Source organism: Rickettsia endosymbiont of Oedothorax gibbosus (assembly GCF_936269705.1).
Classification (GTDB): domain Bacteria; phylum Pseudomonadota; class Alphaproteobacteria; order Rickettsiales; family Rickettsiaceae; genus Tisiphia.
The window spans coordinates 1,647,843-1,704,361 of the sequence record NZ_OW370493.1; the positions used below are offsets into that span (position 1 = coordinate 1,647,843).

Genomic DNA, 56,519 nt, shown 5'->3' on the forward strand with positions numbered 1-56,519 from the left:
ACCTACCGAAAAACCTTGGGCTTGTAAATATTTAGCCATCCGCCGCATACCATAATATGGATGCATAGTATAGGTCTCATCAATTATTGCCATAATCTTGATATCTTGTTCACTAATACCAGTAGGTTGATAGTAATAGGTTGACCTGCTAATATCCAATAACTTACACTGTTGTACAATTGTTAACTTATTATGATTAGGCTCTATCATATTACACCTAACCTTTAATTCCAAACAATGCAGATTTTTTTTTGAGCCAGTCACACTCAACGCTTAACTGACCAATTTGCTCATATAGATTCTTGATTAACCCCTGCTGATTTGGATCAGCACTCTGTGTTTTATTCTTAAAACCTTGTACTAACAACTCAAGACCTTGTTTTTTCCAGTTACTGATCTGTGTTGCATGAACACCATACTTACTGGTTATCTGGGCTATTGTTAGCTCTCCCTTAATTGCTTCTATGACAATTTTGGCTTTCTCCTCAGCACTATATTGCTTTACTTGTTTTTTCATCTCTAGCTCTCCTTGTTTGCTAAAGAATTCTATCTCATTTTTCTGTCCAAAATATTGGGACCATTATAGTTTTATTCTTAAAACCTTGTACTAACAACTCAAGACCTTGTTTTTTCCAGTTACTGATCTGTGTTGCATGAACACCATACTTACTGGTTATCTGGGCTATTGTTAGCTCTCCCTTAATTGCTTCTATGACAATTTTGGCTTTCTCCTCAGCACTATATTGCCTTACTTGTTTTTTCATCTCTAGCTCTCCTTGTTTGCTAAAGAATTCTATCTCATTTTTCTGTCCAAAATATTGGGACCATTATAGTTTTATTCTTAAAACCTTGTACTAACAACTCAAGACCTTGTTTTTTCCAGTTACTGATCTGTGTTGCATGAACACCATACTTACTGGTTATCTGGGCTATTGTTAGCTCTCCCTTAATTGCTTCTATGACAATTTTGGCTTTCTCCTCAGCACTATATTGCTTTACTTGTTTTTTCATCTCTAGCTCTCCTTGTTTGCTAAAGAATTCTATCTCATTTTTCTGTCCAAAATATTGGGACCATTATAGTTTTATTCTTAAAACCTTGTACTAACAACTCAAGACCTTGTTTTTTCCAGTTACTGATCTGTGTTGCATGAACACCATACTTACTGGTTATCTGGGCTATTGTTAGCTCTCCCTTAATTGCTTCTATGACAATTTTGGCTTTCTCCTCAGCACTATATTGCTTTACTTGTTTTTTCATCTCTAGCTCTCCTTGTTTGCTAAAGAATTCTATCTCATTTTTCTGTCCAAAATATTGGGACCATTATAGTTTTATTCTTAAAACCTTGTACTAACAACTCAAGACCTTGTTTTTTCCAGTTACTGATCTGTGTTGCATGAACACCATACTTACTGGTTATCTGGGCTATTGTTAGCTCTCCCTTAATTGCTTCTATGACAATTTTGGCTTTCTCCTCAGCACTATATTGCTTTACTTGTTTTTTCATCTCTAGCTCTCCTTGTTTGCTAAAGAATTCTATCTCATTTTTCTGTCCAAAATATTGGGACCATTATAGTTTTATTCTTAAAACCTTGTACTAACAACTCAAGACCTTGTTTTTTCCAGTTACTGATCTGTGTTGCATGAACACCATACTTACTGGTTATCTGGGCTATTGTTAGCTCTCCCTTAATTGCTTCTATGACAATTTTGGCTTTCTCCTCAGCACTATATTGCCTTACTTGTTTTTTCATCTCTAGCTCTCCTTGTTTGCTAAAGAATTCTATCTCATTTTTCTTATTTTTCTGTCCAAAATATTGGAACCATTATAGTTTTATTCTTAAAACCTTGTACTAACAACTCAAGACCTTGTTTTTTCCAGTTACTTATCTGTGTTGCATGAACACCATACTTACTGGTTATCTGGGCTATTGTTAGCTCTCCCTTAATTGCTTCTATGACAATTTTGGCTTTCTCCTCAGCACTATATTGCCTTACTTGTTTTTTCATCTCTAGCTCTCCTTGTTTGCTAAAGAATTCTATCTCATTTTTCTTATTTTTCTGTCCAAAATATTGGAACCATTATAATAGCAATAAGAGCAAAAAGTGGTAAGGAATCGAAAGATAAACTAGTGCAGTGGGCAGTGAAGAAATTTGCTGAAAATAAATCATATAATATTATATGTGTTGGTTTAGCAAATAAGTTAGCAAGGATTGCTTATGCAGTAGTCACCAATGGTAGCGAATATGTTGCAAATTAGTTTAGTTGAGAAAAAAGAAGAAACTATGTCAACTAAATAAAAATTGGTAATTGATAAATATTGCGAGTAAAGAATAGTAACAATAAAGAGAACGAAAGTTAAAGAGTTAATGAATAAGTATTCTGAATAAAATCCGTAATTATGTCGAGGCTCTAGAAGCCGTGGGAATGAGAGGTCACTCAAGGATATTTATAAGAATGCAGAAACCATTATACGTCAGTTCGGGATAAGATATAGATGAAATAGTAATAGATAAAAGGATTGTCAAAAAGGAGTGCCTGCAGTATTTATATTTTTAAACAAAAAAACAAACTACAGGCATGAAAAAAGATATCACAGAATTATATAGTTTTATAGATGATTTTTGTAAAATTTATTTGGAGTATGAACAGAGAAAGTTATTACCATCAAATAAGCAAAGAAATCGCTGTTGTAGCATGAGTCTAAGTGAAATGTTAACAATAATAATTATGTTTCATACATCCTATGCTAAGAATTTTAAATTTTTCTATAAAAGTTATATAGAGTGCATGCATAAGGATGATTTTCCCAAAGCCTTGAGTTATAATAGATTTGTTGAATTAATGGCACGATTATTCATACCGCTAAATATGTTGATTCATTTGTTGTTTGGTGAGGAAACAGGTATTTATTTTATTGACTCTACAACGATTAAAGCTTGTCACAATAAAAGGCGTTATAGCAATAAAGTTTTTAAAGGATTAGCCAAACATAGTAAATCCTCTATGGGGTATTTTTATGGTTTTAAATTACATGTAATAATCAATAATAAAGGGGAGTTTATGGCATTAAAAGTGACCAAAGGCAATGTAGATGATAGGGTTCCAGTACCGGAGTTAACAAAAAGATTAACTGGAATTATAGCAGCTGATAAAGGTTATATTAAGCAAAATTTGTTCTTAAATTTATATGAAAGAGGCTTAAAAATGATTCATGGAATTAAGAAGAATATGGAAAATAAATTAATGGATTTGAAAGAAAAAATCTTACTTCGAAAGCGTAACTTAATTGAAACAGTTTTTGATTATCTAAAAAATAAAATGAACCTTGAACATACTAGACATAGATCACCAATAAATGCCTTTGTCCATATATTATCTACTCTTGTTGCTTACTCATTAAAGAAAAATAAACCTTCAACAAAATTTGATTTTAATCTACATGTTCACAATATCCTTATCCCGAATTGACGTATTATGGCACTCGATGCCGAATATATGACCGCTTCCTTTGTGGCTCTATTTTTTTATTTTCTTTGTTGACAAATTCACTCGTCCATATATGACATAGTGGGCGGAAATGACGAAAAAGTTGGATGTCACCCCTGCGAAAGCAGGGGGCTAGATTCCCGGCTACGTGCATATGCATCAGTTTAAGAAGGTAATAATTGGAAAACCGTCATTGCGAGAAAGGCGTGAGCCGACGAAGCAATCTACTCTTTTATGGATTGCCACGCCACCTACGGTGGCTCGCAATGACGGAAAAGCTATCTAATACCAATTGCAATAATTAACGCAGTGGTGTAAAATGGGTTTTTAACTGATAAAGGTACTCAAATGGCTAGGTTAATATTACCACAAGGTTTTCATGGTCATGATTTTATAAAAATGATGAAACATGAGCCGCATGGTCGAAATCGTATACGTTTATTGGCGATGTATCACCTTCAATTAGGCAAATCTTTAAAAGCCATATCTGAAATAGTGAAGTCACACTGGAAAACTGTGCAATCATGGCTCAGAAGATTTAGGAATCATGGTTTTGAAGGATTATTTGAATCACAAAGAAGCGGTGCCCCTAGGAAGATTAACACTATACAAGAGTCTGCTCTTTTTGATAAAATCAATACGCTCAGTGAAAGTAAAACTGGTGGGTATATAACTGGAAAGGAGCTACATATCATGTTACTTGAGGAATATGGTGCTAAATGCGCTTTAAAAACAGTCTACAATACTATGCACCGCCTTGGTTTTAGCTGGATTACTTCTCGTTCAATGCATCCAAAGTCAAATCAAGAGACTCAAAATACATATAAAAAAACTTCCCAGACATGTTAACAAAATTATTACCAAAAAATATCGATAGATGTAAAGTTGATATATGGTCTCAGGATGAAACTCGAGTTGGGCAACAAGGTAGCTTAACTCGTATATGGGCTAAGCGTGGCACTAGACCCCGTAAAGTTCGGCAACAGCAATTCATTTCAACATATATTTATGGAGCTGCTTGCCATGATACAGGAGAAGCTTTTGCATTAATTTTACCATATGCAAACACACAGGCAATGAATAAATTCTTAGAAGAGCTTTCTCGCAGTATTCAAGGCAACCGACATATAGCTTTACTAACGGATAATGCAGGTTGGCACACAGCCAAAAAACTAACTGTGCCAAGCAATATCACTTTGATACCGCTTCCGCCCTATGCACCGGAACTTAATGCAATGGAACAAGTTTGGGAATGGATCAAAAATCATTTCTTGTCTAACCAATGTTATGGTGTATATGAAGATATCGTCACTATGGCTTGTTACGCTTGGAATCAATTTGCTCATAATGTAGATTTAGTAAAATCAATTATGTATAGAGACTGGATAAACACACCGTGTTAATTATTGCAATTGGTATAAAACCCGTTCCACTTTTTAACTTTCAACAGTTGTGCCACGGTTTTCCTTGCAAAGACTTTGAACAATATGACTAATAATATTACTTATAATAACTATGATCAGGCTTATTTACCCTAAATTTTGGCAAAGTAAAAATATTATTGCCTACTTATTATTACCATTAAGCTGGTTATATCTTTTTGCTAGTTATCTACGAAGGGTCACAGCTCGCCCAATAATATTTCCTTGTAAAGTAATTTGCGTTGGTAATATAAGCATCGGGGGTACTGGTAAAACTCAAATAGTAATCTTCCTTGCTCAACTATTGAAAGCTATTAATATTGATTTTATAATTATCACTAAAGGTTATGGCAGTAATCTTCAAACGGCATCGTTAGTTGAAGCACATCATACAGTAGCAGATGTCGGGGATGAAGCAGTAATGCTGTTAAAATATGGTAAAGTCATTGCCGCAAAGAAAATTCAAGATATAGAGCCTTTTATAGAAAGGATTAAGCCAAAGGTGATTATAGTAGATGACTCGATGCAGAATCCTAATTTTCATAAGGATATTGTTATTCTGTCAGTTGATGCTAATAGATTATTTGGCAATGGGTTCTTAATTCCAGCTGGTCCTCTGCGTCAATACCCCAAACAAGCTATTGACAAAGCCGATATAGTTATTTCAGTAGGCTCTGATTCTTTTCCCTCATATATAGCTAACCTAAATGTTAAGTCCAACTTACAAACGTCATTGCGAGAAGCTGCTTTAGTAGCTACGAAGCAATCCAGGAAAGTGAATAGAAATGGATTGCTTCTTTCTAGCTTCGCACCTCCTTGCAATGACAGCAATTTACTATGGCTAAGTGCTAATCATATTAGCTCTAAAGAATGTGCCTTTTTTCAAGCTCAAATAGTTCCCTCTATAAACATCGACAAGACAAAAAATTATTTTGCCTTTAGTGGTATAGGAAATCCTGAAAGGTTTCTCTCTACATTAGAAAATTATGGATTGCAGTTAATCGGTCATAAGATTTTTCCTGATCATCATCAATATTCTGCAGAAGATTTAGAATATTTAAAAGAACAATCAAAAAAATCTAACTCTCTTTTAATAACAACCAGAAAAGATTACGTACGAATATGTGATACTGACTTATCAGTAATATGTTGCGATGTACATTTATTATTAAATAATCAACAATTATTAGTAGATTTAATATATGAAAAAATTATTTAATAATATTAAATACCTACTAGAGTATTTTTTTGTTTTAATAGTAGTAAAGATACTAGGGGCATTGGGTATTGACAAATCTGTAAATATTTGTCGATCCTTAGCAAGGAAGATAGGTCCTTTGTTACCAGTTAATAAAGTTGCAAAAGAAAATATTCAAAATATTCTTGGCAATAATCTATACACAAATGAAGGGTCTATAAATTCTCAAGCAATCGTTAATCAAGTATGGGATAATTTTGGCAGTTTTATAGGAGAATTTCCATATGTTAATAAGATGTCAGAGGAAGAATTATCTAGACGAATAGAGATAAGTGGGCTTGAGAATATAATAGAATTCCAGAAATTACGCCAACCGTTCTTATTATTTACCGGACATTTTGCTAATTGGGATTTTGCTCTTAAAATTATCAATAAATTTTACCCTAAATTTGCTATTATTTACCGAAAATTAAATAATCCTTATATTGATAAAATAGTTAACGATACACGTACAAATTGTGACATAAAGCTAATTCCCAAAGGAGCACAAGGTGCAAGAGAGCTAATATCTGCTATAAAATCAGGATATGCAATTGGTATGCTGGTAGATCAAAAAATGAATAATGGTATTGAAGTACCATTTCTAGGGCAGCCAGCCATGACTGCTCAGGCAATTGCTAAAATTGCATTACAGTTCAGCTACCCAATTATACCATTACAAGTGGTTCGCACTAATAGTAATAACAGTTATTTTAAAATTATTATTCATCCGCCAATAAAATTACAAAAAACTAATAATAATCAAACAGATTGTTATAATATAATGGTTACTATTAATCAAATTTTAGGTAATTGGGTTAAAGAAAACCCAGGACAATGGTTCTGGTTTCATAATAGATGGAAGAAGAATCATAATAAATATTCTAAAAATGCATATTCCAAGATTAAGTAATTGCAATTACTTAATAAATATGTATACTCTCCTGCTTTGAAGAATTGATACCGCAAATATACCTGCGGAGATATTCGTCTGCACATTCCTTGTTTTACAGTTAAATGTAAGTCGTAGGTAAAACTTGCATTTTTATAAAAATTTAATAAAAAAATAATGTTATGATAAGGGTAACACCTCCTCAAAAAATTATATCTTTTGCTAAAAATAAATCTGACCTAGATAAAATTGCTCAATTTATTAAGGATGATTGGGCAATAGTAAAATTAATGCCATATGGTAATTATTTTATTGGTATCATGGAAAAGATGCAGCATGACAATACCATAAATGCCCAAGATCAAACTGTTTATATACCTCCAAGAAAAAAGATCATTTTTACTTAATTTTAAAGTTGCTTCTTGCAATGACGCATAGGCGTCAGTTTAAGGAGTAAGTAAAACAGTATATTTGCCATAAGCATCATTGCAAGCCACCGTAGGTGGCGTGGCAATCCATAAGTGGATTGCTTCGTCGGCTAAAGCCTTCTAGCAATGACGGTTTTCCAATTATTGTATACCTGCAGCAAAACTGCATAACTTTATCTAATGTTTTTGCTAGTATGAATTTTTTATACATTTGGATTCCATACTATGCAAATACCATCAATTACTATTGAGCAAGTAGCTCAGCAATTTAAAGCCTGGCGTCAAACTAAAACTAATAAGTTTGATCCTATACCAAACCATCTAAAGGAATTAGTTTACCAATTACTCCATCATTATTCTTACCAAGAGATAGCTAAACATCTTAATATTAATAAAGCAACAATCAGTTCAATTAAAAAAGCCCATGAGCCTACCCTCAAAACTTCCATAGCAATTATCTTGAGTCAATCATTTAATTTGTGTAAGTTCATTTTTTATTTTCCAATAAATCATATTTAAAATCTCCACAAAGTATTTCAAATTGATTTAAAGCTAAAGACCAATCTTTAATAGGCATGGTCCATTTTTTGGCTGCATTTTGTAAGGATAAAAATATTATTTTTTGAATTGACTTATCATCTGGAAACACCCCCTTATTTTTGATGATTTTTCTAATTTGACGATTTACAGATTCTATAGTGTTAGTAGTATAAATTACCTTTCTGTTCTCTTCAGGAAAGGCAAAAAACGGTATTATCCCAGACCAATTACGTTGCCAAATATCAGAAATTACCGGATATTTTTTATCCCATTTTACACCAAATTGCTGAAGTTTTAAACGTGCCATTTCGTCATTATTAGCTGTATAAATTTGTTTTAGATCTGATGTGACCTCTTTTAAATCTTTATATGACACATACTTTACTGAATTGCGAACCATATGTACAATACATAATTGTACTATAGTACTCGGGAATACACTGCTTATAGCTTCTGGAAAGCCCTTTAAACCCCACACAAGCAACATAAATTTGTTCAATTCCTCGATTCTTTAACTCAGTAACTACTTGCATCCAAAATTTAGCACCTTCATTTTTGCCTATCCAAATGCCAAGTAACTCCTTTTTCCCTTCTATATTTACAGCAAGTGCTAAATATACTGCTTTATTTATTACTATGTGATTGTCTCTAGATTTTACATAGATACAGTCCAAGTATAATATTGGATACACCCTATCTAAACAACGATTTTGCCACCTAGTTACTTCTTCTATTACCCCATCTGTTATGGTGGATATCAAGTCACCAGATACATCAGTTTGATATATTTCTTCTAAATGCCCTCGGATCTCGCTGACTGTCATACCGCGACCATAAAGGGATATCACTTTCTCATCAAATCCATTAAATCTCCTCAGCCCTTTTGGTATTAATTGAGGATTATACTCTCCTTCCCGATCTCTTGGTACTTCTACTGTCAGCTTACGACCATCCCCATCAATTACTGTCTTCTCATAGCTACCATTACGACGATTATTATCTACTTTTGCCATCTTGCTATGTTTTGAATATCCTAATTCATGATCCAACTCACTTGCTAATATTTTCTCAACTATTTGCTTCTTTAGCTGTTGAAATAAACCATCTCGACCAAATAACTCCGATGGATCTGCTTTTGATAATAATTCTTCTACTAGCTGATTACTGATGTTTAATGTATCTTTATCTGTATCTAATTTTTTAGCCATAATTCCTCCTTGCTTGCTTAAGTTACTTTTTTTACAGTAATCTCTTACTGCTTTCTTTGCAACTTACACAAACTATAGGACAGACTCAAATTTTCAAAAAAATATTTATCTAAATAATAAAACAACGTTTTTGTTGAATAAGTTTATGGCAAACTTCAAGTAGCTTACGCATACAAGCAACTATCGCAACTTTCTTAGGTTTAAAATTATTAACAAGCCTATTGTATAAAGTTTTTAAATATTGAAAACCATTTTTGCCAGTTAATACCGCCATGTATAAAGCATCCCGTGGTATTTTTCTGCCTCCCCTAATAAATCTTCGTCCTTGCTTATTACCACTATCACGGGCGTACGGAGCTATCCCCACAATTGCTGACAATTCATTACTACTATAATTTTTATCCCCTAATTCAGGTACAAAACTAATTAGTTTTGTAGCCAAACATTTACCAATACCAGGTACAGTCTCTAATATTTTTACCTTCTCTTTTAACTCTTCTGACTCATCTATTGTTTTGTTTAACTTCTTATCAAGCTCAGCTATTTCATTTTGTAAGAATTTAATGTGTTTTTCTATACTATCTTTATCAATACCATCAATACTATGATGTAGTCTTTTCTTTTCATTGCTAAGCATTAATACTAAATCTTCTCGTCTTTGCTTATATCTCTTCAAATTCTCTGATTCAACTTGATATATATAATTCGCTGAAAGCTGCATCTTATCACCATAATATGCTAATTTAAATGCATCCTTCCTATCAGTTTTACACAAATTTACCGATTTACTAAAAGAATTAAAACTATATGTATTGACCTTATGTATTTGTTGCTTATTATTATACAGCTTTTGACAAATCTCAGCTTCGTATCCTCCAGTGGGTTCACATATTATTAGCTTAATCTCTTGCTCTTTTGCTAATTTAATCACCTCTTCATGACCAGCTGCATCATTGGCAAAACGATGATATTTAGGTTTATCGCTTGTATTATATACACATATATCAAGCCATTGTTTACTTACATCTAGACCTATTATTTTACTCATGATATAATCTCCTTCGTCTTATTGTGCAAGGCTGCTACTTCCAACACCTTCTGCAATTTGTTCAAAGCAAACTTTGTAAGAGGGTACTTATTCTATGCTCGATTATCTCAATCAAGTACCCCTCAAATCACCCTCTTACCATTACTTATATCATAATTTAAAGATATAAGTATCCTACAATTTTTGTAAAGATGGTATTAGGATAGAAAAAAGTTTTTGTTTGGGAGGTATTAATAATGTGGATATTAGCTGCGTTATGGCTGTTGTAGATTGATAAAAAGCATTTTTGATATGATCAAAGCCATAGGTAAATAATGAAAACAATTGTCTTTCAATGGTTTTGTACCGTTTTATTCGGATGGGATTTAAGGCATTTTGTATTATTCCATTTTTGACTATTAAAGCTGAAGCAATAGCAGTTATCACTAATAATTTTTCAAATCTATCCAATTTTACAATGTGACTTTTTTCAATATCAAAACCACCGCTTTTTAGGTGCAAAAATAGTCGTTCAACACTCCAACAAAATTTATATAAAGCAAAAATATCTTGCTCTATTTCAATTGAAGACACCAGAACCATCAGCTCGCTCTTATCATTTCTATATGCGGTAAAATTAACCTTTCTATTCCATAATATACCACTACAAGCCCTATACTCTAAGGCTTTAACATCACTAAATATTCTTTCAATGGTTAAAGTTCTTAAACCTTTTGTAAGACGAATTTTATGATCCATTTTTAATGGAATAACAAACTTTAGATGGTTATTTATCAGAAAGTCTAACCATTCTTTATTCATAAATTCTCTATCAGCAAGCAAATATTTTATTCTTTCAACGCCAAAATTATTAATAAATTTCTGTAAAAATTCCTTCATAAATTCTGCAGAACACCCGCCACCATGCGACAAAGTCTTCCAGAATATTGGCACCGATATTTTACCAATTACCATTACTAAAAATAAAATATTAATATCGGATTTACCAAATTTCCAACTTGTCCTATCCATTGCTACGACATAATTTTTTGAAGCAAAAAAGCTTAATAGCAAATAGCCAACCTTCATATAATCAAAATTAAAATCTTTTAAAAAACGATAAATTCTATGAGTTTTTGACGTCGCTTTAGCATCACCTAAAATACCAAGTGCTAAACCTTTTTGATAAATTGAGCTGCCCGTCAGCAAACTAATTACCATACCAACCAAACATTTTAATCTTGATTTATTTCCGTCTATATATAAAATCAATTCTTGAAGTATTATATTATGCATTTTGTTATAAAAATACCTACCTTATACTACTTCACACCACTCTAAATCAACCATTCTTCTTCATCTTCTCAAAATTGTAGGGTACTATACAAAACTTCTCCTGTCTCAACTTCAAATCAAGCTCTACAACAAAATATTAATTTTCTCCCATTTCAACTATTATATTCTATAGATACCGATCCTGTAGCTGCCCCCAAACAAAATCACTATACTTGTCACATTATTAAACCAAATGGTACCAAACTTATTATCCAAACACTAGAACCAAAAACCATAATTCAGACATTTTTATGTTGCAACTAACCCCGGCGGCAGTTATTTTTGTTACCACTATTGCCATCGATTTTCGCAAAGGTATCGATGGCTTAATCGCTGTTTGTAGACAAAAACTTTCTTCTGACCCTCTTAATGGTTCCTTGTTTTTATTCTATAATAAAAACAGAACTGCCATTAAAATTTTGTCCTTTGACGGTCAAGGCTTTTGGCTATGCTCTAAACGCCTATCCAAAGGTAAATTTACCGCAAAACTTTTCCCATCTGATAATTCATCTTATCAAATTTGTTATAGAACCTTACACATTCTTATTCATAATGGTGATCCTAGTTCTGCCAAATTAAGGTGGTCCCCTTTGTCTAGACAAAAATTTAGATAAATAGAGATATAATTCACAAAAATTAAATTGTTGTTTTTATACAATATTTTTTTCAAAATATACACATTCTGGAGTTTTATAATCCAAAGCTTGATGCATCCTTTGTCTATTATAAAAGTCCATATATTCGTTAATTGCTGTCTTTGCCTCCTTTACTGTTGTTAAAATAATCCGATAAATTTTTTCCTGTTTTAATGATCGCCAAAAACGTTCAATAAAAATATTATCTAAGGCTCGTCCCTTACCATCCATACTAATCAAGATATTATGTAGCTTTAGCATACTAATAAAATTCTCCGAGGTAAATTGTACTCCTTGATCAGTATTAAATATTTTTGGCATACCATATTTTTCTATAGCGTCTTCAAGGGCTGTTACACAAAATTCACTTTCCAAACTAATGGAGATTCGCCAACTTAGAATATAACGACTATACCAGTCAATAATAGCTACTAAATATACGAACCCTTGGCTCAGTCTTATATACGTTATATCTGCACTCCAAACCTGGTTTGGCAATACTATTTCTAATCCTTTTAGTAAATAAGGATATATTTTATGCGCTTGATTCCTCTTGCTTAAATTTATTTTAGGATAAACAGCTTCAAGACACATTATCTTGTAGTAACGTCTAACAGCTTTACGACCTACCGAAAAACCTTGGGCTTGTAAATATTTAGCCATCCGCCGCATACCATAATATGGATGCATAGTATAGGTCTCATCAATTATTGCCATAATCTTGATATCTTGTTCACTAATACCAGTAGGTTGATAGTAATAGGTTGACCTGCTAATATCCAATAACTTACACTGTTGTACAATTGTTAACTTATTATGATTAGGCTCTATCATATTACACCTAACCTTTAATTCCAAACAATGCAGATTTTTTTTTGAGCCAGTCACACTCAACGCTTAACTGACCAATTTGCTCATATAGATTCTTGATTAACCCCTGCTGATTTGGATCAGCACTCTGTGTTTTATTCTTAAAACCTTGTACTAACAACTATAGTACCCTACAATTTTGAGAAGATGAAGAAGAATGGTTGATTTAGAGTGGTGTGAAGTAGTATAAGGTAGGTATTTTTATAACAAAATGCATAATATAATACTTCAAGAATTGATTTTATATATAGACGGAAATAAATCAAGATTAAAATGTTTGGTTGGTATGGTAATTAGTTTGCTGACGGGCAGCTCAATTTATCAAAAAGGTTTAGCACTTGGTATTTTAGGTGATGCTAAAGCGACGTCAAAAACTCATAGAATTTATCGTTTTTTAAAAGATTTTAATTTTGATTATATGAAGGTTGGCTATTTGCTATTAAGCTTTTTTGCTTCAAAAAATTATGTCGTAGCAATGGATAGGACAAGTTGGAAATTTGGTAAATCCGATATTAATATTTTATTTTTAGTAATGGTAATTGGTAAAATATCGGTGCCAATATTCTGGAAGACTTTGTCGCATGGTGGCGGGTGTTCTGCAGAATTTATGAAGGAATTTTTACAGAAATTTATTAATAATTTTGGCGTTGAAAGAATAAAATATTTGCTTGCTGATAGAGAATTTATGAATAAAGAATGGTTAGACTTTCTGATAAATAACCATCTAAAGTTTGTTATTCCATTAAAAATGGATCATAAAATTCGTCTTACAAAAGGTTTAAGAACTTTAACCATTGAAAGAATATTTAGTGATGTTAAAGCCTTAGAGTATAGGGCTTGTAGTGGTATATTATGGAATAGAAAGGTTAATTTTACCGCATATAGAAATGATAAGAGCGAGCTGATGGTTCTGGTGTCTTCAATTGAAATAGAGCAAGATATTTTTGCTTTATATAAATTTCGTTGGAGTGTTAACGACTATTTTTGCACCTAAAAAGCGGTGGTTTTGATATTGAAAAAAGTCACATTGTAAAATTGGATAGATTTGAAAAATTATTAGTGATAACTGCTATTGCTTCAGCTTTAATAGTCAAAAATGGAATAATACAAAATGCCTTAAATCCCATCCGAATAAAACGGTACAAAACCATTGAAAGACAATTGTTTTCATTATTTACCTATGGCTTTGATCATATCAAAAATGCTTTTTATCAATCTACAACAGCCATAACGCAGCTAATATCCACATTATTAATACCTCCCAAACAAAAACTTTTTTCTATCCTAATACCATCTTTACAAAAATTGTAGGGTACTATGGTTTTATTCTTAAAACCTTGTACTAACAACTCAAGACCTTGTTTTTTCCAGTTACTTATCTGTGTTGCATGAACACCATACTTACTGGTTATCTGGGCTATTGTTAGCTCTCCCTTAATTGCTTCTATGACAATTTTGGCTTTCTCCTCAGCACTATATTGCCTTACTTGTTTTTTCATCTCTAGCTCTCCTTGTTTGCTAAAGAATTCTATCTCATTTTTCTTATTTTTCTGTCCAAAATATTGGAACCATTATAGTTATAGTCAATTCAGGGGAATTTGGTGATATAGTTAATTCAGGAAAAGTTGGGCATTTTGATCCCTGCCTTCGCAGGGATGACATTAATTACTTTGTCATTCCCGCGTAGGCGGGAATCTAGATACCTGCTTACGCAGGTATGACACTAAGTCGGGCAGGGGTTTAAGGCAAGCAGGGGTGAAACTAAGTTAAGCGGGGATAGCATTTAGCAGTTTACATGGATAAATGTCGGTTCAACTATAACTGCTCTATATCGTTAACAATAGAAATTTCTTGTTGATCAAAACCCTCAGGAGGGTTAGCAGCATCTTGCTTATTAATTCTTGCGTAATCCTGTGCTTCAGACTCTGACCTTGCCACAATTACTGTTATATTTGTGCTAAGATCAGCATGTAATCTAACCTCTACGACAAATGCACCGGTTGATTTTATTGGCTTCTTAAGAATAATATTTAAATGTGATATTGACTGTGAAGAAGCCTTAGACAAACTTTCGGCAATTTCTTTATTATTCACTGACCCAAACAATCGACCATCATCAGCAGACTGTCTAATAAATACTAATTCTTTATTACTTATAATAGTATTAATAGCTTCTGCCTCAGCTCTTATTTTTAGGTCTTTTTCTTCAAGATCATGTTTTTGAGTTTCTATGAGCTGTTTATTGAGTTCTGTTGCTCTAATTGCTAATTTTCTAGGGATAAGATAATTACGAGCAAAACCCCTTTTTACCTTAAGAATTTCTGCAATCTTCCCGAGCTTTCTTACGGGTTTAATTAAAATAACTTCCATTTTATTCCTTTGCTCAAACTTGAAACACAAAAGGCAATAATGCTAGAATTCTAGCAATTTTTATAGCATTTTTTAGTTTTCTTTGTTTTTTGGCACATACATTAGTGATTCGGCTAGGTAACATTCTACCGCCTTCTGATACAAATTTTATTAACAAGTTAGGATTCTTGTAATCAATTATTGGAGCATTAGCAACAGAAAGAGGGCAACCTTTACGTTTTCTAAAAAACACCCTTTTATTATTTTTATCAGCCATTTTAGTCATTGACTTAGAGTCAGTAGCATCATTTTCAAACATTTTAATCTTTTCCAATTTTATTACATTGAGTCTTTATTAATTGTTACATCCACTATTTCTTCATGATCTAAACTTTTGCTTCTTAGAATCGGTGAAGGTTCAGTGCTTATTGAATCAACATTTATATTAATAAACCTAATAATATTTTCGCTTAGCTTCATTTTCCTTTCCATTTCAGTTATTACTGAAAAGTCAGTTTTAAGCCCCATAAAAACATAATGTCCTTTTTTGTTATTACCAATCTTATAGGCTAAACTTCTTAAACCCCAATATTCAGTTTTAACAACTTCACCATTACTATTTTCAACAATTTTAGTAAAATCATCGGTAATTTTATCTACATCAGCAGACGAAATATCTTGCCGTATGATAAAAACTGATTCGTAAAAAGCCATATATAAGAATCTCCAGCTACAAAATAAAGTTATTTATAACAACAAAAAACATTTAATTCAAGTGTTATCTTTACTATAAGGCATAATTAATGAATCTCTAAAATATCTCTAATAATTGCATAATTGCAACCGTTTTCTACGGTTTGTAAGCGAATAATTAAATTAGTAGACTTATGTTAATAAATTTAGTAGAAATTTATTAATTAATTCGATAATATTGCACTTTAAAAAGTTAAGTTTAATAATCATTACAATAATTTACAATAATGTAACATTAGACTCTTGCATAACTAAAGGATACTCTTTTGCTTTAGAATTGGTTTCACAAAACTTTGGATATTGATGTACTTATGCTTAATAGCTGTATACGTTGTCTTAACTCCACCTTTTGTTTATGCTCCAATTTTTCAAACCATTTGGATAGACAATACAAGAATTTAGTTATGCCTAAAGTCTTCATTTAATTAAGTATTAGCATGTTTGATAAATTACCACCGAGAATTCTTGTTATAGAATCAACTAAAAGCGTCAACGCTTCTCTGTCTAACGTCATGGAGAGAGCGTGGTTTAACCTTATTAAGACTAATACAGTAGAAAAAGCAATAGTTCTTTCTGCTATTAATCCTCCTGATATAATTATTATTGACTCGATAGTACAAGATAAATTTGCTACAGAGATAGCAAGTAAAATAAGAGAAATTGACGATTTAGCGAGAGTTCCGATAATTTTTTTGTTACATCCAGGTGAATCTCTGTCTGGCTACGCTTTAGAAGATAGCAACTTTGTTGCTTGTCTCATTAAACCATTCACATCAGATCAATTAATGCTCTTAATAAGATCTTTATTAAGACTCTCTAATTTAATTCTACAAGATAAAGTTATAAAGTATAAAGAAGTAAGTATGGATCTTACCACTTATAAAGTAATTAATAACGGTAGGGTAATTCGTTTAGGGCCAACAGAATTTAAGATTTTACAACTTTTCATAAAATCCCCTAAAGTAATATTTTCTCGTCAAGATATTGTAAACAAAGTGTGGGGAAAGGATGCGGTTATTGATCTACGTACTATTGATGTACATATAAATAGGATAAGAGCATCTCTAAATAACAAAGACTCTGAAGTATTTATAAAAACTGTTCGTTCCACAGGGTATTGCCTTGATTTACCAGATATTCAAGATTAAAGTAAGAAATTATCAGAAATTTCTCATATAATTCTTGCAAAAGATATACAACTTGCAATTTTAAAAATTTGGTGTAATGTTCTGAATATTTTAATATATAAAAGTACAAACCATAGTTGTTATGAAATCAGATAAAATTAAAAATACCCTCATTATACCATTATACATTATTATATTAATTATTGCAATACCGATATTAAGTGAAACTATTTATACTCCCTCACTTCCTAGTTTAGCCAAGGATTTAGCAATTAGTGCTAATTTAGCTGAATATACCCTTACTATTTACTTGTTTGGTTTTGCTGTTGGGGTTTTACTATGGGGTAACTTATCTGATTCTTATGGACGTAAGCCTTGTCTACTTATAGGATTTTTAATTTATGCTTTATCATGCTACATTTGTTATCTAGCAGATAATATAAATATGTTACTAGCTGCAAGATTTATGCAAGCTTTTGGGGCTAGTGTTGGGTCAGTATTAGGACAAACCATAGTTAGAGATGCAATAAAACCGCAAGATCGTGGCAGGATATTCTCAACTATAAGTATTGCTAGCCTGAATATTGCATGAAAGAATAGAGACAAAACCCTTGTAATACTATATAATATCAGTGTTAAAAGAAGATTACATAGAGGGTTTTGCCATGACAAATTGTACAGGATTAATTTACCAATCGAAAGTAAAAAATCGTCAAATAGAAATAAATTTCACAGGAGGTAATATTAGTAGCGATGGAGGTGTATTATTGCTAAGAGAAGCAGATAAAAGACTTGGTCTAACTAATGAACTGGCTAAGATTTTTCCTGATAAGCGAGATTCTGATAAAATTACTCATACTATTTTAACAATGCTCAAACAGCGTATTTATGGTATTGCTCTTGGTTATGAAGATTTAAATGATCACGATAATTTAAGAAAATGTCCAGCTTTGCAAACAAGTATAGACACACTGGACGATATGGCTAGTAGCTCTACTTTATGCCGTTTAGAAAATAAAGCAGATCGTGGATTTGCTCTTAAAGCTCATAAGGTGATGATTGACAAGTTTGTCGAATCTCATAAAACCGTGCCGAAACAATTAATACTTGATTTTGATGCCACTGATGATGAAATTTATGGCAATCAAGAGGGGAAGTTTTATCATGGATATTATCGTCATAATTGCTTTCTACCTTTATATGTTTTTTGTGGAAAAAAGCTGTTAGTAAGCAATCTTCGCAGCTCAAAGCTAGAACAAGCAAAGCATAGCTGGGCAATATTATCTCTATTAGTCAAGCGTTTTCGTCAATCGTGGCCTGAAGTAGAGATTATTTTTCGTGGTGATGGTGGATTTTGTCGTCATCAGATGCTGGATTGGTGTGATGAAAATAATGTAAAATATATAGTCGGAATAGCCCAAAATACTAGACTCAACAAGCTGCTTGAGCCATTGATGCAACAATCTAACGAAGCCTTCACAATTAGCAAAGAGAAGCAACGCTTTTTTAGTGAATTTAAATATAAAGCTGATAGCTGGAGTCGTCATCGTAAGATAGTTGGTAAATCAGAAGTAACTAGCCTTGGTGAGAATCCAAGATATATAGTAACTAATTTAACCTGAGTTTGACGTAAGCACCAAACAAAATGCTAAGCATTATGTAATAACATAAACAAGCTGTTGGTGGTGAGCTATGGTAAAAATAAAACCTTCTTTCAAACTAGTGTGTTAGGAGAAAGAATATTTGAAAAGTAAGAAGGGAGGGATTATAAAGTTCTCGAATAATAACAACAAAATTGGAGAATATATTATGATCCCTCTTACGGAGATTTTCTGCTTAATTGATGATTTTTGCAAGCATTTTGATACGGAGCAAAATAAATATATATTACCAAATCCTAACCGTAAGCGTAAAGTAGTTTGCAGTATAGGACTATAGTACCCTACAATTTTGAGAAGATGAAGAAGAATGGTTGATTTAGAGTGGTGTGAAGTAGTATAAGGTAGGTATTTTTATAACAAAATGCATAATATAATACTTCAAGAATTGATTTTATATATAGACGGAAATAAATCAAGATTAAAATGTTTGGTTGGTATGGTAATTAGTTTGCTGACGGGCAGCTCAATTTATCAAAAAGGTTTAGCACTTGGTATTTTAGGTGATGCTAAAGCGACGTCAAAAACTCATAGAATTTATCGTTTTTTAAAAGATTTTAATTTTGATTATATGAAGGTTGGCTATTTGCTATTAAGCTTTTTTGCTTCAAAAAATTATGTCGTAGCAATGGATAGGACAAGTTGGAAATTTGGTAAATCCGATATTAATATTTTATTTTTAGTAATGGTAATTGGTAAAATATCGGTGCCAATATTCTGGAAGACTTTGTCGCATGGTGGTGGGTGTTCTGCAGAATTTATGAAGGAATTTTTACAGAAATTTATTAATAATTTTGGCGTTGAAAGAATAAAATATTTGCTTGCTGATAGAGAATTTATGAATAAAGAATGGTTAGACTTTCTGATAAATAACCATCTAAAGTTTGTTATTCCATTAAAAATGGATCATAAAATTCGTCTTACAAAAGGTTTAAGAACTTTAACCATTGAAAGAATATTTAGTGATGTTAAAGCCTTAGAGTATAGGGCTTGTAGTGGTATATTATGGAATAGAAAGGTTAATTTTACCGCATATAGAAATGATAAGAGCGAGCTGATGGTTCTGGTGTCTTCAATTGAAATAGAGCAAGATATTTTTGCTTTATATAAATTTTGTTGGAGTGTTGAACGACTATTTTTGCACCTAAAAAGCGGTGGTTTTGATATTGAAAAAAGTCACATTGTAAAATTGGATAGATTTGAAAAATTATTAGTGATAACTGCTATTGCTTCAGCTTTAATAGTCAAAAATGGAATAATACAAAATGCCTTAAATCCCATCCGAATAAAACGGTACAAAACCATTGAAAGACAATTGTTTTCATTATTTACCTATGGCTTTGATCATATCAAAAATGCTTTTTATCAATCTACAACAGCCATAACGCAGCTAATATCCACATTATTAATACCTCCCAAACAAAAACTTTTTTCTATCCTAATACCATCTTTACAAAAATTGTAGGGTACTATGGTATAGGACTCTCAGAGATTATTACTATTATAGTAATGTTTCACTTGAGTCACTACCGTACCTTTAAAGATTTTTATTTATGCTGCCTATGTCAAAGTTATAGAAAGGAATTTCCAAAACTTGTGAGCTATAGTCGTTTTGTTCAGTTAATGCCAATGAGCTTCATGCCCATGGTATTACTGCTAAAAAGCCTATCAGGAAAACAAACTGGTCAATATTATATCGACTCTACTAAACTTCCTGCTTGCCATAATTTAAGAATTAATAGACATAAAGTATTCAAAGACATAGCAAAAAGAGGTAAGACTTCCACTGGGTGGTTCTTTGGTTGTAAGCTACATATTGTCATTAACAGTTGCGGAGAGATTAAGGTGGTCCCCTTTGTCTAGACAAAAATTTAGATAAATAGAGATATAATTCACAAAAATTAAATTGTTGTTTTTATACAATATTTTTTTCAAAATATACACATTCTGGATTTTTATAATCCAAAGCTTGATGTATCCTTTGTCTATTATAAAAGTCCATATATTCGTTAATTGCTGTCTTTGCCTCCTTTACTGTTGTTAAAATAATCCGATAAATTTTTTCCTGTTTTAATGATCGCCAAAAACGTTCAATAAAAATATTATCTAAGGCTCGTCCCTTACCATCCATACTAATCAAGATATTATGTAGCTTTAGCATACTAATAAAATTCTCCGAGGTAAATTGTACTCCTTGATCAGTATTAAATATTTTTGGCATACCATATTTTTCTATAGCGTCTTCAAGGGCTGTTACACAAAATTCACTTTCCAAACTAATGGAGATTCGCCAACTTAGAATATAACGACTATACCAGTCAATAATAGCTACTAAATATACGAACCCTTGGCTCAGTCTTATATACGTTATATCTGCACTCCAAACCTGGTTTGGCAATACTATTTCTAATCCTTTTAGTAAATAAGGATATATTTTATGCACTTGATTCCTCTTGCTTAAATTTATTTTAGGATAAACAGCTTCAAGACCCATTATCTTGTAGTAACGTCTAACAGCTTTACGACCTACCGAAAAACCTTGGGCTTGTAAATATTTAGCCATCCGCCGCATACCATAATATGGATGCATAGTATAGGTCTCATCAATTATTGCCATAATCTTGATATCTTGTTCACTAATACCAGTAGGTTGATAGTAATAGGTTGACCTGCTAATATCCAATAACTTACACTGTTGTACAATTGTTAACTTATTATGATTAGGCTCTATCATATTACACCTAACCTTTAATTCTAAACAATGCAGATTTTTTTTTGAGCCAGTCACACTCAACGCTTAACTGACCAATTTGCTCATATAGATTCTTGATTAACCCCTGCTGATTTGGATCAGCACTCTGTGTTTTATTCTTAAAACCTTGTACTAACAACTCAAGACCTTGTTTTTTCCAGTTACTGATCTGTGTTGCATGAACACCATACTTACTGGTTATCTGGGCTATTGTTAGCTCTCCCTTAATTGCTTCTATGACAATTTTGGCTTTCTCCTCAGCACTATATTGCCTTACTTGTTTTTTCATCTCTAGCTCTCCTTGTTTGCTAAAGAATTCTATCTCATTTTTCTTATTTTTCTGTCCAAAATATTGGAACCATTAACGATCAACTAAAAAACCTTTGTCATATAGACCATACAAGGCATAGATCTGTTATGAATTTTCAAACTAACGTATTAGCTGGACTGCTTGCCTATGTTTTTAAGCCTAATAAAATTTCTGTAGCTTTTGGAAAATTAAACAATCTCAACCTTCCTCTTACATCAAACTGAGGTTATAGTAACTAATTTAGCAGGTAAGCCAGAAGATTTATATGATAAAAATTACTGTGCACGTGGAGATATGGAAAATCGTATAAAAGAGCAACAGTTAGAGCTATTTGCCGATCGCACTTCATGCCATAAATGGTGGGCTAATCAACTCAGACTAATTTTGTCAAGCCTTGCCTATACATTAGTAGAATATATACATGATAAGTTTTTACAAGGTACTGAATTAGCTAAAGCCTTGGTAGGAACGGTGCGTTTAAAATTGTTCAAAATTGGAGCAATAATTATTAGAAATACTAGGAGCATTAAATTCTTGTTGTCTTCATCTTATCCTTACCAACATATATGGGATAGTGTTATGAAAAAATTAGCTATAGAATAAGCTAATATGGTACTGTCCCCGGTACAATAAAAAATGGGGGTAAGGGGGGATTCTATCTTAAATCAGGAAGAATTGCATATCTAGACATAATTTAAGTGAAAATTAACATATCCATTACCACTTATAAGCGATATTGCCATTTTATTTTTATAAATACCACCTTCATGCAATATCCAGGCTATGGCTTTTGCTCCTGCTATAGGGCCAATTATCGGTAGTTTGGTAATAAAATTTTATCATTGGTCAGCTGTATTTCTTGTATTAATCGTAATGGCAATATTAATTATGTTGTTAGTATCAGCTAAACTTCCAGAAACTAACCAAAATCTAGAGGCTAAACGCTCGATTATTATATTGTATAAAGAATGTTTTAATAAAATGATCAGAGATATAAGATTGCTCGGTTTCGTATTTTTAATTGGAGCAATAAATGGTATTGGATTTGGCTATTTTGCTGAAGCACCTTTTTATTTTATCTCAGGACTAAATATGGCAGCTTCATCATTTGGTATAATAGCATTCTTTATTTGTATTCCCTCAATTTTAGGTGGGATGATATCTAAAAGGATGCACAAATTGCAAATAACATCTGACAATATTATTTTTGTAGGTGTTAAGCTTATGTGCTTAGGAGCTCTGCTATTCTTTTTATCTAGCTATTTTAGTTTAATTAATAAAGATGATGTAATCTGCTCTGTATTACAAACTTTATTATGGATGGGCATGATTAACACTGGTGCCATGATGGTAATGACCAATTGCTTTAGCCAAGCTTTGGAAAATTATGGTCAATTTGCTGGTACTGCTGCCTCACTTTCTGGTTTTATACCAATTGCAATAATTAACGCAGTGGTGTAAAATGGGTTTTTAACTGATAAAGGTACTCAAATGGCTAGGTTAATATTACCACAAGGTTTTCATGGTCATGATTTTATAAAAATGATGAAACATGAGCCGCATGGTCGAAATCGTATACGTTTATTGGCGATGTATCACCTTCAATTAGGCAAATCTTTAAAAGCCATATCTGAAATAGTGAAGTCACACTGGAAAACTGTGCAATCATGGCTCAGAAGATTTAGGAATCATGGTTTTGAAGGATTATTTGAATCACAAAGAAGCGGTGCCCCTAGGAAGATTAACACTATACAAGAGTCTGCTCTTTTTGATAAAATCAATACGCTCAGTGAAAGTAAAACTGGTGGGTATATAACTGGAAAGGAGCTACATATCATGTTACTTGAGGAATATGGTGCTAAATGCGCTTTAAAAACAGTCTACAATACTATGCACCGCCTTGGTTTTAGCTGGATTACTTCTCGTTCAATGCATCCAAAGTCAAATCAAGAGACTCAAAATACATATAAAAAAACTTCCCAGACATGTTAACAAAATTATTACCAAAAAATATCGATAGATGTAAAGTTGATATATGGTCTCAGGATGAAACTCGAGTTGGGCAACAAGGTAGCTTAACTCGTATATGGGCTAAGCGTGGCACTAGACCCCGTAAAGTTCGGCAACAGCAATTCATTTCAACATATATTTATGGAGCTGCTTGCCATGATACAGGAGAAGCTTTTGCATTAATTTTACCATATGCAAACACACAGGCAATGAATAAATTCTTAGAAGAGCTTTCTCGCAGTATTCAAGGCAACCGACATATAGCTTTACTAACGGATAATGCAGGTTGGCACACAGCCAAAAAACTAACTGTGCCAAGCAATATCACTTTGATACCGCTTCCGCCCTATGCACCGGAACTTAATGCAATGGAACAAGTTTGGGAATGGATCAAAAATCATTTCTTGTCTAACCAATGTTATGGTGTATATGAAGATATCGTCACTATGGCTTGTTACGCTTGGAATCAATTTGCTCATAATGTAGATTTAGTAAAATCAATTATGTATAGAGACTGGATAAACACACCGTGTTAATTATTGCAATTGGTATTATGTATTATGTAATTATCGTAGGTTTCACAATGCTAATGGGATATATGCATGACGGAACATTGATACAATTACCATTATTTATACTGATCATTGCAATTAGCATGATGTTAGTGTTTTATATTGCCATTAATAAGAAACAGATATATAGTTAATTCAGGAGAATTTGGGGCTAGGAGCGATGGAGCGACGCCTATAAGTAATAGGCGAGCATTGAGCGACAACGTCCCCAACTTCTCATCAATTGACTATAGCTTTTCCGTCATTGCGAGAAGGCGTAAGCCTTTGAAGCAATCAAGGAAACTAGGTGGATTGCTTCGACCACGTAGTGGTCTCGCAATGACGTTTTGTACTTTTCCGGAATTTTTAAATTGTCATGGGGTTTATGCGTAAGGTGAGTTAATCAGGATAGTTAGTTATAAATAAAAAAAATATAGGATTGTTTATTTGAAACAGGATAGTACACAAAGGCTGGCAAAAGCTATTAGTAATGCAGGAGTATGTTCAAGGCGTGCTGCAGAGCTGCTTATCAAAAATAGTGAAGTAAAGGTAAATGGGGTGATCATCGATTCACCTGCCACCCTGGTTGATAATACTAGCATTATTGAAGTATCAGGAAAACTAATAGATCAACAACAAACTCCGCGTTTATGGACATATTACAAACCTGTCGGCTTAATTACCTCACATAAAGATAATTGTGGTAGAGAAACTGTCTTTGAAAATCTGGTATTACAGAATATGCCTAGGGTAATTTCAATCGGGCGACTAGACCTCAATAGTGAAGGATTGCTATTACTTACCAATAATGGTGATTTAGCAAGGAAGTTTGAGTTACCATCAAGTAAACTTGAACGTATATATAAAGTCAGAGCACACGGTAACCCAAGCTCATTGCTTAAAAATTATAAGAATATAGAGATTGATCAAATACGTTATGATCCTAAATTAATTAAATTAATAAAATCAGGAAAAACTAATTGTTGGTTTGAAGTAATTTTAACTGAAGGAAAAAATCGTGAAATTAGGAAGATATTTGAATATTTTGGTCTAAATGTTAACCGGTTAATTAGAATTAGTTATGGGGGGTTTATATTAGGTGATTTGCAACCAAATCAGTATAAAGAAATGCCATTTGAGAAATTTAAGAAATTTTTATGATACGAATTATCGCCGGCAAACATAAAAACCGGGTAATACCCACCTTAAAAAACTCTAATTATCGTCCTTCCACTGGCAAAATTCGAGAAGCGATTTTTAGTATATTAACTTCAGGAGAATTTAGTGATGGTAGGTTATTTACCAAGGAGTCTAAGGTTATCGATTTATTTGCCGGCACTGGTAGCTTAGCTTTTGAGAGCTGTTCTAGAGGAGCAGGGGATATTACAGTAATTGATATAAATGCTGATTATTTGCGGGCAGCAAAAGCATTTGCTAGTAAAATAGGTGAAATGGATAAAATTACTTTCCTAAATATCAATGCTACAGCTTTGCCAAAATGTAAAAACAGCTTTGATCTAATTTTTATTGATCCACCATACTATCAAAATCTTGTATCAAAGGCAGTAAATTCTTTGAAAAAAGGTCAATGGTTAAAAGATGGAACAATTATTGTCGTTGAATCTGCTAAAAATGAGGATCTTACAGATGATTCTTTAGAAATGGTTAAAGAGAAAATATATGGTGATAGTAAATTGCTTATTTTACGCTCCTAGCTATATTTTTGCAAAATGGTTATAGAATATGGATAAAACAGGAGATATATAAATTATACTCGATAATCAAGTTTTTTGCAGAGCTTATAAATAGTAGGTTGTTTGAAGGAAATTTGAATATATCCGAGTCACAACATCTATCTTTAAACGCAAAATTTGTCATATATGGACGAGTGAATTTGTCAACAAAGAAAATAAAAAAATAGAGCCACAAAGGAAGCGGTCATATATTCGGCATCGAGTGCCATAATGGTTTCTGCATTCTTGAGTCTGTCCTATAGTTTGTGTAAGTTGCAAAGAAAGCAGTAAGAGATTACTGTAAAAAAAGTAACTTAAGCAAGCAAGGAGGAATTATGGCTAAAAAATTAGATACAGATAAAGATACATTAAACATCAGTAATCAGCTAGTAGAAGAATTATTATCAAAAGCAGATCCATCGGAGTTATTTGGTCGAGATGGTTTATTTCAACAGCTAAAGAAGCAAATAGTTGAGAAAATATTAGCAAGTGAGTTGGATCATGAATTAGGATATTCAAAACATAGCAAGATGCCAAAAGTAGATAATAATCGTCGTAATGGTAGCTATGAGAAGACAGTAATTGATGGGGATGGTCGTAAGCTGACAGTAGAAGTACCAAGAGATCGGGAAGGAGAGTATAATCCTCAATTAATACCAAAAGGGCTGAGGAGATTTAATGGATTTGATGAGAAAGTGATATCCCTTTATGGTCGCGGTATGACAGTCAGCGAGATCCGAGGGCATTTAGAAGAAATATATCAAACTGATGTATCTGGTGACTTGATATCCACCATAACAGATGGGGTAATAGAAGAAGTAACTAGGTGGCAAAATCGTTGTTTAGATAGGGTGTATCCAATATTATACTTGGACTGTATCTATGTAAAATCTAGAGACAATCACATAGTAATAAATAAAGCAGTATATTTAGCACTTGCTGTAAATATAGAAGGGAAAAAGGAGTTACTTGGCATTTGGATAGGCAAAAATGAAGGTGCTAAATTTTGGATGCAAGTAGTTACTGAGTTAAAGAATGGGCTCTGTACAAATAAGTGTGTAAATTTTTCAAAGGTTATATAAAAATATAATATAACAAAAGGAGAAATTATAATGCGTCACAAACAAAATGAAGCAATGAATCAAGCAATAGATTTATTAATAAATAATGATACAGATATATCAACTTTATTTAAAGAGGATGGTTTATTAAAACAATTAACCAAAAGGCTTGTAGAGAAGGCATTGCAGTCAGAGATGAATAATCACTTAGGATATACGTCAGTTCGGGATAAGATATAGATGAAATAGTAATAGATAAAAGGATTGTCAAAAAGGAGTGCCTGCAGTATTTATATTTTTAAACAAAAAAACAAACTACAGGCATGAAAAAAGATATCACAGAATTATATAGTTTTATAGATGATTTTTGTAAAATTTATTTGGAGTATGAACAGAGAAAGTTATTACCATCAAATAAGCAAAGAAATCGCTGTTGTAGCATGAGTCTAAGTGAAATGTTAACAATAATAATTATGTTTCATACATCCTATGCTAAGAATTTTAAATTTTTCTATAAAAGTTATATAGAGTGCATGCATAAGGATGATTTTCCCAAAGCCTTGAGTTATAATAGATTTGTTGAATTAATGGCACGATTATTCATACCGCTAAATATGTTGATTCATTTGTTGTTTGGTGAGGAAACAGGTATTTATTTTATTGACTCTACAACGATTAAAGCTTGTCACAATAAAAGGCGTTATAGCAATAAAGTTTTTAAAGGATTAGCCAAACATAGTAAATCCTCTATGGGGTATTTTTATGGTTTTAAATTACATGTAATAATCAATAATAAAGGGGAGTTTATGGCATTAAAAGTGACCAAAGGCAATGTAGATGATAGGGTTCCAGTACCGGAGTTAACAAAAAGATTAACTGGAATTATAGCAGCTGATAAAGGTTATATTAAGCAAAATTTGTTCTTAAATTTATATGAAAGAGGCTTAAAAATGATTCATGGAATTAAGAAGAATATGGAAAATAAATTAATGGATTTGAAAGAAAAAATCTTACTTCGAAAGCGTAACTTAATTGAAACAGTTTTTGATTATCTAAAAAATAAAATGAACCTTGAACATACTAGACATAGATCACCAATAAATGCCTTTGTCCATATATTATCTACTCTTGTTGCTTACTCATTAAAGAAAAATAAACCTTCAACAAAATTTGATTTTAATCTACATGTTCACAATATCCTTATCCCGAATTGACGTGATATGATAAATATTGTCATACTGATAGCAATAATGTTCGTAATGGTAGTAAAGTAAAGAATCTAGTAACAAATAATGGAGTTGTAGAGATTGAGGTTCCAAGGGATAGAAGTAGTACATTTGAACCTGCATTAATTCCGAAGCGTCAAAGACGTATTGAAGGATTTGATGATAAAATAATATCGTTATACGCTAAAGGAATGAGCTTATCTGATATTAAGATTCAAATGCAAGAATTGTATGGAGCTGACGTTAGCGAAAGTTTGATAAGTCAAATTACTGATGATGTAATTGAGGATGTCAAGATATGGCAAAGCCGACCATTGGATCGAGTATATGCTATAGTATTTTTTGACTGTTTAGTAGTAAAAGTACGTCAAGATAAACGAATTATCAATAAGTCTGTATATGTAGCATTAGGTATTGATTTATCTGGAAGGAAGGATATTTTAGGATTGTGGAACAGTGAAAATGAAGGAGCTAAATTTTGGCTTGGTAATTTTACTGAGATGAAGAACAGAGGTATGCAAGACATGCTTATTGCTTGCAGTGATAATTTAACCGGTATGTCTGAGGCAATAGAAGCAGTTTTTCCGAAAACCGAACATCAATTATGTATTGTACATCAGATTAGAAATAGTTTAAAATATGTATCATATAAAGACCGAAAAGAATTAGCGGCTGATTTAAAGCCTATATATACTGCTAGCACAGAGGAAGAAGCACATCTTGCTTTAGAATCTTTTGAAGCTAAATGGAGTAAACAGTATCCACAAATTGCTAAATCTTGGTATGTTCATTGGGAAAATTTAATGGTTTTTCTAGAATACCCTGAGGCGATAAGGAAAGTAATATACACAACTAATAGTATAGAATCTGTCAATAGCCAATTACGTAAGGTTACTAAGAATAAACGGGTTTTTCCAAATGATAATGCCGTTTTTAAGACCTTATATTTGGCAATTGATTATATGACCAAGAAATGGGTTATGCCGATTCCGAACTGGAACGCAGCTATGGCTCACTTTTTGATAAAATTTGAAGGTAGAATTTAAGCCCTATGAAAAATTTACACACTTAATTAGAAAGGCTCAAAGAATCGAGGAATTGAACAAATTTATGTTGCTTGTGTGGGGTTTAAAGGGCTTTCCAGAAGCTATAAGCAGTGTATTCCCGAGTACTATAGTACAATTATGTATTGTACATATGGTTCGCAATTCAGTAAAGTATGTGTCATATAAAGATTTAAAAGAGGTCACATCAGATCTAAAACAAATTTATACAGCTAATAATGACGAAATGGCACGTTTAAAACTTCAGCAATTTGGTGTAAAATGGGATAAAAAATATCCGGTAATTTCTGATATTTGGCAACGTAATTGGTCTGGGATAATACCGTTTTTTGCCTTTCCTGAAGAGATCAGAAAGGTAATTTATACTACTAACACTATAGAATCTGTAAATCGTCAAATTAGAAAAATTATCAAAAATAAGGGGTGTTTCCAGATGATAAGTCAATTCAAAAAATAATATTTTTATCCCTACAAAATGCAGCCAAAAAATGGACCATGCCTATTAAAGATTGGTCTTTAGCTTTAAATCAATTTGAAATACTTTGTGGAGATTTTAAATATGATTTATTGGAAAATAAAAAATGAACTTTGTGAGTAGACCTAACCAATTGCTTGGTTAAGCCCCTCCTCAGAACCGGACATGCAGAGCTACCGCATCCGGCTCCCGAAAGGTAAGATAGGCTTGTACCCTATTTTTTTTTGTTGGTTTTAGAACATTGAAATGGTCTTCCACTTATTTGGAAAGTCGACCCTTTTGAGTATTTCAGCTAATCTTTGCCAATTCATCTTACGCTTCCCACCCATTCTATTAAACCACCCATATATTGCTCGCCTAGTTTGGTGAATAAATGAACTTACTCGTCTTTGATTATCTGATATACCATGATAATTGATCCACCCCTTTGTAGCTCTAATGACTTGCAATAATATCTGTTCTTTGCCCCTCTCATTAAGGTGACTTCGTAGATATTCTCTTAGCCCTTTAAGCTTCTCGGTAAATCGATCTTTCCTTGTGGTATATTTTAATCTCCATATGTTACCAAACCTTGATTTACCCCAATAGCAAGTAAAGCCAAGAAAATTATAACTCTTGATCTTCTTACCTTGCTTAGCTAAGTCCTCAGCATGGTATCTACCGGACTGAATCATCTGCGATTTAGCTTCATTGATGTTCAAGCCATACTTGTTTAATCTTTTGGGCAAAACCTCATAAAACTTCCTCGCGTCTTCTTCATTCTCAAAGACGAACACCATATCGTCACAATACCTCACCATTCCAGTTTGCCCTCTTATGTTTTCCTTGCTGATTTTAGCAAACCAACAGTCAATAACATAATGTAGGAAGACATTTGCCAAAATTGGTGATGTTTTAGACCCTTGGCGGCATCCTTCCTTGTTAGTAACTGTAATGCCGTTTTCTATAATTGGTGTTTCCATCAGTTTCATAACTAGTCTTAGGAATCTTTTGTCAGATATTCTCTTTCTTAGGAATCCCATCAACTCAGAATGTTTGATTGAATTGAAGCACTTAGTTATATCAATTTCAACTACAGCTCCTTTATTGAAGTTATACGTAAGTCTATTCAACTCCTTAAGTGCATCATGGGCGTTTAATTTAGGTCGAAACCCGTAAGAACATTTTAAGAATATTGGCTCGAACACTGAGTTTAATATCTTGCTTACTGCCGACTCGATTATCTTGTCTTCAAAGCATGATATTACCAAAGGTCTTTTGCCTCCATCTTCTTTTGGAATCAATGTAATTCGTGCAGGTTTAGCTTGATATTGCCCCTTGCGAATTTTAGTAAGGAGCGAGAGCAAATTTGCTTCCAACTTCTTACCATAAACCGCTTTGGTTATACCATCTATTCCTACAGCTTTCTTGCTATCAAGTTCCTTATATTGTTCTTCTAACATCTTTAAATCAATAATATGTCCAAGATTATTAAACTTTATGTCTTGATTTTGTGATGATAGCAACTTTATACGCTCAAGTTTCGTTGACCATGTATTTCCGTCTATGCTGTGTACGGTCATTGTTTCCCTCTTACGTTCTTACCTTTCTGTCAGCCCTTCGCTCCACTCCCATTACGAAGCTTCATCACTACTACAACTGACTCAGCCATCCTTAACACCATCTCCAAAGCCTTATGTTTCGGCACTTGTACTTTGAATACTTACTTAACTCAGTAAGAGTTATAAGGACTTCTCAAGTTGTGTCATTAATCTCTACAAACTCGCTGACGCCTGAGACCCCGATGGTTGAAAACTTTCGGATTTTCGCTAGTTTGACCTCTAGTTTTCTCTTGTCTACTGCGTTGTGTAGCACATCGACTTCCACTACCAATATCATTTCAGGGCTATCACGTTCACCATTTGGTTTCGGCTCGGATGTTTCGCTGTCTACGCTTTACTACTGTCGTTACCTTCAGCAGCACAAGACTCGCTATATGGTGGAGCTAGCTACTCCTTCCATAACAGGACTTTCACCCGTAAGATTAATGCACCTTATCTTGACGCACACACAAATTAAATGATTGACTCGCATTCTTATAAATATCCTTGAGTGACCTCTCATTCCCACGGCTTCTAGAGTCTCGACATAATTACGGATTTTATTCAGAATACTTATTCATTAACTCTTTAACTTTCGTTCTCTTTATTGTTACTATTCTTTACTCGCAATATTTATCAATTACCAATTTTTATTTAGTTGACATAGTTTCTTCTTTTTTCTCAACTAAACTAATTTGCAACATATTCGCTACCATTGGTGACTACTGCATAAGCAATCCTTGCTAACTTATTTGCTAAACCAACACATATAATATTATATGATTTATTTTCAGCAAATTTCTTCACTGCCCACTGCACGCACTAGTTTATCTTTCGATTCCTTACCACTTTTTGCTCTTATTGCTATTGTCCTTGCGGCTTGAATCAACATAGTTCTAGCATATCTATCTCCCTGTTTGGTAATCCCTCCTAAAACTATCTTATCTCCTGAGCTATGTTGCTTTGGTACCAAACCAAGCGAAGCAGCAAAATCCCTCGGGGTTGGATAACTTTCCATTGGGGCTACACTCAAACAACTAGCATTGATTGCTCCAATGCCAAAAATTGTCTGCAACCTAGTAGCTTTCTCACTTTGCTTATTATTGCTGATAATCAGCTTTTCTAAAGTTTTCTCTTTGTCACATAAATCCTCAATTTCTTTACATTCTAAAAGTAAAATTGACCGTATCCCAGAATTTATATAACCTTTACTATACGCTAACTCTACCTCCAGCCTACATGATTTGCAAAATTTATTTTTACTTAATTTTGTATTATAGCCATATTCACATAAACTTGATATTGTAGAATTAGTTTTTTGCACACGATCTCTGATCGTATTACTTCTAATTTTATGCAAAAATTTTATATCTTGTTCCTCTTTGCTTTTTGGCAGCACAGTTTTTAATTCTGGATCACGAGCCGCTTTGCATATTGCTAACGCATCGTTATAATCATTTTTCTGTTTCGATGTAGCATAAACTTTTACATCTTTTGTTTTCATTAGTTTGACTTGCAAACCAAGCTTAGCAATTTCCTGTGACCAATAATTAGCTCCTCCACATGCTTCCATAGCTAGCAATGAACTTTTATCGAGATTGCTTAAATAGGCTATTAACTCATCTCTTGTAACTTTTTGATAACCTATTTTTTTGCCATTTTGATCGACTTGCACCAAGTGCATACTATTTTTTGCTAAATCTATTCCTATTATAGTATTTTTTATGCTATTATTTATCATGGTATGGACCTATTAATTAAATTATTATTTAATTTGGAGCAGCTGAAAACTATTTTTCAGCTGACTCCGTACAAGTAAAGCATATTTCGCTTCACTCATCCATACCATCATTCCCGCTTCGGTGCGGAATCTATAATACCTCAGGGCATTTTTAGATCCCGCACTGAAGCAGGGATGACAACCATGATCCTATATTTTATTCAAATCTGCAAAAAAACTTGATTATATCCCAATATTTCATAATCCTTTGTAACTAAAGGCATCTTTTCAAATAAACTTTGTGCAATAAGCATTCTGTTGACCTAACTCTTTATTTTTGAATTTATAATTGCTGTTATAAAATACGTTTATTTGCTTTCTCATCCCCAGGTAATATATAACTAGCTCCTTTCCAACTTGATGAAAAATCAAATTCTCTATATGGCTGATCGAGCTTAACTGGCTCATATACTACTTTTGCTAGAGTTTCATCATATTTAACTTGTACATACCCAGTTAATGGGAAATCTTTTCTAAGAGGATGACCAACAAAATCATAGTCTGTTAGAATACGACGAGTATCATGACTCCCAACAAAATTCACCCCAAACATATCATATGCTTCACGCTCATACCAGCAGGCAGCACTAAAGATTTTGGTAATTGAAGGAATTATGTCATTTTCTCCAGCCTCAACTTTTACTAATATACGCTTATTTAATTTAAGACTTAGTAAATTATATACCACTTCAAACCGCTTAGAACGGTCTAAAAAATCGGCAGCAAACAAATCTGTCAGCACAGTAAAACGTAAATTCTCAGATTGCTTAATTGATGATAAAAATGGCACCAAGCTTTCTATAGTAGATTTATAAGCAGCAAAATGTATATTTGAACCATTTGACTGTACAGGTAACACAGCTATTTCAAGCCCTTGATTTTTTATCAAGTTATCAATAATTTCTTCCATATTATACACTAGCACTCTTAAATCTAGTAGTTCTTTTAATTTTCTTTTGTAACTGCATTAAGCCATAAATCAAAGCCTCAGCCGTCGGAGGACAACCTGGTACATATACGTCTACTGGTACTATTTGATCACAGCCACGCACTACTGAGTAGGAATAATGATAATAGCCACCACCATTGGCACAGCTTCCCATTGACAGAACCCACTTAGGTTCAGTCATCTGGTCATAAACTTTTCTAAGAGCCGGAGCCATCTTATTGGTTAAGGTTCCTGCAACTATCATTAAATCAGATTGACGGGGGCTTGGTCTAAACAACATACCAAAACGATCCATATCATAACGGCTGGAAGCAGCTTGCATCATTTCTACTGCACAGCAGGCAAGACCAAAGCTCATAGGCCAAAGTGAATTAGCTCTAGCCCAGCCTAGCAAATCATCAAGTTTAGTTATCAAGAATCCTCGATTTGAGATTTCTTCTGCAAGTAGCTTGTCTTGATCATATAAATCTATTTCTGCTTTCATGTAATTACTCCCAATCTAATGCTCCTTTTTTCCATTCATATATAAAACCAACAGTAAGTACAAATAAGAAAAACATCATTGAAAAAAAACCAAATTTACCAATTTTCCCAAGCGTAATAGCCCATGGCATCAAAAAAGTTACTTCTAAATCAAAAATAATAAATAAAATAGCTACTAGATAAAAACGTACATCAAATTTGCTCCTAGCATCACCGAAAGGGTCAAATCCGCATTCATAACTATCCAGCTTAGCCTTATTATATTTCCGAGGACTCAAAAGCCTCGGTAATGTAACTATTATCAACGACAAAACTGATGCTATAGCAAAAAATACCACTATAGGCAAATATTCTTGTAATATGTGCGATGTTTCCAACATTAGTAATTACCTTAAAAAATATATTAAATAGGTGGCTATCCTCTCCACTTGACTTAATGTTATCCTTGTACGACTTAATGTCATCCCTGCGAAAGTAGGGATAACATAAGAGTGGATTGCTTTGCTCTAGGAGATTTTTGTTATTGTAGGCAGTCTCCTAGGGGTTAGCTCTAAAGCTTAATACGGCTTAAATGCTTCATTAAACACGCATACTATTTTTTTGCCATGACGTATTGACAATTTGTGAAATACCTGTTCAATAATCACCATATTAGCATTATCTTGAGCAAGTCGATAATTTACCATCGATTCTCTAAGAGCTTCATCAACTGCAAAAATAGCTGGTAACTCAGCATTTTTATCTCTGAATTGTAAGTAAGTATACACTCCATCATCAAAAATTCTAATTGGGGCAATTGATTCATTACCACTTATCGAATAATTAAAATTATATTTCTCCGGATGAGATAAATCAAGGTTAGCTGAAGATGTAACATAAGTTTGCAAATAATCCCCTGAATTTTCATCATCAGGATAGATAAATCTTAAATTAAAAACCATTTCTGGATCTCTCATATCCGAAGCTTCTGCAGCATATAGTTCAAAAAAGTAAGTTCGCTTGTTAGTAATAATCGTCATATTAGTTGTAGCATCTTGTTCCATTGGCTTAATGAAAATCCTATGACCAGCTGGTACTATTTGCCAAGAAGTAGTATCCCCCATGGAAATACTAACTATTTCCTCCTCTTTTGCTAGCTCTATACTAGCCTGATAACCGTAGTATCCGGTGAACTTAAATACATCATCGGGACTATACACCATTACCCTGATTCTGCTATCAATCGGCAATGGTCTAGATTCTCTAACAGCTAAAGCAGTATTTACAGAGAATACTACCACAAACAATATTATTAATCGCTTCATCTTATTTCTTACTTTTATCTTCTATTAATTTAAGTCTGTAACCAGTAACCACAAAATTAAAATTTGAGTTAGGAGGTAAATGGATATTAATGGCATCTATTTCAAAATTTATTGTCGCTTGCCAAACCATATTTTCCAAAATATCATTAGCAGAGTTTTTTGCCACCGATGTAAATATAACCTCAGCCTTATTATTCTTATGATAAACCACTGATAATATATTAACAGAACGCCTTAAAGACCTTTGGTAACGCATAACTGGTGACAATGAATTGTCAATATTCATAAAATTGGCAAATTGTCTAAATATTATACGTGTAGAACTATTCTGAATAAACATAAATTGAGGACGAAGAAAATCATAGTCATAAGATTCTCTGTGTATCACATAATTTTTAATCATAATATCTGCAATAGAATTAATTGCATTACTTTTTATATGATTAGCATTAGTTATTGTTGCACTCTTTAGAGATTCAGCACTAATTGCGTATCTTACCTGACGAACTGTTGGTAATAAACTGTTAACACTAACCACTACACCTAGAAATAACGCCAAGAAAACTACCGTAAATATCAACAAAAATGATCTGTGTACAAGCGGATATAAATATTCAAAATTATACCATCTTCTAGCATCAACAAAATATTCCCCGGACTTAATATATTCTTGAACAGAGCTTGATACCTTATCCATTAGCCTAAAATAATTGATTATCTTACTTAGTATCAGATTCTAGCACATATTAGCAAAGAAGTTATTATTTTTTTATAGCTACTCCGAAAAAATTTGATTATATAGTGTTGAGGTTACTGATTGACATTAACAATGATTTATATAATATAGTAACCTACACATATGAAAGGGTTACTATATGTCTAATGAACATCAACTCCATAATACTAATTCTCTAATTACTATTGCAGGGGCTAGTGCTTTGTTAGGAGTATCGTTGGATACTATCAGAAAGTGGGAAAAAAAGGGCTTGTAAAAGCATACAGAAATAAAAATAAACATCGTTTTTTTCAATCTGAAGAATTACAGAGACTAAAATCAAAATTATCCGGGAATTAATAATACCAATTCCCAAATTTAATTTAGTATAAAGATTAGAAAAATAGGTTATAATGTAAAAGATAGATAAAATTAGGAATGTAATGGGTACTCATCAAAAATTAATAACAGAAGATTTACACAAACAGGCTATAGCTCAACTTGCAAGTACGAACAAAGAGAATAGAACCACTATCAGCAATTATCTTTTTTACTTTTTTATAAAAATAAATAATAGTTGATTATCTAATAAATAATTCATATTTCTATTGAACCTATTTATAATAAAATTTAAATGACCTTTATCAGTTAACCGTTTTTATCTGTATTTTATAAAAAAATAATAATTAATTATTTAGTAACAAAACTCCGCTTCTGTTACAATAATTTATGGCAAACTTCAAGTAACTTACGCATACAAGCAACTATCGCAACTTTCTTAGGTTTAAAACTATTAACAAGCCTATCATAACCTCAGTTTGATGTAAGAGGAAGGTTGAGATTGTTTAATTTTCCAAAAGCTACAGAAATTTTATTAGGCTTAAAAACATAGGCAAGCAGTCCAGCTAATACGTTAGTTTGAAAATTCATAACAGATCTATGCCTTGTATGGTCTATATGACAAAGGTTTTTTAGTTGATCGTTAATGGTTTCAATAATATACCTTTTATTTAAAAGCCGCTTTTTAATAGGATCTATTATTCTTTCTTTCATATTACTTTTAATTTTTGTTATTAGTTCTAAAGCTTGATTAGCAAGGGATTGAGTGAGTTTTTTACTGATATACCCACGATCACCAAAAAGCCAGCCTTGTAATTTATCTACTAAATTTTCTACCACTGCTCTATCATCAACATTTCCTGGAGTTAAAGAAAAACTCATAATCTCTCCGCAACTGTTAATGACAATATGTAGCTTACAACCAAAGAACCACCCAGTGGAAGTCTTACCTCTTTTTGCTATGTCTTTGAATACTTTATGTCTATTAATTCTTAAATTATGGCAAGCAGGAAGTTTAGTAGAGTCGATATAATATTGACCAGTTTGTTTTCCTGATAGGCTTTTTAGCAGTAATACCATGGGCATGAAGCTCATTGGCATTAACTGAACAAAACGACTATAGCTCACAAGTTTTGGAAATTCCTTTCTATAACTTTGACATAGGCAGCATAAATAAAAATCTTTAAAGGTACGGTAGTGACTCAAGTGAAACATTACTATAATAGTAATAATCTCTGAGAGTCCTATACTGCAAACTACTTTACGCTTACGGTTAGGATTTGGTAATATATATTTATTTTGCTCCGTATCAAAATGCTTGCAAAAATCATCAATTAAGCAGAAAATCTCCGTAAGAGGGATCATAATATATTCTCCAATTTTGTTGTTATTATTCGAGAACTTTATAATCCCTCCCTTCTTACTTTTCAAATATTCTTTCTCCTAACACACTAGTTTGAAAGAAGGTTTTATTTTTACCATAGCTCACCACCAACAGTTTGTTTATGTTATTACATAATGCTTAGCATTTTGTTTGGTGCTTACGTCAAACTCAGGTTATTATAGCCATATTCACATAAACTTGATATTGTAGAATTAGTTTTTTGCACACGATCTCTGATCGTATTGCTTCTAATTTTATGCAAAAATTTTATATCTTGTTCTTCTTTGCTTTTTGGCAGCACAGTTTTTAATTCTGGATCACGAGCCGCTTTGCATATTGCTAACGCATCGTTATAATCATTTTTCTGTTTCGATGTAGCATAAACTTTTACATCTTTTGTTTTCATTAGTTTGACTTGCAAACCAAGCTTAGCAATTTCCTGTGACCAATAATTAGCTCCTCCACATGCTTCCATAGCTACCAATGAACTTTTATCGAGATTGCTTAAATAGGCTATTAACTCATCTCTTGTAACTTTTTGATAACCTATTTTTTTGCCATTTTGATCGACTTGCACCAAGTGCATACTATTTTTTGCTAAATCTATTCCTATTATAGTATTTTTTATGCTATTATTTATCATGGTATGGACCTATTAATTAAATTATTATTTAATTTGGAGCAGCTGAAAACTATTTTTCAGCTGACTCCGTACCAGTAAAGCATATTTCGCTTCACTCGTCCATACCATCATTCCCGCGTAAGCGGGAATCTAGACCCCCGCACTGAAGCAGGGGTGACACTAAACCACAACTGTTAAAAGTTAAAAATAGGACTAAATTACAACCAAAGATTACGTGTAAATGTAAACTCAGGGTAATTACCATACAAACCCGTCATTGCGAGGAGGTCACCAGACCGACGAAGCAATCCATTTTTATTCACTTTTTCTTAGATTGCTTCGTCGGTCTGGTGACCTCCTCGCAATGACGACTTTTCTACTTTATTTTCTTAAATTGACGCCTATGCACAATGGCGTTGACCACATACGACTTTTAAACTACCCAGTCTAAAACCGCTTCCTATTCTAATTAACTATATAGAAAATACCTGAATAAAAATAATAAAAATATTTTTCATAAAATACTTAGTGTATATCATAATTAGTATATACTAAAATTATCTAAGGATAAGAGTATAGTCAATTGATGAGAATTTGGGGCTAGGAACGATGGAGCGACGCCTATAGAATAGGCAAGCATTGAGTAACAACGTCCCCAACTTCTCATCAATTGACTATATGGATAAAACAATTAAGTTAAGTAAATATGACAAAAAAATATAATATCGCAGTGATTGGGGCAACAGGTAATGTTGGGCGAGAAACTCTAGAAATTTTATTTGAGAGAAGTTTGCCAATTAATAATATCTATGCTATAGCATCGAGTGAATCTAATGGTAAAGAGGTTAGTTTTGGAGATGGTACTATAAAAATATCTGATATAGATAGTGTAGATTTTAGTAAAATTGATATTGCTTTTTTTTCAGCCGGATCAGAAATATCAAAGAAATATATACCCATGGTTACCAAGCAAGGCTGCGTAGTTATCGATAAATCATCATTTTTCAGACTTGATCCTGATGTTCCTTTGATAGTTCCAGAAGCTAATCTGGCTAGCCTAAAAGATTATACTATTAAAAATATTATAGCTAATCCAAATTGTTGTACTGTTCCTATAGCTACCGCGTTAAAGCCTTTGGATAATGCCGTAAAGATTAAGAGACTGGTTATATCAACCTATCAGTCAACTTCCGGAGCAGGCAAAAAAGGAATGGAAGAGCTGTATGAACAAACCAAGGCAAAATATGTTTTTAAGGACATTGAACCTAAAGTTTTTCCACATCAAATAGCTTTTAATTTATTCCCGCATATAGGTAGCTTTAATAAAGATGGTTCTACTAGTGAAGAATCTAAGATTGCCCTGGAATTAGAAAAAATTATAGGAACACATGCTAAAGCTAGTGTAACTTGTGTTAGAGTACCGGTGTTTGTTGGTCATGCTATTTCAGTTAATGTTGAATTTAGTGAGGCAATAAATGCAGAAGAAGTAAAAGAGATTCTTAAAGAATCAGACTCTATTGAGGTTAATTGTCATTTAGATCCAATACAATATGTCGCTCCCAAAGATGTAGTAGGTACGGATATGGTCTATGTCTCACGAATTAGACAAGATCATAGTCAAAAAAACACCATTAATTTATGGATTACAGCCGATAATTTACGTAAAGGAGCAGCTTTAAATGCTGTGCATATTGCTGAAGAGCTAATCAAGTATATTTGACAAATAATCAGAATAAATTGTGGATAAATTTGTGGGTAAATAAAAAATACTTATTTTGGGTAACTATGCTAAGGTCAGTTTTATATGTTATTGATAGCCAAGATATGTTGCCATAATTGCTTAAAGTATAGATTAAATCTCGTTAACATTTTAATTAAAAATATATAAAAAGTCAATATAATTTTCTAATTTTTACTTAGTGCATAACTTTTATGGTGTATAATTAAATTAATTAATCAATAATAAAATAATGAGACAAATACAAATAATTTCCGTTGGTAAACTTAATAATTATTATCAGCCAATTGCCAGAGATTATCAAAAATTGATAAAATATAATATAAAATCCACAGAAATTTGTTATTCAAAAAAATTACCAGCTGAACAAATCAAACAATTTGAAGGTAAATTAATTAATGAATTTTTAGAAGAAAAATCCTGTAAAATAGTACTAAACATTATTGGTAATGGTTATAATAGTCATGAATTTACAAAATTAATAACAAATAATTTGCAATCAGGCAAAAATATACAATTTATTATTGGCGGTGCATTCGGTTTAGATAAATCGATTCTTGAACAAGCAAATATCCATCTTAGCCTTTCAAAGATGACTATGCCCCATCAAATGGCAAAAATAATATTATTAGAGCAAATATATCGGACTCAGACCATAATAGAAAACCATCCATATCATAAATAGGTATACTACTCTATGAAATTTAACAATTATCTTTTACATATTAGGCTCCTAACAATTCATACAATCTTCCTACCAGTTATTTTTATGTCCTTATCAGCATTTGCTAATTCAGAGTTCAACAAGAATAATGCAGAATTTATTAATTTATTAAAAGATACAAAAATTACTGTTGTTGCTCCCGCTTCAGGAGGCAGTAATGAACTATTATCTAATTTGAGAAATATTGCTTCGTTAAAACTAAATATTCCAAATGATTGCTTTAAAGGAAAAAGCCTATTCCATTCTTCCGATGATCAAACAAGATTATTATGTTTGGAAAAGGCCTTAACTGATCAATCAAATAACGTAATATGGGCTCTTCGTGGGGGATATGGTTCAGCCAAATTAATTCCTGACTTGCAACGCTTAAAGAAACCGATAAAGGAAAAGTTTTTTATAGGATTTAGTGATATGACAGCTTTACATATTTTCTTTTCGCAAGAATGGGGGTGGAAGACAATTCATGGTAATGGTATCGTTGAAATACTTAAGCCAACTAAAGATCGTCAAAATTTTATAAAAATAGCAAAAATAATTTCTGGTAAAGAAACTCAAGCTAAAATTAAAGGATTATCAGCACTTAACCTTGCGGCAAAATCCAGTAAAATCGTTACAGGTAATCTTACGGGCGGTAATCTAAGCATTGTACAAACATCTATAGGTACATCATGGCAAATAAAAACGGCAAATAAGATACTTTTCTTGGAAGATGTTTATACAAAGCCGTACCAACTAGATCGTATCTTATATCATTTAAAACAAGCAGGGCTGTTAGAACGAGTAAACGCTATAATATTTGGAACTTGTGGAAATGATAACGAGACCATTATTAGGACTCTTACTGATTTTGCTGCTACCTTAAAAATCCCAATATTTAAGACCAATAGATTCGGTCATGAACGAGTTAATGATCCAATTATCTACAACACTGATACAAAAATTATTGTTACTGATGATAATCAGTTTGAATTAATAATGCAATGCTATTAAATAACCTCAACATAGTTGAGCCATTTTTGTGTCATCTTTGTTCGCCTTAGTGTCATACCTGCTCTCTTGTCACCCCTGCGTAAGTAGGTTCTGTGAACAAAAAATTTAAATTTATGTAAGAAAATGGTAGTCTTCGGTTATTCAAGACAGAAGGACTACCGGAATGAAGTATTACATAGATTCGAACGCATGGGAACAAATTTTAGATTTTTTGCGACAAATAAAAGGTATACATACTGAAGATGAGATAACTTTAAGACAGTTTGTAGAGGGTATATGGTTTATGGCAAGAAGTGGATGTCAATGGCGTCTTTTACCATCTTCTTATGGCTGTTGGCGTTCAGTCCATCGACGTTTCAAATTGATAAAGATTTAGAAGCTATAGTCAATTGATGGGAAGTTGGTGACGTCGTCACTCGTCGCTCGCCTATTACTTATAGGCATCGCTCCATCGTTCCTAGCGCCAAATTCCCCTGAATTGACTATACCATGCTTGATGCCACAATAATACGAGCACATGTCTGCAGTAGTGGTTATAAAAAGGATAGTCATGAACAGGTAGTATATAATTTAGTAATTTATAATGGTAAAGAAGTTTATACTGCCCCTAGGAATTTATGGAGTTTATTTACCGATGTAGTTATAGCCAAGAAAGTGATGACAGAAGATTATCAATTGGTCGATTTACAAAGCATGTCTGATGATGAAATAATGAAGAAGAAGCATGTTGGGATGTTAGAATATATGCTAAAAGTGAGACCTGAAAAGTCGATTAAAGTAATTACGTTAATTCGGGATAAGGATTAGTAAAAATGCTTTAGCTATAACTAATACAAGATTTTGGATATGTATAAATTGCATTTCTGTGAATTCATACATTAATTGCTCTTCGTAGTGTATATATGTCTGCTATTTTTACTAATCCTTATCCCGAATTAACGTTAATTGATTGATAGAATAAAGCGAATGTTTAATTCTAATCAATTCTGTCGTTCCCCCGACTTCCGCAGTTTTTATTAAGAGGAAGTCCTATAAGCCTTAGTTTGTAAGGGTTGTAGATTTTTAGGCACAACATTATTTGCTTATTTTAGATATATTTCTACAGCATCTAAGCGTTTAAGATTGAAGGTTTTATAAATCTTCCTCGCCTCATTTTTCATGTTGCTTGGTAGCCTATACAAATCTCCTGTTGTATTCCTTAAAATTGAAGATTGTACTCCCATTAATAACTCAACTATATTAGTTACACTGATTTTTTGGGTAAGTGCCACTTTATATTCTATAGTCAATTCAGGGGAAGTTGGTGACGTTGTCACTTCTAGGAGGCTGCCTACAATAAGCTAAAGTAATTCTATATTTTACTCTTTTTGGCTGTAAAAAATAGCTCAAAATATAATTAATTAGTTATCGTAGGCAGCCTCCTAGAAGTGACGACGTCACCAACTTCCCCTGAATTGACTATACCAATAGCCGAGCGACAATTAACAAAGCTATGTTACCAAAATTTATCTACTAACGGCTCCATCTAACTCTAACTTATGAAGTTTCTTGTATTGATAATTTTTAGTTGGTTTTGCCAATTTTTCAAAATGAGATAACCCGTGGGCAAAACCGAGCATTGTCGGAATCATAATAAACCATATTCCCCAATTGCCAAAACACTCAATAAGATAGACAAAACCAAAAGAGCTAATAATACCAATTAAAATAATTAACGCGGTATATTATAATATGGGAGTATAAATTTACATAGGGTATTAAAGGATTAATATGCAGCGTTAATTATTTTAATTGGTATCAGAGGAGAATTACAACGTACATAGTAATTCTTTAAAAAACAACATAGAAGCAAGTGGTTTACAGGTAACATCAGTGACTGTACCGAAAAGCCCTTTTAGTAATGCCAGGCAAATAACCTAGGGTTAGTGTATTACTCGATAATCAAGTTTTTTTGCAGATTTGAATAAAATATAGGACAATGGTTGTCATCCCTGCTTCAGTGCGGGATCTAAAAATGCCCTGAGGTATTATAGATTCCGCACCGAAGCGGGAATGATGGTATGGACGAGTGAAGCGAAATATGCTTTACTTGTACGGAGTCAGCTGAAAAATAGTTTTCAGCTGCTCCAAATTAAATAATAATTTAATTAATAGGTCCATACCATGATAAATAATAGCATAAAAAATACTATAATAGGAATAGATTTAGCAAAAAATAGTATGCACTTGGTGCAAGTCGATCAAAATGGCAAAAAAATAGGTTATCAAAAAGTTACAAGAGATGAGTTAATAGCCTATTTAAGCAATCTCGATAAAAGTTCATTGGTAGCTATGGAAGCATGTGGAGGAGCTAATTATTGGTCACAGGAAATTGCTAAGCTTGGTTTGCAAGTCAAACTAATGAAAACAAAAGATGTAAAAGTTTATGCTACATCGAAACAGAAAAATGATTATAACGATGCGTTAGCAATATGCAAAGCGGCTCGTGATCCAGAATTAAAAACTGTGCTGCCAAAAAGCAAAGAGGAACAAGATATAAAATTTTTGCATAAAATTAGAAGTAATACGATCAGAGATCGTGTGCAAAAAACTAATTCTACAATATCAAGTTTATGTGAATATGGCTATAATACAAAATTAAGTAAAAATAAATTTTGCAAATCATGTAGGCTGGAGGTAGAGTTAGCGTATAGTAAAGGTTATATAAATTCTGGGATACGGTCAATTTTACTTTTAGAATGTAAAGAAATTGAGGATTTATGTGACAAAGAGAAAACTTTAGAAAAGCTGATTATCAGCAATAATAAGCAAAGTGAGAAAGCTACTAGGTTGCAGACAATTTTTGGCATTGGAGCAATCAATGCTAGTTGTTTGAGTGTAGCCCCAATGGAAAGTTATCCAACCCCGAGGGATTTTGCTGCTTCGCTTGGTTTGGTACCAAAGCAACATAGCTCAGGAGATAAGATAGTTTTAGGAGGGATTACCAAACAGGGAGATAGATATGCCAGAACTATGTTGATTCAAGCCGCAAGGACAATAGCAATAAGAGCAAAAAGTGGTAAGGAATCGAAAGATAAACTAGTGCAGTGGGCAGTGAAGAAATTTGCTGAAAATAAATCATATAATATTATATGTGTTGGTTTAGCAAATAAGTTAGCAAGGATTGCTTATGCAGTAGTCACCAATGGTAGCGAATATGTTGCAAATTAGTTTAGTTGAGAAAAAAGAAGAAACTATGTCAACTAAATAAAAATTGGTAATTGATAAATATTGCGAGTAAAGAATAGTAACAATAACCTGAGTTTGACGTAAGCACCAAACAAAATGCTAAGCATTATGTAATAACATAAACAAACTGTTGGTGGTGAGCTATGGTAAAAATAAAACCTTCTTTCAAACTAGTGTGTTAGGAGAAAGAATATTTGAAAAGTAAGAAGGGAGGGATTATAAAGTTCTCGAATAATAACAACAAAATTGGAGAATATATTATGATCCCTCTTACGGAGATTTTCTGCTTAATTGATGATTTTTGCAAGCATTTTGATACGGAGCAAAATAAATATATATTACCAAATCCTAACCGTAAGCGTAAAGTAGTTTGCAGTATAGGACTCTCAGAGATTATTACTATTATAGTAATGTTTCACTTGAGTCACTACCGTACCTTTAAAGATTTTTATTTATGCTGCCTATGTCAAAGTTATAGAAAGGAATTTCCAAAACTTGTGAGCTATAGTCGTTTTGTTCAGTTAATGCCAATGAGCTTCATGCCCATGGTGTTACTGCTAAAAAGCCTATCAGGAAAACAAACTGGTCAATATTATATCGACTCTACTAAACTTCCTGCTTGCCATAATTTAAGAATTAATAGACATAAAGTATTCAAAGTATAATGGTTCCAATATTTTGGACAGAAAAATAAGAAAAATGAGATAGAATTCTTTAGCAAACAAGGAGAGCTAGAGATGAAAAAACAAGTAAGGCAATATAGTGCTGAGGAGAAAGCCAAAATTGTCATAGAAGCAATTAAGGGAGAGCTAACAATAGCCCAGATAACCAGTAAGTATGGTGTTCATGCAACACAGATCAGTAACTGGAAAAAACAAGGTCTTGAGTTGTTAGTACAAGGTTTTAAGAATAAAACACAGAGTGCTGATCCAAATCAGCAGGGGTTAATCAAGAATCTATATGAGCAAATTGGTCAGTTAAGCGTTGAGTGTGACTGGCTCAAAAAAAAATCTGCATTGTTTGGAATTAAAGGTTAGGTGTAATATGATAGAGCCTAATCATAATAAGTTAACAATTGTACAACAGTGTAAGTTATTGGATATTAGCAGGTCAACCTATTACTATCAACCTACTGGTATTAGTGAACAAGATATCAAGATTATGGCAATAATTGATGAGACCTATACTATGCATCCATATTATGGTATGCGGCGGATGGCTAAATATTTACAAGCTCAAGGTTTTTCGGTAGGTCGTAAAGCTGTTAGACGTTACTACAAGATAATGGGTCTTGAAGCTGTTTATCCTAAAATAAATTTAAGCAAGAGGAATCAAGCGCATAAAATATATCCTTATTTACTAAAAGGATTAGAAATAGTATTGCCAAACCAGGTTTGGAGTGCAGATATAACGTATATAAGACTGAGCCAAGGGTTCGTATATTTAGTAGCTATTATTGACTGGTATAGTCGTTATATTCTAAGTTGGCGAATCTCCATTAGTTTGGAAAGTGAATTTTGTGTAACAGCCCTTGAAGACGCTATAGAAAAATATGGTATGCCAAAAATATTTAATACTGATCAAGGAGTACAATTTACCTCGGAGAATTTTATTAGTATGCTAAAGCTACATAATATCTTGATTAGTATGGATGGTAAGGGACGAGCCTTAGATAATATTTTTATTGAACGTTTTTGGCGATCATTAAAACAGGAAAAAATTTATCGGATTATTTTAACAACAGTAAAGGAGGCAAAGACAGCAATTAACGAATATATGGACTTTTATAATAGACAAAGGATGCATCAAGCTTTGGATTATAAAACTCCAGAATGTGTATATTTTGAAAAAAATATTGTATAAAAACAACAATTTAATTTTTGTGAATTATATCTCTATTTATCTAAATTTTTGTCTAGACAAAGGGGGCCACCTTAATATGAGTTTTGCTGTGCTTAAACAAATAGAATATAAAGTAGCACTTACCCAAAAAATCAGTGTAACTAATATAGTTGAGTTATTAATGGGAGTACAATCTTCAATTTTAAGGCATACAACAACAGGAGATTTGTATAGGCTACCAGGCAACATGAAAAATGAGGCGAGGAAGATTTATAAAACCTTCAATCTTAAACGCTCAGATGCTGTAGAAATATATCTAAAATAAGCAAATAATGTTGTGCCTAAAAATCTACAACCCTTACAAACTAATGCTTGTAGGACTTCCTCTTAATAAAAACTGCGGAAGTCGGGAAGAAGTATTACAAATAAGGCAACAACGTAAGATGATGCAAATGCAACAGTTACAACAGCAACAACAGATACAAGGGCAATGATCAAATGAAACTATCAATTAACTCCTCATCCCCATCACCTTTATTAAAAAAAGAGCAATTAAAATCAATTTATTGCAAGCTTTTTAGTGGAGAAGATGGTAAAATAATATTAGAGGATTTAGCTCAGATGAGCGGCATATATCGTAGCAATTTCCTTCGGCAGAAAAGTGAGTACACTGCCTTTCTTGAAGGACACCGGGCTTTGTTCCTATATATATGCTCGCAGATTTCGAAAGATGATGGTGCTAAAAATACTAATGAATCAGATAAATAATGGCTATATTTAGTAATAATTAGGAGGTTATATTATATGTTTTTGTCAAAATTTCTTGACCCTAAAAATGATTTTTGTTTTCGCCAAATATTTGGTACTGAAAAGAATAAAGATATACTTGTTCATTTTTTAAATGATGTTCTCAGCCTTGAAGAAAATGAGAAAATAATTAGTGTAACGTTTTTACCAACTAACCAAGACCCAGATATTGCTGCATATAGGCAATCTATTGTTGATGTGCTATGTCAAGATCAAAACGGTAATCAAATAATCGTAGAGATGCAAGTAAGTAAACATAAAGGATTTGAAAAAAGAGCCCAATATTATGCAGCTAAAGCATATTCTCAGCAAATACTTGAGGAAGATGAGGAATACAAGAAAATGGCAGTATACGCCAAATTAAAAGGAGTAATATTTTTAGCAATAGCGGATTTTATGATGTTTGACGATAAAAAACATTGGAAATCAGAACATCGTCTTTTAGATACAAAGACCTATGCCAATGATTTAAAAGATTTTTACTTTGTTTTTTTTGAGTTGACGAAATTTAATAAAACTATAGAAAATCTAAAAACTATTGAAGAAAAGTGGATGTATTTTTTTAAGCATGCAGGAGATAGTGCATTAACATTAACAGAAATAGAGCATTTAATAGGTAAGGATGAAATTATTAGGAGAGCCTTTGAGGCTGTAGACCAAGCTAGCTGGAGTGAAGAAGAATTGCGTACCTATGAGAAAATAACCAAAACTCGTCTTGATAATTTAGCGGTAGAGCAGCAAAAAATTGAAGATGCTGAAGCTAGAGGTAAAGCTGAAGGCAAGGCTGAAGGTGTTAAAGAAAAAGCTATAGCCATGGCAAAAGAAATGTTAATTGATAATGAGCCAATGGAGAGAATAGTTAAATATACAAAACTAACCCTTGAAGAAATAGAGAAGTTAAAAGAAGAAATAGAACAGTCAAAAGAAGAATAACCTATGAGTAAAGAAGTAATTGCTAATAACTATGAAGCTAACAATACTTCCTCTGGTAATGACTGGCTAGCTAATATGCCGGAGGAAATACGTAAAGCTGAGTCACTGGGTAAATTCAAGGATGTATCATCTTTAGCTCAGAGCTATTTGGAAGCAGAGAAAAGTTTAAATCAGCGAATTGCTGTGCCAAAAGATGACAGCTCTGATGATGAATGGCATAAATTCTATTGTCGCTTGGGATTGCCTGAAGATAAGAAATATACTGATAAACGAACCAAAGAAGATGAAGAATATTTAACCCGTTATGAGGACATGTTTTACCAAAGCGGATTATCTAAAAGACAAGGAGAGAAGCTGCTTAATTCTCTGTATGGTTTTTCGCAGGATTTACAAAAACAGCAACAAAGTGTTATCGAGCAAACACGTCACTCTCACATTGATTGGCTAAAAAACAATTATGGTGAAGGTTTTGACAGTAAAATGACAGTGATGCAGGCAGCCTTGTCTAAGTTTGGTAGTAAAGAACTGGCTGGATTAATTGAAGATTCGCATTATGCACCAGCTCTAGTAGATTTATTAGTACGAGTCGGTGAAACTTTAAATCTGACTCGTTAATAACTGGTAAAGAGTTACCTGCCATTAACAGCCGAGAGGCGGCATTGTCAGAGATAGATAAACTTGATTCTGACCCCGAGTTTGTGGTAAAATTAAAGTATAATGGTTCCAATATTTTGGACAGAAAAATAAGAAAAATGAGATAGAATTCTTTAGCAAACAAGGAGAGCTAGAGATGAAAAAACAAGTAAGGCAATATAGTGCTGAGGAGAAAGCCAAAATTGCCATAGAAGCAATTAAGGGAGAGCTAACAATAGCCCAGATAACCAGTAAGTATGGTGTTCATGCAACACAGATAAGTAACTGGAAAAAACAAGGTCTTGAGTTGTTAGTACAAGGTTTTAAGAATAAAACACAGAGTGCTGATCCAAATCAGCAGGGGTTAATCAAGAATCTATATGAGCAAATTGGTCAGTTAAGCGTTGAGTGTGACTGGCTCAAAAAAAAATCTACATTGTTTGGAATTAAAGGTTAGGTGTAATATGATAGAGCCTAATCATAATAAGTTAACAATTGTACAACAGTGTAAGTTATTGGATATTAGCAGGTCAACCTATTACTATCAACCTACTGGTATTAGTGAACAAGATATCAAGATTATGGCAATAATTGATGAGACCTATACTATGCATCCATATTATGGTATGCGGCGGATGGCTAAATATTTACAAGCCCAAGGTTTTTCGGTAGGTCGTAAAGCTGTTAGACGTTACTACAAGATAATGGGTCTTGAAGCTGTTTATCCTAAAATAAATTTAAGCAAGAGGAATCAAGTGCATAAAATATATCCTTATTTACTAAAAGGATTAGAAATAGTATTGCCAAACCAGGTTTGGAGTGCAGATATAACGTATATAAGACTGAGCCAAGGGTTCGTATATTTAGTAGCTATTATTGACTGGTATAGTCGTTATATTCTAAGTTGGCGAATCTCCATTAGTTTGGAAAGTGAATTTTGTGTAACAGCCCTTGAAGACGCTATAGAAAAATATGGTATGCCAAAAATATTTAATACTGATCAAGGAGTACAATTTACCTCGGAGAATTTTATTAGTATGCTAAAGCTACATAATATCTTGATTAGTATGGATGGTAAGGGACGAGCCTTAGATAATATTTTTATTGAACGTTTTTGGCGATCATTAAAACAGGAAAAAATTTATCGGATTATTTTAACAACAGTAAAGGAGGCAAAGACAGCAATTAACGAATATATGGACTTTTATAATAGACAAAGGATGCATCAAGCTTTGGATTATAAAACTCCAGAATGTGTATATTTTGAAAAAAATATTGTATAAAAACAACAATTTAATTTTTGTGAATTATATCTCTATTTATCTAAATTTTTGTCTAGACAAAGGGGACCACCTTACTTCTCTTACCTCGATAAATTCTAGGTAAGTGCTCTGATGAAAGAAAGTTGATTTCCTTAATTCTATGCTTTTCAGGTAAATCAAGAATACTATTAAGAAATTCTTTTAGCCTCTCCAGATCACTAAAGATTTTCTTAAATAGACTATCATTTGTTGGGTCTAAATATTTTTGCATATCAACTACTTCCTTCTATATGCTCGATGTTCTTCAAGAAAGACAGTGTAATCACTTTCCTGCTGAACGAAATCCATAAATACTAAGAGATATGCTGATCGGATAAAATTAAGGTTTGTGATATTTCTCAATCATCCAATCTACAAATGTACTATCAACAGACTGTTTTTTCAGAGCATATTCATATATTTCTTTTATTAGGGCTGTAAGATTAGTAAATGAAAAGTTTAAATTTTTTTCAATTAACATATTAATTGTTATACTAGTAGCCTTGCTAAAGATTTTCATCTGTTCAACAGTTAGCGCCTCAAGGTTTATTTCACTGTCAACAATAAGAGCTTCCAAATTAACATCTAAGGCTTTGGCAATTAATTGCAAATTACTAGCACTAGGATTTTTTGAGCTACCATACAAAATGCTATAAACAGTATTTCTACTTATTCCAGTTTTCTTTTCTATTTCTACAGCATTAATATTTTTTTGAATCATTAATGAGTTAAGTTTGGTCTGTAAGTTTACCATATATAACACTTTATTTGTAAAAATTGATATATGTCAATTGATGAGAAATTGGTGACGCCGCCGCTCAATGCTCGCCTATTACTCATAGGCGTCCTCATAGTTCCTGCTACCCAATTCCCCTAAATTGACTATATTTAAATATTAAGGTATCTCAATCAAAAAGTAAACAAATAATAATTAATTAATTTATATTTGATTATAATAAATACAAATTATCAAAAATCCTATGCAAATTATCCACCAAAAGCAGATTCAGAAGAATTATTTTGCTTTCTAGAACCACCACGAAAGCTACTAAGTTTTTTAGATCTAGTTGGATGTTTCAATTTACGTAGTGCTTTGGACTCTATTTGTCTAATACGTTCCCTAGTAACGTTGAATTGCTGCCCTACTTCTTCCAATGTATGATCAGTATTCATCCCTATACCGAATCTCATTCTTAGAACTCTTTCTTCGCGAGGAGTAAGGGTTGCTAATACTCTAGTTGTGACCTCTCGTAAGTTCGATTGAATTGCCACATCAAGTGGTAATATAGCATTTTTATCTTCAATAAAGTCTCCCAAATAGCTACCATCATCATCGCCTACTGGATTTTCCAAGCTAATTGGTTCTTTAGCTATCTTCATCACTTTACGTACTTTATCAACTGGCATAGAAAGGCGAGCGGCAATTTCTGCTGGAGTTGGTTCATAACCTAACTCATTCAGCATCTGCCTAGAAGTACGGATAATTTTGTTAATGGTCTCAATCATATGCACAGGAATACGTATGGTTCTAGCTTGATCAGCAATAGCTCTAGTAATAGCTTGCCTAATCCACCAAGTAGCATAAGTAGAAAATTTATACCCCCGACGATACTCAAATTTATCAACTGCCTTCATTAACCCAATATTTCCTTCCTGAATTAAATCTAAAAACTGCAATCCACGATTTGCATATTTTTTAGCAATCGAGATAACTAGACGAAGATTAGCTTCTATCATAGCCTTTTTTGCCCGAAGAACCTGTCTTTCACCTTTTTGTATTGTATGCACTAATTTTTTAAATTCAATAATTGGCAAACCGCTAATCACTTCCATGCTTCTTAATTCGCTAATCATTTGATCCGTGACATCAGATTCTTTAGCAAGGAAGTTCCTCCAATTAGCATTCTTATTTTTTTGCATTTGCCTTTTCCAATTCTCATCAATTACTGCCCCCATATATTCACTTAGGAAAGATTGACGAGTTACGCCATATTTTTCAGCTAATTTAAGAAAATTTCCTTCTTTATGCACTAATTCTTTATTCAGACTATATATTCTATTAAGAATTTCCTCCATTCTTTTAGAGTGAAAATGGATAGCAGAAATTTCAACAATTATTAACTGTAAATTTTTGGCATATTTTTTGTTATCTTGCAACCCCTTAGGTTGAGGATAACGTGCATAATGTTTTTTTGCTTCAACTAACAATTCTTCAGAAAGTTTAGCAATTTTTTCCATACGCTTGACAACAGCAGGTAATAACTGTAATTCAATAGTAGCTATTGATAAATTACTAGCTTCTTCATGCTCTTCATGGTCTGATTCCAGATCGTTATTATGATTTTCTTCAGAATTACCACAATATTCGTGAACCATATTAGCTTCTAAATCAATCAAATCTCGAAGTAAGATTTTTTCATTAGCTAAATCCTCATGCCATTTAATAAAGAATTTCATCGATATTGGATTTTCACAAAGTGATTTAACCATTATCTCTTTGCCTTCCTCAATATCTTGAGCTACTTCTATTTCAGCCTCACGAGAAAAGAGTCTTACTCCGCCCATATCTCGTAAATATAATCTTACTGGATCATCGGTTGATCCTATATTTTCTTCTTCACTGTCATCTTCAGGCTCACTATCAACATTATTAGATAGTTTAAATTCTTCATCTACATTAATATCAAGTTTAATCTCATCTTCATCGCCTTCTATAATATCAACTCCAGCCTCAGAAAACTTTGATATTACCTTTTCTAGATCATTTACTGATATATTATTAGTGATTGGAATAACTTTATTTATATCATAATAAGTAACTGCCTTACCTTTTGCTTTGGCTGATTTAACTAAGTTATCAACTGCTTCGCCTTTTTCATCTATATTATTTTTCACTTCTGTCATAATTTATAAACCTTAAGTCAATTAGTAAAAGATTCGTTTAGATTATAAAGTTCTTTAGAGACCCTCATAATTTCTTCTCGGTATAGCATAGCTTTTTTCAATTCTTCATCCGTTCCATTTTGAATAATGGAACTATATTCTTGTTTTAATAGTACTAGGTGATGTTTCTTATGCAACCATTGCCAAAGCAAGTCAGAATCTATATCATTCTTGTTAAATGATAAATCTAGAAATAGATTATTAGATTTTGACAATAGCGAAAAAGTCTCATAAAATCCAGCTTTTTCTGCCAAATCAATAATATTCTCCTGATCTAACATATCATTGCTAATAATCTCTGCAAAATACCAATCACGAAAATCTTCAAGCATTTTGTTTTGAAAATTTAACGTTAATAAAAAATCCTTTATTTCTTGCTTGTTAACTATCTCTGGAAACTTTATTAACATTATACAAAAAACTTGTTCTAACATCTCAATTTCCGAATAATCAGGAGCTGAAAATATTACATTTGAATTTCTTACCCCCCCCTTACTTTGACGTTTAATTAAATTTTGCCATATTTGCTCTTTAAAATATCTATAGTAATTATGGCTAAGTGTCCTATCTTTTATTTGCTTACAGTAATCTTCAAGATTTTTTTCCAAAATAGCTTTATCTTCCGGGGTTACAAAGCTCTTACCTTCATATTCGGAACGCCAAATCATTTCGGATAGATTAATCCTTTTATCAAAAATTTTGGCAAAGACCCCTGCCCCATCTTTATTGATAATATCATTAGGATCACTGCCGCCAGGTAACATCACAAAGGAAATTTTCTTATTACCATTTATCAACGGCAATACTAGGTTAATTACTCGCTGAGTAGCTTTTATCCCCGCCATATCACCATCTAAACAAAGTGCTATTTCATCTCCGGCACGCCATAATTTCTGCAAATGATTCTCTGTAACCGCAGTACCAAGACTTGCTACTGCCCCTTTAAAACCAGCCTGATGCAAGGCAATAACATCTAAGTACCCCTCAACCAAGATTGAATGGTTTTTCTTATAAGCAACACTAATCGCATTATTCTCTCCATATAATGTTTCATTTTTCTGAAATAATATGGTTTCCGGAGAATTTAAATATTTAGGCAATCCATTACCAATTACTCGTCCCCCGAACCCAATTACCTTGTTATAAATATTCCTAATCGGAAAAATTATCCGGTTATAAAATATCTCATACATTGTACCATCATTTCCCTTGCCCACTAAGCCTGCTTTTTGAAGTTTTTTCAAAGATATTGATTTTTTTTCAAAAAACTTCTGCAATTCCTTAGCCGGAGGAGCAAAACCAATGGAAAATTCCTTAATTGCCTCTTTACTAATACCGCGGTCACGTAAATAATTACATACTTCTTGTGACAATTGTGAGGTAAAAAACCTTTCTGCCATCTCTAAGATATCAAGTAGTTCATCCGATTCTTCATGCAATTTTTGTTGCTCTACAGTTAATTTAGGCAATTCAATGCCATAATCATTGGCAAGTTTAATAGCTGCTTCTTTGTAAGATAAACCGTTAAGGCTAGCAACAAATTTTATAACATCTCCGTGAACAGTGCAGCCAAAACAGTAATAGAACCTCTTGGCGTCATTCACAGTAAATGATGGAGATTTTTCAACATGAAAAGGGCATAGACCCAAGTAATTCCCAGATTTTTTAGTTAAAACTACTTTTTGCCGAACAATATCTGATAAATTAATCCGGGTTCTAAGAAGTTCATAAAATTCTAATGGAATTCTCATAAACCTAAAATAAAGGTGAATATAATCGTAGAAAAGCAGTAAGTAAGAGGTATTAATAAATTATCGTTGATCAATAAATCTTTTGCATAAAATTCACCAATAGTAGTAACTACAGAACTAATTATGATAACAGTAAAACTAGTATGATAACCGATGAAAAAATACACCAACATGCTAATAAAAATTGCAGAAATTAGAAAAGCAATAGAACCTTCCAGTGACTTACCATTTTCTAGAGGCTTACCTAGTTTAGTACCAACTAATGCCGCAAGACAATCAGCTATTATTAATATCAACCAAGACGAAATCGCTAAACCTTTTGA

The 56,519-nt window shown here is 32.7% G+C and carries 66 protein-coding genes and 12 pseudogenes (2 of these 78 cut by a window edge); 44 read left to right on the forward strand and 34 right to left on the reverse strand.

The features are described from left to right. The 8 genes in view from NBW66_RS08910 to NBW66_RS08945 are tightly spaced (at most 43 nt apart) and all read right to left on the reverse strand, a layout consistent with a single transcriptional unit that may run on beyond the window. Positions 1-210, reverse strand: the 5' portion of a protein-coding gene (locus tag NBW66_RS08910) for an IS3 family transposase (RefSeq protein WP_250310759.1). 198 nt of this gene lie to the left of the window's left edge; the window shows 210 of its 408 coding nt (coding positions 1-210); it begins with the start codon at positions 208-210; its stop codon lies off the left edge, out of view. A gap of 7 nt (positions 211-217) precedes the next feature. Next, positions 218-517 (reverse strand): transposase, encoded by a 300-nt coding sequence (locus tag NBW66_RS08915; RefSeq protein ID WP_250310760.1) that lies wholly within the window; start codon positions 515-517, stop codon positions 218-220. A gap of 34 nt (positions 518-551) precedes the next feature. Further along, a complete protein-coding gene (locus NBW66_RS08920; RefSeq protein WP_250310761.1) occupies positions 552-764 on the reverse strand; it encodes a transposase in 213 nt (70 codons plus the stop codon). Positions 765-798: 34 nt separating this feature from the next. Continuing rightward, entirely contained in the window at positions 799-1,011 is a 213-nt protein-coding gene (locus tag NBW66_RS08925) for a transposase (protein WP_250310762.1), read from the reverse strand. Positions 1,012-1,045: 34 nt separating this feature from the next. Next, positions 1,046-1,258, reverse strand: coding sequence for a transposase (locus NBW66_RS08930; RefSeq protein ID WP_250310762.1), 213 nt, complete (start codon positions 1,256-1,258; stop codon positions 1,046-1,048). Between the two features lie 34 nt (positions 1,259-1,292). Further along, the gene (locus NBW66_RS08935) at positions 1,293-1,505 is read right to left on the reverse strand and encodes a transposase (RefSeq protein WP_250310762.1); all 213 of its coding nucleotides are present in this window, start codon (positions 1,503-1,505) and stop codon (positions 1,293-1,295) included. A gap of 34 nt (positions 1,506-1,539) precedes the next feature. After that, complete coding sequence (locus tag NBW66_RS08940; protein WP_250310761.1) at positions 1,540-1,752, reverse strand: transposase; 213 nt, start codon at positions 1,750-1,752, stop codon at positions 1,540-1,542. Positions 1,753-1,795: 43 nt separating this feature from the next. Continuing rightward, positions 1,796-2,008: a transposase gene (locus NBW66_RS08945; RefSeq protein WP_250310761.1), complete on the reverse strand. Its 213-nt coding sequence runs from the start codon at positions 2,006-2,008 to the stop codon at positions 1,796-1,798. Between the two features lie 122 nt (positions 2,009-2,130). Here NBW66_RS08945 and NBW66_RS14585 point away from each other — a divergent pair, with 122 nt between their 5' ends. From NBW66_RS14585 to NBW66_RS08980, 8 genes are all read left to right on the forward strand, one after another. Continuing rightward, the gene (locus NBW66_RS14585) at positions 2,131-2,259 is read left to right on the forward strand and encodes a hypothetical protein (protein WP_284346674.1); all 129 of its coding nucleotides are present in this window, start codon (positions 2,131-2,133) and stop codon (positions 2,257-2,259) included. Positions 2,260-2,579: 320 nt separating this feature from the next. Beyond that, entirely contained in the window at positions 2,580-3,470 is an 891-nt protein-coding gene (locus NBW66_RS08950) for an IS982 family transposase (protein WP_250310582.1), read from the forward strand. A gap of 366 nt (positions 3,471-3,836) precedes the next feature. Further along, entirely contained in the window at positions 3,837-4,337 is a 501-nt protein-coding gene (locus NBW66_RS08955; RefSeq protein ID WP_250310542.1) for a helix-turn-helix domain-containing protein, read from the forward strand. After that, positions 4,331-4,891, forward strand: a complete 561-nt coding sequence (locus tag NBW66_RS08960; RefSeq protein WP_250310543.1) for an IS630 family transposase — start codon at positions 4,331-4,333, stop codon at positions 4,889-4,891. The genes NBW66_RS08955 and NBW66_RS08960 overlap by 7 nt, the downstream gene beginning before the upstream one ends. Positions 4,892-5,003: 112 nt before the next feature. Next, positions 5,004-6,128, forward strand: a complete 1,125-nt coding sequence (gene lpxK / locus NBW66_RS08965) for a tetraacyldisaccharide 4'-kinase (RefSeq protein ID WP_250310763.1) — start codon at positions 5,004-5,006, stop codon at positions 6,126-6,128. Then, positions 6,112-7,059, forward strand: a complete 948-nt coding sequence (locus NBW66_RS08970) for an LpxL/LpxP family acyltransferase (protein WP_250310764.1) — start codon at positions 6,112-6,114, stop codon at positions 7,057-7,059. Before lpxK ends, NBW66_RS08970 begins: the two co-directional genes overlap by 17 nt. Positions 7,060-7,220: 161 nt before the next feature. Beyond that, positions 7,221-7,445: a DUF2674 domain-containing protein gene (locus tag NBW66_RS08975; protein ID WP_250310765.1), complete on the forward strand. Its 225-nt coding sequence runs from the start codon at positions 7,221-7,223 to the stop codon at positions 7,443-7,445. A gap of 246 nt (positions 7,446-7,691) precedes the next feature. Beyond that, positions 7,692-7,985 carry a hypothetical protein gene (locus tag NBW66_RS08980; RefSeq protein ID WP_250310766.1) on the forward strand — a complete coding sequence of 98 codons (294 nt, stop codon included), beginning with the start codon at positions 7,692-7,694 and terminating at the stop codon, positions 7,983-7,985. Here the strand turns inward: NBW66_RS08980 and NBW66_RS08985 are convergent. The 3 genes and pseudogenes from NBW66_RS08985 to NBW66_RS08995 all read right to left on the reverse strand — a co-directional run bounded on the left by NBW66_RS08985 (position 7,954) and on the right by NBW66_RS08995 (position 11,537). Then, positions 7,954-9,214: pseudogene (locus NBW66_RS08985) on the reverse strand (IS256 family transposase). The gene NBW66_RS08980 and the pseudogene NBW66_RS08985 overlap by 32 nt on opposite strands. A 109-nt stretch (positions 9,215-9,323) precedes the next feature. Further along, the gene (locus tag NBW66_RS08990; protein ID WP_250310767.1) at positions 9,324-10,262 is read right to left on the reverse strand and encodes an IS110 family RNA-guided transposase; all 939 of its coding nucleotides are present in this window, start codon (positions 10,260-10,262) and stop codon (positions 9,324-9,326) included. A 174-nt stretch (positions 10,263-10,436) separates the two neighbouring features. Beyond that, positions 10,437-11,537: a transposase gene (locus NBW66_RS08995; RefSeq protein WP_250310625.1), complete on the reverse strand. Its 1,101-nt coding sequence runs from the start codon at positions 11,535-11,537 to the stop codon at positions 10,437-10,439. A 290-nt stretch (positions 11,538-11,827) separates the two neighbouring features. Between NBW66_RS08995 and tnpB the strand changes: the two genes are divergently transcribed. After that, positions 11,828-12,190, forward strand: coding sequence for an IS66 family insertion sequence element accessory protein TnpB (tnpB, locus tag NBW66_RS09000; protein WP_250310768.1), 363 nt, complete (start codon positions 11,828-11,830; stop codon positions 12,188-12,190). Between the two features lie 36 nt (positions 12,191-12,226). On the opposite strand, the gene NBW66_RS09005 is transcribed toward tnpB, so the two are convergent. Both NBW66_RS09005 and NBW66_RS09010 read right to left on the reverse strand, forming a co-directional pair. Beyond that, complete coding sequence (locus NBW66_RS09005) at positions 12,227-13,045, reverse strand: IS3 family transposase (protein WP_250310769.1); 819 nt, start codon at positions 13,043-13,045, stop codon at positions 12,227-12,229. Between the two features lie 7 nt (positions 13,046-13,052). Further along, positions 13,053-13,202 (reverse strand): hypothetical protein, encoded by a 150-nt coding sequence (locus tag NBW66_RS09010; protein ID WP_250310770.1) that lies wholly within the window; start codon positions 13,200-13,202, stop codon positions 13,053-13,055. 90 nt (positions 13,203-13,292) lie between these two features. Here NBW66_RS09010 and NBW66_RS09015 point away from each other — a divergent pair, with 90 nt between their 5' ends. Then, positions 13,293-14,075, forward strand: coding sequence for a transposase (locus tag NBW66_RS09015; RefSeq protein WP_250310771.1), 783 nt, complete (start codon positions 13,293-13,295; stop codon positions 14,073-14,075). After that, complete coding sequence (locus NBW66_RS09020; protein WP_250310575.1) at positions 14,066-14,392, forward strand: hypothetical protein; 327 nt, start codon at positions 14,066-14,068, stop codon at positions 14,390-14,392. The genes NBW66_RS09015 and NBW66_RS09020 overlap by 10 nt, the downstream gene beginning before the upstream one ends. Here the strand turns inward: NBW66_RS09020 and NBW66_RS09025 are convergent. The 4 genes from NBW66_RS09025 to rpsF form a co-directional block, all read right to left on the reverse strand. Further along, entirely contained in the window at positions 14,293-14,580 is a 288-nt protein-coding gene (locus NBW66_RS09025) for a transposase (protein ID WP_250310772.1), read from the reverse strand. The genes NBW66_RS09020 and NBW66_RS09025 overlap by 100 nt on opposite strands. 316 nt (positions 14,581-14,896) lie before the next feature. Then, the gene (gene rplI / locus NBW66_RS09030) at positions 14,897-15,451 is read right to left on the reverse strand and encodes a 50S ribosomal protein L9 (RefSeq protein WP_250310773.1); all 555 of its coding nucleotides are present in this window, start codon (positions 15,449-15,451) and stop codon (positions 14,897-14,899) included. A 13-nt stretch (positions 15,452-15,464) separates the two neighbouring features. Beyond that, a complete protein-coding gene (gene rpsR, locus NBW66_RS09035; protein ID WP_250310774.1) occupies positions 15,465-15,749 on the reverse strand; it encodes a 30S ribosomal protein S18 in 285 nt (94 codons plus the stop codon). A gap of 20 nt (positions 15,750-15,769) precedes the next feature. Beyond that, positions 15,770-16,144 carry a 30S ribosomal protein S6 gene (rpsF, locus tag NBW66_RS09040; protein WP_094649701.1) on the reverse strand — a complete coding sequence of 125 codons (375 nt, stop codon included), beginning with the start codon at positions 16,142-16,144 and terminating at the stop codon, positions 15,770-15,772. A 476-nt stretch (positions 16,145-16,620) separates the two neighbouring features. Between rpsF and NBW66_RS09045 the strand changes: the two genes are divergently transcribed. The 6 genes and pseudogenes from NBW66_RS09045 to NBW66_RS09065 form a co-directional block, all read left to right on the forward strand. Beyond that, on the forward strand, positions 16,621-17,331 hold the full coding sequence (locus NBW66_RS09045) for a winged helix-turn-helix domain-containing protein (protein WP_250310775.1): 711 nt from the start codon (positions 16,621-16,623) through the stop codon (positions 17,329-17,331). Positions 17,332-17,452: 121 nt separating this feature from the next. Beyond that, the gene (locus tag NBW66_RS09050; RefSeq protein WP_250310776.1) at positions 17,453-17,902 is read left to right on the forward strand and encodes an MFS transporter; all 450 of its coding nucleotides are present in this window, start codon (positions 17,453-17,455) and stop codon (positions 17,900-17,902) included. Positions 17,903-17,942: 40 nt separating this feature from the next. Then, positions 17,943-18,932 (forward strand): IS1380 family transposase, encoded by a 990-nt coding sequence (locus tag NBW66_RS09055; RefSeq protein ID WP_250310777.1) that lies wholly within the window; start codon positions 17,943-17,945, stop codon positions 18,930-18,932. Between the two features lie 187 nt (positions 18,933-19,119). Next, positions 19,120-19,245 (forward strand): annotated as a pseudogene (locus tag NBW66_RS14590) (IS982 family transposase); the annotation flags it as partial. A gap of 87 nt (positions 19,246-19,332) precedes the next feature. After that, positions 19,333-20,433, forward strand: coding sequence for a transposase (locus NBW66_RS09060; protein ID WP_250310625.1), 1,101 nt, complete (start codon positions 19,333-19,335; stop codon positions 20,431-20,433). A gap of 11 nt (positions 20,434-20,444) precedes the next feature. Further along, positions 20,445-20,810, forward strand: a pseudogene (locus NBW66_RS09065) (transposase); the annotation flags it as partial. A gap of 73 nt (positions 20,811-20,883) precedes the next feature. Here the strand turns inward: NBW66_RS09065 and NBW66_RS09070 are convergent. Beyond that, positions 20,884-21,702, reverse strand: a complete 819-nt coding sequence (locus NBW66_RS09070; RefSeq protein ID WP_250310573.1) for an IS3 family transposase — start codon at positions 21,700-21,702, stop codon at positions 20,884-20,886. Between the two features lie 7 nt (positions 21,703-21,709). Then, complete coding sequence (locus NBW66_RS09075) at positions 21,710-22,009, reverse strand: transposase (RefSeq protein ID WP_250310572.1); 300 nt, start codon at positions 22,007-22,009, stop codon at positions 21,710-21,712. Positions 22,010-22,071: 62 nt separating this feature from the next. Between NBW66_RS09075 and NBW66_RS15315 the strand changes: the two are divergent. The 13 genes and pseudogenes from NBW66_RS15315 to NBW66_RS09140 form a co-directional block, all read left to right on the forward strand. After that, positions 22,072-22,254, forward strand: a pseudogene (locus tag NBW66_RS15315) (IS982 family transposase); the annotation flags it as partial. A gap of 4 nt (positions 22,255-22,258) precedes the next feature. Then, positions 22,259-22,633 carry a transposase gene (locus tag NBW66_RS09085; RefSeq protein WP_250312172.1) on the forward strand — a complete coding sequence of 125 codons (375 nt, stop codon included), beginning with the start codon at positions 22,259-22,261 and terminating at the stop codon, positions 22,631-22,633. A 180-nt stretch (positions 22,634-22,813) separates the two neighbouring features. After that, a complete protein-coding gene (locus tag NBW66_RS09090) occupies positions 22,814-23,491 on the forward strand; it encodes an MFS transporter (protein WP_250310779.1) in 678 nt (225 codons plus the stop codon). 30 nt (positions 23,492-23,521) lie between these two features. Beyond that, the gene (locus tag NBW66_RS09095) at positions 23,522-24,022 is read left to right on the forward strand and encodes a helix-turn-helix domain-containing protein (protein WP_250310542.1); all 501 of its coding nucleotides are present in this window, start codon (positions 23,522-23,524) and stop codon (positions 24,020-24,022) included. Beyond that, positions 24,016-24,576, forward strand: coding sequence for an IS630 family transposase (locus NBW66_RS09100; RefSeq protein WP_250310543.1), 561 nt, complete (start codon positions 24,016-24,018; stop codon positions 24,574-24,576). The genes NBW66_RS09095 and NBW66_RS09100 overlap by 7 nt, the downstream gene beginning before the upstream one ends. 462 nt (positions 24,577-25,038) lie before the next feature. Beyond that, the gene (locus NBW66_RS09105) at positions 25,039-25,752 is read left to right on the forward strand and encodes a pseudouridine synthase (RefSeq protein WP_250310780.1); all 714 of its coding nucleotides are present in this window, start codon (positions 25,039-25,041) and stop codon (positions 25,750-25,752) included. After that, positions 25,749-26,306 (forward strand): 16S rRNA (guanine(966)-N(2))-methyltransferase RsmD, encoded by a 558-nt coding sequence (rsmD, locus tag NBW66_RS09110; protein WP_250310781.1) that lies wholly within the window; start codon positions 25,749-25,751, stop codon positions 26,304-26,306. The genes NBW66_RS09105 and rsmD overlap by 4 nt, the downstream gene beginning before the upstream one ends. Before the next feature lie 353 nt (positions 26,307-26,659). Beyond that, positions 26,660-27,361 (forward strand): annotated as a pseudogene (locus tag NBW66_RS09115) (IS256 family transposase); the annotation flags it as partial. Between the two features lie 99 nt (positions 27,362-27,460). Then, a pseudogene (locus NBW66_RS09120) lies at positions 27,461-27,601 on the forward strand (IS256 family transposase); the annotation flags it as partial. A gap of 107 nt (positions 27,602-27,708) precedes the next feature. Beyond that, the gene (locus NBW66_RS09125) at positions 27,709-28,599 is read left to right on the forward strand and encodes an IS982 family transposase (RefSeq protein ID WP_250310582.1); all 891 of its coding nucleotides are present in this window, start codon (positions 27,709-27,711) and stop codon (positions 28,597-28,599) included. A gap of 5 nt (positions 28,600-28,604) precedes the next feature. After that, positions 28,605-29,657: pseudogene (locus NBW66_RS09130) on the forward strand (IS256 family transposase); the annotation flags it as partial. A gap of 64 nt (positions 29,658-29,721) precedes the next feature. Then, positions 29,722-30,132: an IS256 family transposase gene (locus NBW66_RS09135; RefSeq protein WP_250310783.1), complete on the forward strand. Its 411-nt coding sequence runs from the start codon at positions 29,722-29,724 to the stop codon at positions 30,130-30,132. Next, complete coding sequence (locus NBW66_RS09140; RefSeq protein ID WP_250310784.1) at positions 30,099-30,260, forward strand: hypothetical protein; 162 nt, start codon at positions 30,099-30,101, stop codon at positions 30,258-30,260. The genes NBW66_RS09135 and NBW66_RS09140 overlap by 34 nt, the downstream gene beginning before the upstream one ends. Positions 30,261-30,383: 123 nt before the next feature. On the opposite strand, the gene NBW66_RS09145 is transcribed toward NBW66_RS09140, so the two are convergent. From NBW66_RS09145 to NBW66_RS09185, 10 genes and pseudogenes are all read right to left on the reverse strand, one after another. Continuing rightward, a complete protein-coding gene (locus tag NBW66_RS09145; RefSeq protein ID WP_250310618.1) occupies positions 30,384-31,712 on the reverse strand; it encodes a reverse transcriptase domain-containing protein in 1,329 nt (442 codons plus the stop codon). A 708-nt stretch (positions 31,713-32,420) separates the two neighbouring features. Next, on the reverse strand, positions 32,421-32,549 hold the full coding sequence (locus NBW66_RS14595; protein WP_284346674.1) for a hypothetical protein: 129 nt from the start codon (positions 32,547-32,549) through the stop codon (positions 32,421-32,423). Then, on the reverse strand, positions 32,521-33,471 hold the full coding sequence (locus NBW66_RS09150) for an IS110 family RNA-guided transposase (RefSeq protein ID WP_250310785.1): 951 nt from the start codon (positions 33,469-33,471) through the stop codon (positions 32,521-32,523). The genes NBW66_RS14595 and NBW66_RS09150 overlap by 29 nt, the downstream gene beginning before the upstream one ends. Positions 33,472-33,805: 334 nt before the next feature. Next, positions 33,806-34,327 (reverse strand): annotated as a pseudogene (locus tag NBW66_RS09155) (NADH-quinone oxidoreductase subunit C); the annotation flags it as partial. A gap of 94 nt (positions 34,328-34,421) precedes the next feature. Beyond that, a complete protein-coding gene (locus NBW66_RS09160; RefSeq protein WP_250310786.1) occupies positions 34,422-34,943 on the reverse strand; it encodes a NuoB/complex I 20 kDa subunit family protein in 522 nt (173 codons plus the stop codon). Positions 34,944-34,947: 4 nt separating this feature from the next. Beyond that, complete coding sequence (locus tag NBW66_RS09165; RefSeq protein WP_250310787.1) at positions 34,948-35,322, reverse strand: NADH-quinone oxidoreductase subunit A; 375 nt, start codon at positions 35,320-35,322, stop codon at positions 34,948-34,950. Between the two features lie 177 nt (positions 35,323-35,499). After that, complete coding sequence (gene virB9, locus NBW66_RS09170) at positions 35,500-36,246, reverse strand: P-type conjugative transfer protein VirB9 (RefSeq protein ID WP_094649371.1); 747 nt, start codon at positions 36,244-36,246, stop codon at positions 35,500-35,502. 1 nt (position 36,247) lies between these two features. Continuing rightward, positions 36,248-36,943 (reverse strand): VirB8/TrbF family protein, encoded by a 696-nt coding sequence (locus NBW66_RS09175; protein WP_250310788.1) that lies wholly within the window; start codon positions 36,941-36,943, stop codon positions 36,248-36,250. A gap of 831 nt (positions 36,944-37,774) precedes the next feature. Beyond that, positions 37,775-38,665: an IS982 family transposase gene (locus NBW66_RS09180; protein WP_250310789.1), complete on the reverse strand. Its 891-nt coding sequence runs from the start codon at positions 38,663-38,665 to the stop codon at positions 37,775-37,777. A 176-nt stretch (positions 38,666-38,841) separates the two neighbouring features. Next, positions 38,842-39,327 (reverse strand): IS110 family transposase, encoded by a 486-nt coding sequence (locus tag NBW66_RS09185; RefSeq protein ID WP_250310790.1) that lies wholly within the window; start codon positions 39,325-39,327, stop codon positions 38,842-38,844. A gap of 685 nt (positions 39,328-40,012) precedes the next feature. Between NBW66_RS09185 and asd the strand changes: the two genes are divergently transcribed. The 5 genes and pseudogenes from asd to NBW66_RS09205 all read left to right on the forward strand — a co-directional run. Next, positions 40,013-41,026: an aspartate-semialdehyde dehydrogenase gene (gene asd / locus NBW66_RS09190; RefSeq protein WP_250310791.1), complete on the forward strand. Its 1,014-nt coding sequence runs from the start codon at positions 40,013-40,015 to the stop codon at positions 41,024-41,026. Between the two features lie 250 nt (positions 41,027-41,276). Next, the gene (locus NBW66_RS09195) at positions 41,277-41,729 is read left to right on the forward strand and encodes a 23S rRNA (pseudouridine(1915)-N(3))-methyltransferase RlmH (protein WP_250310792.1); all 453 of its coding nucleotides are present in this window, start codon (positions 41,277-41,279) and stop codon (positions 41,727-41,729) included. Positions 41,730-41,813: 84 nt separating this feature from the next. Continuing rightward, a complete protein-coding gene (locus NBW66_RS09200; protein ID WP_250310793.1) occupies positions 41,814-42,758 on the forward strand; it encodes an LD-carboxypeptidase in 945 nt (314 codons plus the stop codon). A 163-nt stretch (positions 42,759-42,921) separates the two neighbouring features. Further along, the gene (locus NBW66_RS15060; RefSeq protein WP_410525790.1) at positions 42,922-43,134 is read left to right on the forward strand and encodes a transposase; all 213 of its coding nucleotides are present in this window, start codon (positions 42,922-42,924) and stop codon (positions 43,132-43,134) included. Positions 43,135-43,316: 182 nt separating this feature from the next. Beyond that, positions 43,317-43,565: pseudogene (locus tag NBW66_RS09205) on the forward strand (Rpn family recombination-promoting nuclease/putative transposase); the annotation flags it as partial. Between the two features lie 275 nt (positions 43,566-43,840). On the opposite strand, the pseudogene NBW66_RS09210 reads toward NBW66_RS09205, so the two are convergent. Then, positions 43,841-44,041, reverse strand: a pseudogene (locus NBW66_RS09210) (IS1634 family transposase); the annotation flags it as partial. Between the two features lie 880 nt (positions 44,042-44,921). On the opposite strand from NBW66_RS09210, the gene NBW66_RS09215 reads away from it, so the two are divergent. The 9 genes and pseudogenes from NBW66_RS09215 to NBW66_RS09260 all read left to right on the forward strand — a co-directional run bounded on the left by NBW66_RS09215 (position 44,922) and on the right by NBW66_RS09260 (position 51,484). Beyond that, positions 44,922-45,968, forward strand: a complete 1,047-nt coding sequence (locus NBW66_RS09215; protein WP_250310795.1) for an IS110 family RNA-guided transposase — start codon at positions 44,922-44,924, stop codon at positions 45,966-45,968. 278 nt (positions 45,969-46,246) lie between these two features. Next, positions 46,247-46,645, forward strand: a pseudogene (locus NBW66_RS09220) (transposase); the annotation flags it as partial. 78 nt (positions 46,646-46,723) lie between these two features. Continuing rightward, positions 46,724-47,023, forward strand: a complete 300-nt coding sequence (locus NBW66_RS09225) for a transposase (RefSeq protein ID WP_094649795.1) — start codon at positions 46,724-46,726, stop codon at positions 47,021-47,023. 7 nt (positions 47,024-47,030) lie between these two features. Next, a complete protein-coding gene (locus NBW66_RS09230; RefSeq protein WP_250310664.1) occupies positions 47,031-47,849 on the forward strand; it encodes an IS3 family transposase in 819 nt (272 codons plus the stop codon). A gap of 64 nt (positions 47,850-47,913) precedes the next feature. Next, positions 47,914-48,153, forward strand: a pseudogene (locus NBW66_RS09235) (IS1634 family transposase); the annotation flags it as partial. Positions 48,154-48,326: 173 nt separating this feature from the next. Then, a complete protein-coding gene (locus tag NBW66_RS09240) occupies positions 48,327-48,596 on the forward strand; it encodes a Bbp19 family protein (RefSeq protein WP_250310798.1) in 270 nt (89 codons plus the stop codon). A gap of 36 nt (positions 48,597-48,632) precedes the next feature. Then, complete coding sequence (locus tag NBW66_RS09245; RefSeq protein ID WP_250310799.1) at positions 48,633-49,568, forward strand: Rpn family recombination-promoting nuclease/putative transposase; 936 nt, start codon at positions 48,633-48,635, stop codon at positions 49,566-49,568. Between the two features lie 3 nt (positions 49,569-49,571). Further along, a complete protein-coding gene (locus NBW66_RS09250) occupies positions 49,572-50,183 on the forward strand; it encodes a hypothetical protein (protein WP_250310800.1) in 612 nt (203 codons plus the stop codon). Positions 50,184-50,358: 175 nt separating this feature from the next. Next, positions 50,359-51,484 (forward strand): IS3 family transposase gene (locus NBW66_RS09260; RefSeq protein WP_458693585.1). Its coding sequence is split into 2 segments (ribosomal slippage): positions 50,359-50,631 and positions 50,633-51,484, totalling 1,125 coding nucleotides; the frame shifts between segments, so codons are not numbered across the junction. A gap of 358 nt (positions 51,485-51,842) precedes the next feature. Here NBW66_RS09260 and NBW66_RS09265 read toward each other — a convergent pair. The 4 genes from NBW66_RS09265 to NBW66_RS09280 all read right to left on the reverse strand — a co-directional run. After that, complete coding sequence (locus tag NBW66_RS09265) at positions 51,843-52,256, reverse strand: helix-turn-helix domain-containing protein (protein WP_250310802.1); 414 nt, start codon at positions 52,254-52,256, stop codon at positions 51,843-51,845. Positions 52,257-52,489: 233 nt separating this feature from the next. Continuing rightward, on the reverse strand, positions 52,490-54,406 hold the full coding sequence (rpoD, locus tag NBW66_RS09270) for an RNA polymerase sigma factor RpoD (protein ID WP_250310803.1): 1,917 nt from the start codon (positions 54,404-54,406) through the stop codon (positions 52,490-52,492). Positions 54,407-54,423: 17 nt separating this feature from the next. Further along, positions 54,424-56,196, reverse strand: coding sequence for a DNA primase (dnaG, locus tag NBW66_RS09275; protein ID WP_250310804.1), 1,773 nt, complete (start codon positions 56,194-56,196; stop codon positions 54,424-54,426). After that, positions 56,193-56,519, reverse strand: partial view of a diacylglycerol/polyprenol kinase family protein gene (locus tag NBW66_RS09280; protein WP_250310805.1) — the 3' portion only. The gene runs 294 nt beyond the window's last position; 327 of the gene's 621 nt are visible here — the last part of the coding sequence; the start codon falls outside the window, past its right edge; its stop codon occupies positions 56,193-56,195. Before NBW66_RS09280 ends, dnaG begins: the two co-directional genes overlap by 4 nt.

What these genes read in the sequence shown, in the direction of transcription:
- rpsR (WP_250310774.1), bottom strand. Translation starts at nt 15,749, where the DNA reads ATGTTTGAAAATGATGCTACTGACTCTAAGTCAATGACTAAAATGGCT.
- NBW66_RS09090 (WP_250310779.1), top strand. Translation starts at nt 22,814, where the DNA reads ATGGCTTTTGCTCCTGCTATAGGGCCAATTATCGGTAGTTTGGTAATA.
- rplI (WP_250310773.1), bottom strand. Translation starts at nt 15,451, where the DNA reads ATGGAAGTTATTTTAATTAAACCCGTAAGAAAGCTCGGGAAGATTGCA.
- NBW66_RS09215 (WP_250310795.1), top strand. Translation starts at nt 44,922, where the DNA reads ATGATAAATAATAGCATAAAAAATACTATAATAGGAATAGATTTAGCA.
- tnpB (WP_250310768.1), top strand. Translation starts at nt 11,828, where the DNA reads ATGTTGCAACTAACCCCGGCGGCAGTTATTTTTGTTACCACTATTGCC.
- NBW66_RS08975 (WP_250310765.1), top strand. Translation starts at nt 7,221, where the DNA reads ATGATAAGGGTAACACCTCCTCAAAAAATTATATCTTTTGCTAAAAAT.
- NBW66_RS09160 (WP_250310786.1), bottom strand. Translation starts at nt 34,943, where the DNA reads ATGAAAGCAGAAATAGATTTATATGATCAAGACAAGCTACTTGCAGAA.
- NBW66_RS09225 (WP_094649795.1), top strand. Translation starts at nt 46,724, where the DNA reads ATGAAAAAACAAGTAAGGCAATATAGTGCTGAGGAGAAAGCCAAAATT.
- NBW66_RS09185 (WP_250310790.1), bottom strand. Translation starts at nt 39,327, where the DNA reads ATGATAAATAATAGCATAAAAAATACTATAATAGGAATAGATTTAGCA.
- rpoD (WP_250310803.1), bottom strand. Translation starts at nt 54,406, where the DNA reads ATGACAGAAGTGAAAAATAATATAGATGAAAAAGGCGAAGCAGTTGAT.
- NBW66_RS09180 (WP_250310789.1), bottom strand. Translation starts at nt 38,665, where the DNA reads ATGATCCCTCTTACGGAGATTTTCTGCTTAATTGATGATTTTTGCAAG.
- NBW66_RS09095 (WP_250310542.1), top strand. Translation starts at nt 23,522, where the DNA reads ATGGCTAGGTTAATATTACCACAAGGTTTTCATGGTCATGATTTTATA.
- NBW66_RS09245 (WP_250310799.1), top strand. Translation starts at nt 48,633, where the DNA reads ATGTTTTTGTCAAAATTTCTTGACCCTAAAAATGATTTTTGTTTTCGC.
- NBW66_RS09240 (WP_250310798.1), top strand. Translation starts at nt 48,327, where the DNA reads ATGAAACTATCAATTAACTCCTCATCCCCATCACCTTTATTAAAAAAA.
- NBW66_RS09200 (WP_250310793.1), top strand. Translation starts at nt 41,814, where the DNA reads ATGTCCTTATCAGCATTTGCTAATTCAGAGTTCAACAAGAATAATGCA.
- NBW66_RS08925 (WP_250310762.1), bottom strand. Translation starts at nt 1,011, where the DNA reads ATGAAAAAACAAGTAAAGCAATATAGTGCTGAGGAGAAAGCCAAAATT.
- NBW66_RS08955 (WP_250310542.1), top strand. Translation starts at nt 3,837, where the DNA reads ATGGCTAGGTTAATATTACCACAAGGTTTTCATGGTCATGATTTTATA.
- NBW66_RS08935 (WP_250310762.1), bottom strand. Translation starts at nt 1,505, where the DNA reads ATGAAAAAACAAGTAAAGCAATATAGTGCTGAGGAGAAAGCCAAAATT.
- NBW66_RS08995 (WP_250310625.1), bottom strand. Translation starts at nt 11,537, where the DNA reads ATGCATAATATAATACTTCAAGAATTGATTTTATATATAGACGGAAAT.
- NBW66_RS09050 (WP_250310776.1), top strand. Translation starts at nt 17,453, where the DNA reads ATGAAATCAGATAAAATTAAAAATACCCTCATTATACCATTATACATT.
- NBW66_RS09145 (WP_250310618.1), bottom strand. Translation starts at nt 31,712, where the DNA reads ATGACCGTACACAGCATAGACGGAAATACATGGTCAACGAAACTTGAG.
- NBW66_RS08940 (WP_250310761.1), bottom strand. Translation starts at nt 1,752, where the DNA reads ATGAAAAAACAAGTAAGGCAATATAGTGCTGAGGAGAAAGCCAAAATT.
- NBW66_RS09125 (WP_250310582.1), top strand. Translation starts at nt 27,709, where the DNA reads ATGAAAAAAGATATCACAGAATTATATAGTTTTATAGATGATTTTTGT.
- NBW66_RS09025 (WP_250310772.1), bottom strand. Translation starts at nt 14,580, where the DNA reads ATGAAAAAACAAGTAAGGCAATATAGTGCTGAGGAGAAAGCCAAAATT.
- NBW66_RS08950 (WP_250310582.1), top strand. Translation starts at nt 2,580, where the DNA reads ATGAAAAAAGATATCACAGAATTATATAGTTTTATAGATGATTTTTGT.
- NBW66_RS09135 (WP_250310783.1), top strand. Translation starts at nt 29,722, where the DNA reads ATGTTGCTTGTGTGGGGTTTAAAGGGCTTTCCAGAAGCTATAAGCAGT.
- NBW66_RS09165 (WP_250310787.1), bottom strand. Translation starts at nt 35,322, where the DNA reads ATGTTGGAAACATCGCACATATTACAAGAATATTTGCCTATAGTGGTA.
- NBW66_RS09045 (WP_250310775.1), top strand. Translation starts at nt 16,621, where the DNA reads ATGTTTGATAAATTACCACCGAGAATTCTTGTTATAGAATCAACTAAA.
- lpxK (WP_250310763.1), top strand. Translation starts at nt 5,004, where the DNA reads ATGATCAGGCTTATTTACCCTAAATTTTGGCAAAGTAAAAATATTATT.
- NBW66_RS09150 (WP_250310785.1), bottom strand. Translation starts at nt 33,471, where the DNA reads ATGATAAATAATAGCATAAAAAATACTATAATAGGAATAGATTTAGCA.
- NBW66_RS08920 (WP_250310761.1), bottom strand. Translation starts at nt 764, where the DNA reads ATGAAAAAACAAGTAAGGCAATATAGTGCTGAGGAGAAAGCCAAAATT.
- NBW66_RS09100 (WP_250310543.1), top strand. Translation starts at nt 24,016, where the DNA reads ATGTTAACAAAATTATTACCAAAAAATATCGATAGATGTAAAGTTGAT.
- NBW66_RS09250 (WP_250310800.1), top strand. Translation starts at nt 49,572, where the DNA reads ATGAGTAAAGAAGTAATTGCTAATAACTATGAAGCTAACAATACTTCC.
- rpsF (WP_094649701.1), bottom strand. Translation starts at nt 16,144, where the DNA reads ATGGCTTTTTACGAATCAGTTTTTATCATACGGCAAGATATTTCGTCT.
- NBW66_RS08915 (WP_250310760.1), bottom strand. Translation starts at nt 517, where the DNA reads ATGAAAAAACAAGTAAAGCAATATAGTGCTGAGGAGAAAGCCAAAATT.
- NBW66_RS08945 (WP_250310761.1), bottom strand. Translation starts at nt 2,008, where the DNA reads ATGAAAAAACAAGTAAGGCAATATAGTGCTGAGGAGAAAGCCAAAATT.
- NBW66_RS09230 (WP_250310664.1), top strand. Translation starts at nt 47,031, where the DNA reads ATGATAGAGCCTAATCATAATAAGTTAACAATTGTACAACAGTGTAAG.
- NBW66_RS08960 (WP_250310543.1), top strand. Translation starts at nt 4,331, where the DNA reads ATGTTAACAAAATTATTACCAAAAAATATCGATAGATGTAAAGTTGAT.
- NBW66_RS09265 (WP_250310802.1), bottom strand. Translation starts at nt 52,256, where the DNA reads ATGGTAAACTTACAGACCAAACTTAACTCATTAATGATTCAAAAAAAT.
- NBW66_RS09060 (WP_250310625.1), top strand. Translation starts at nt 19,333, where the DNA reads ATGCATAATATAATACTTCAAGAATTGATTTTATATATAGACGGAAAT.
- NBW66_RS08980 (WP_250310766.1), top strand. Translation starts at nt 7,692, where the DNA reads ATGCAAATACCATCAATTACTATTGAGCAAGTAGCTCAGCAATTTAAA.
- rsmD (WP_250310781.1), top strand. Translation starts at nt 25,749, where the DNA reads ATGATACGAATTATCGCCGGCAAACATAAAAACCGGGTAATACCCACC.
- NBW66_RS08930 (WP_250310762.1), bottom strand. Translation starts at nt 1,258, where the DNA reads ATGAAAAAACAAGTAAAGCAATATAGTGCTGAGGAGAAAGCCAAAATT.
- NBW66_RS09005 (WP_250310769.1), bottom strand. Translation starts at nt 13,045, where the DNA reads ATGATAGAGCCTAATCATAATAAGTTAACAATTGTACAACAGTGTAAG.
- NBW66_RS09175 (WP_250310788.1), bottom strand. Translation starts at nt 36,943, where the DNA reads ATGGATAAGGTATCAAGCTCTGTTCAAGAATATATTAAGTCCGGGGAA.
- NBW66_RS08970 (WP_250310764.1), top strand. Translation starts at nt 6,112, where the DNA reads ATGAAAAAATTATTTAATAATATTAAATACCTACTAGAGTATTTTTTT.
- NBW66_RS08990 (WP_250310767.1), bottom strand. Translation starts at nt 10,262, where the DNA reads ATGAGTAAAATAATAGGTCTAGATGTAAGTAAACAATGGCTTGATATA.
- dnaG (WP_250310804.1), bottom strand. Translation starts at nt 56,196, where the DNA reads ATGAGAATTCCATTAGAATTTTATGAACTTCTTAGAACCCGGATTAAT.
- NBW66_RS09195 (WP_250310792.1), top strand. Translation starts at nt 41,277, where the DNA reads ATGAGACAAATACAAATAATTTCCGTTGGTAAACTTAATAATTATTAT.
- virB9 (WP_094649371.1), bottom strand. Translation starts at nt 36,246, where the DNA reads ATGAAGCGATTAATAATATTGTTTGTGGTAGTATTCTCTGTAAATACT.
- NBW66_RS09070 (WP_250310573.1), bottom strand. Translation starts at nt 21,702, where the DNA reads ATGATAGAGCCTAATCATAATAAGTTAACAATTGTACAACAGTGTAAG.
- NBW66_RS09075 (WP_250310572.1), bottom strand. Translation starts at nt 22,009, where the DNA reads ATGAAAAAACAAGTAAGGCAATATAGTGCTGAGGAGAAAGCCAAAATT.
- asd (WP_250310791.1), top strand. Translation starts at nt 40,013, where the DNA reads ATGACAAAAAAATATAATATCGCAGTGATTGGGGCAACAGGTAATGTT.
- NBW66_RS09015 (WP_250310771.1), top strand. Translation starts at nt 13,293, where the DNA reads ATGCATAATATAATACTTCAAGAATTGATTTTATATATAGACGGAAAT.
- NBW66_RS15060 (WP_410525790.1), top strand. Translation starts at nt 42,922, where the DNA reads ATGAAGTATTACATAGATTCGAACGCATGGGAACAAATTTTAGATTTT.